Consider the following 57,671-nt stretch of genomic DNA (forward strand, 5'->3'; position numbering starts at 1 on the left):
GCGGGCAAATATCAAAGGACCGATATGATATCTAAAACAAAACTCGACAAAGCTTAAACCATGCTACTCGCCGCGAATATTGTGGCTTGAAAGGGATTCAATGGCTTTGATCAGCGCGGAATGATCCCAATTCTCACCGCCTTGCTCTGCGCATAAGCCAAAGAGATCTTGGGCTGATTGCGTATTGGGCAATGCGACACCCAGTGTCTTGGCCCCCGTTAAAGCGAGATTCAAATCTTTCTGGTGCAGGCGGATTCTAAAACCGGGGTCGAAGGTGCCCTTCACCATGCGTTCCCCGTGTACTTCCAGCACTTTGGAATTGGCAAAACCACCCAGCAAGGCGTTGCGAATACGTGCTGGATCGGCACCTGCTTTGGAAGCAAATACCAATGCTTCAGACACCGCCTCTATGTTCAACGCGACAATGATTTGGTTTGCGACTTTGCACACTTGCCCAGCGCCGCAGTCACCCACCAAATTGATGTTTTGACCCATGGCTCCGAACAAAGGCAATGCTTTCTCAAAATCAGTTTCAGCGCCACCCACCATGATAGTCAGCGTGGCATTGATGGCTCCCACTTCACCGCCAGACACGGGCGCATCTAAATACGCAGCGCCGCTTTCTTTTACGCGAGCAGCAAACTGCTTGGTTTCTAGCGGTGAAATTGAACTCATGTCGATCACGGTTTTTGTGTCATCTAAAACAGGCGCGATGCCATATTCACCGAACAAGACTTCGTTCACTTGTGGCGTATCCGGGACCATGGTGATGACAAATTCGGCCTCTTTTATCGCTTCCACGTTGGTGGCGAATGTTCTCGCGCCACCTTCTTTCAATGAAATGGGTGCAGGTGAACGACTTTCAGAAAGATGGAGTTGATAGCCCGCTTTTTGCAGATTCTCTGCCATGGGTTTGCCCATGATGCCCGTGCCGATAAACGCGATTGTCGTCATGCTATGACTCCTTATTCTGCAGGTAGTCCGCTAACCATTTCAGACCTTCGTGAGTTGTGGTTGCGGGTTTGTACTCGCAGCCCACCCAACCTTGATAGCCGATGCTGTCGATATAGTTAAACAGGAAGTGATAATTCAGCTCGCCTGTTCCTGGCTCATGTCTACCTGGGTTATCTGCGATTTGAATATGACCAATGCGATTGATTGAGGAAGCCATCGTTTGGGCGATATCGCCCTCCATAATCTGCATGTGGTAGATGTCGTATTGCAGCGAAATGTTGTCACTGCCCACCGCATCACAAATCCTCAACGCCTGTTGGGTATTGGTGAGCGCAAAACCGGGAATGTCACGGGTGTTGATGGCTTCAATCACTAGCCTTATTCCCGCGCTTTCCAACTGTTCATTGGCAAATTTCAGGTTCTCAATCAGGGTTTCCTCTGCGTGTTCCTGACTGACGCCCGCGGGGACGATGCCAGCGAGACAGTTCACTTGCTGACAATCCAGCACGCGAGCATATTCAATAGCTTTTGAGACACCGGAACGAAACTCTTTAACTCTTGCCGGGTCAGCCGCGATGCCACGATCACCATTATCCCAATCACCCGATGGGAGGTTGAACAGCACTTGTTTCAGTTGGTTTCTATCCAGTTCCGCTTTAAGTTCCTTTGCGTTAAACGCATAGGGAAACAAGTACTCCACGCCTTTGAATCCGAACTTGGCCGCGGCACTGAAACGCTCAATAAATGGCAGCTCGTTAAATAGCATGGATAAATTGGCAGCAAGCTTTGGCATATCAATCTCCTTATCTCTTTGTTCTTGTTCTTCTTATTGATCTTGTATTTGCGCTGTGCAAACACTTATCTGTCTTTCGCCGCCAAAGCGGTGGGAGCATCAGCAATAGATTCCGCCAGCGATTCGAACTCATTCACGGCATCGATTTCAGCGCCCATGGAAATGTTGGTGACCTTCTCCAGAATGATTTCCACCACAACGGGAACGCTGTGTTTTGCCATTAGTGCTTTCGCTTGCTCCAGCGCAGGCGCAATCAGATCAGGGTCTCTGACTCTTATCGCCTTACAACCTAAGCCCTCAACGACGGCGACATGGTCGACACCATAATCGGCCAACTCTTGTGAATTCTGATTTTCGAAGGCCAGTTGCACGCAGTAATCAATGTCGAATTGACGCTGCGCCTGTCGGATTAAACCGAGGTAGGCGTTATTCACCAGCACATGAATATAGGGAAGCTTGAACTGTGCACCGACAGCTAACTCTTCGATCATGAACTGAAAATCGTAATCGCCTGAAATTGCGACAATTTGACGCTCGGGATCGGCAGCGCGAACGCCTAAGGCCGCAGGCACTGTCCAACCTAAAGGCCCAGCCTGACCACAGTTAATCCAGTGGCGAGGTTTATAAACATGCAGGAACTGCGCGGCAGCAATTTGTGAAAGACCAATGGTGCTGACGTAGCAAGTCTCGCGGTCAAATACGCGGTTCATTTCTTCGTAAACACGCATGGGTTTGACTGGCTGTTCGGTGTAATGGGTTTTACGCAGCATAGTGGCTTTACGCTGCTGACAATCACTCACCCAAGCGCTGTGATCTTTCAGGCGACCTTGAGATTTCCACTCTTTGGCGACCTCAACGAGTTGCGACAGGGCTAAAAATGCATCTGACACGATGCCGAGATCCGGACAGAAAACACGGCCAATTTGCGTCGGTTCAATGTCGATGTGAACAAATTTTCTGCCTTCGGTATAAACATCAACCGAGCCCGTGTGGCGATTCGCCCAGCGGTTACCAACGCCAAACACCAAGTCAGATGCCAACATCGAAGCATTACCGTAACGGTGGGACGTTTGAAGCCCCACCATACCCGCCATCAGTTCATGATCATCAGGGATACTGCCCCATCCCATTAAAGTAGGAATAACCGGTACGCCGAGAATTTCCGCGAACGCTTGCAACAGCTCAGACGCATTGGCATTAATCACACCACCGCCTGACACAATTAATGGCCGCTCTGCTTCATTGAGCATTTTCAACGCCATTTCCGCTTGATGGCGTGTCATCGCAGGTTTGTAGGGATCAAGAGGCTCATAGCTATCAATATCAAATTCGATTTCAGCCAGTTGAACATCCAAAGGCAGGTCTATCAACACAGGGCCGGGACGGCCAGAACGCATCACCTGAAAAGCATGCTGAATCGCCCGAGGGACTTGTGCGGGCTCCATCACGGTTGAGCACCATTTGGTAACAGGACGCGCTATCGATTCTATGTCTACCGCTTGAAAATCTTCTTTATGTAGACGCGATCTTGGTGCCTGCCCTGTAATACATAGAATTGGAATGGAGTCCGCCTGCGCAGAATAGAGCCCCGTGATCATATCAGTGCCTGCTGGGCCAGATGTGCCAATACAAACCCCGATATTTCCTGCATTTGCTCGCGTGTAGCCTTCAGCCATGTGCGATGCGCCTTCAACATGGCGAGCGAGAATATGGTCAATCCCTCCTACTTTCTTCAATGCTGAGTAGAAAGGGTTAATGGCAGCCCCCGGCACACCAAATGCTTTCACCACCCCTTCACGCTTTAACACTTCTATGGCTGCATCAATCGCTCTCATCTTTGCCATTCCCAAACCTTTTTGTATACAATTTAATCGTTAATTGTATTCTTAGATCGATTATTTATTAACCGCAAGTGATTTTTCAACATTCTTACAACAGCAAAATTGTTCAAAATGAGGTGCAAGTAAGCCAGTTGTGGCAGGAGAACAGTGGTCTGACAACTCGATTAGTATCAGAGATTAGAAGATATGACTATTCACATCACATTAACAATGTGCTTTTATTGTTCACTATAAGAAGAAGATAAAAACACTATTTTCATTAAAATTGTATACATTATTTAAGGACACTGCTGATGTATGACATTAAGAATAACCCTGAACATCAACAAAATCCGCGCCAGAGCAAAGCCAGTGACACCACCTCAAGGCTGGAAGTCGTCGGGAGACTGTTTAGCGAAGAAGCCAAAGCAATACTCAACCCATTCGCTTTAACCTTTTTGGAAGCCTTGTGTGTGAACTTTGCCACTGAACGTGACGCCCTGCTCGATATGCGAAAAGAGAAACAGGCTCAATATGACATGGGTTCACTGCCCGATTTTCGTGCAGATACACAGCCAATTCGTGATGAACCGAATTGGAGAGTGAATGCCATACCCGACGATCTGCTCGACCGCCGTGTAGAGATCACAGGCCCTATCGATCGAAAGATGGTGATTAACGCCCTCAACTCTGGCGCGAATGTGTTCATGTGCTGTTTTGAGGATGCAACGTCGCCGACATGGGAAAATATGGTCAATGGCCAAATCAACATGCGCGATGCGAATGCTGGCACGATTGCGTTCACTGAACCCAAAAACGGTAAGCATTATCAACTGATAGAAAACCCTGCCACCTTGATCCATCGCCCTCGTGGTTTGCACTTAGAAGAGGCGCACATTCTGTTTGATGGCAAAGCGATGCCAGCCAGTTTGATGGATTTCGGCCTGTACTTTTTCCATAACTACCAGAACAGAAAAGACAAAGGGCAAGGGGTGTATTTCTACCTGCCAAAACTCGAATCACTGGAAGAAGCCGCTTGGTGGGAAGCCGTATTCGATTTTACGGAGCGATATTTCAACGCTGAGACCGGCACCATTCGCGCGACAGTATTGCTAGAAACACTCCCTGCCGTGTTCCAAATGGAAGAGATGCTGTTTGTCATGCGCAAGCACATCGTCGGTATGAACTGCGGCCGTTGGGACTACATTTTCAGCTACATCAAAACACTGAAAAACCATGCTGACCGCATCCTGCCCGATCGTCATGCCATTGGCATGGATCAGCCGTTCCTTGAGGCATACAGCAAGCGTTTGATCCAGACCTGTCATCGTCGCGGAGCTTTGGCCATTGGCGGTATGTCGGCGTTTATTCCATCCAAAGATCCGGAAGAAATGGATCGCGTGACTAAGAAGGTTATCGATGACAAACGCCGAGAGGCCACCAACGGCCATGACGGCACTTGGGTGGCGCATCCACATTTGGTGACGCTCGCACGCGAAATTTTTGACCAGTATCTGGATGGTTCAACAAATCAGCGTCACTTCATTCCTGATGGCACATTTGATAGCGAATTATTACTCCGCCCTTGCCAAGGTTCAAAAGACGAACAAGGGGTGAGAAAGAACATCCGCATTGCAGTGCTTTATATGGAATCCTGGCTCCGCGGCGTTGGCTGCGTGCCGATATACGGATTAATGGAAGATGCCGCCACCGCTGAAATTTCTCGTGCCAATATTTGGCAATGGTTGAAGCATCAAGTCTCTTTAGATGATGGACGCCCGTTTACCGTGAAAATGTTCAGAGAGTGGCTGGATCAGGAAGTGGCTGAAATGAAAGCATCTACAGGTGGCGAAGCAAACCGTAAGTTTGACCAAGCGTCGGAGCTGTTCTTCTCGCTTTCTACCGATAGTCACTTTGCCGATTTCCTTACGATTCCTTGCTACGCAAAACTCGAATAACGCGCAATGGCGACAGCTTCTCTGTCGCCGTTTACATCTAGCATCTGGAGTTTACTTGGAAATAATTGTTTTCGCTCACCCTGCGCGAGCTTTTTTCTCGCGCACTCCTCTCTGGCATTCCTTCCATTCTTTGTGTTCTTTCGGCTTTTTCTGTTCTCTCCAATCCTAGCATTCTTAGATCACTGTCTAAACTCTCATCAATCTTCGGAATGGAACAAAACTCGCCCCGCAAAGGTAAACGCGATTGATACAAGAACTGCGTCGATGTTGTACAATCAGTTCAGCTATTCTTATACAAAATTCTTAAATCATATTTTCTATTTTTTGCGTTCACTTTTAGGACGTTATTTACAGCAAGCTCGTAGGAGATGACGAGTCGTAAAAGGGATAACTGTATGACAGGGCTTCTCAAAGCAAGCACAAAAAAGAGCAAACCAACAAACCCAAAAATGACACAAGATGACATCGTATACGGTCATATTTTTGATGCCATCCTAGAGCAACGTCTGCCACCGGGCACCAAACTTAGCGAAGAAGCGTTGGGCGAAATCTTTGGTGTTAGCCGCACCATTATTCGTCGTGCACTGCTTCGCCTTTCTGTTGAGCAGGTCGTCAGCACGCGCCCGAACCGAGGTTCGATTGTCGCTTCACCATCTGTTAGCGAAGCACTGCAAATACTCAAAGCACGAGAAGTCATGGAACTGGCTATCGTTGAGTTGGCGGCAGAAAACGCCACGCCTGAGCAAATTGCAAAGTGCCGTGCCATGGTCGCAGAAGAGCATGAAGCGATCGCGCAAAATGATACAGGCCGAAGCATTCGCCTTTCCGGTGAATTTCACATCGAATTGGCGGCAATGGCTGATAATCTGCCATTGATGAGCTTCCAACGTAGCTTGGTTTCCCAGTGTTCTTTGATCATTGCGCTTTATGAATCTACCAAGCAGCACAACTGTTCGTATGACGAACACACGCAACTGCTTGATGCCATTGAAGCTCGGGATAAACAGAAAGCGATGGCGTTGATGAAAACGCATCTCGACCACATCAAATCAAAACTTAACCTTCACGATGAAACCAACGCTCAAGATCTTCATGCCGTTTTTTCTAACGTGCTAAAAAAGAAAGCTTAAGTTCTGAGTCTAGATTCTACATATTGTCCCACTCTGTAGTGGGACAATAATGCCTCCCCCACATATTTTTCTTATCTTCTATTACCTTCTCCGTTGTCACAAAACCAATTCCACCTATCGTTTCCGAGATTATGAAACGATCAAACTCACAAATTGTATACAACAATCCAAGACAATCTGTGATGTGACCTACCCATAAATCCAACTATCCATTGATTTATAATGATTTTTATTTGTTAGTTTTTACGATCTTACTTGTTAACAGAAAGTTGACCCATCGGTCAGAAATGACTAGCTTGTAATCAATGGATTCAAAAGCGTCATGGAGGCAGTGTGATCCGTTTTCTCTTAAATCAGACCTTGCAGGAAGAAAAGGATATTTCTCCCAATCTGACTGTGTTGAATTACCTACGCGAACATGCACGCAAGACAGGTACCAAAGAAGGATGTGGTTCCGGTGACTGCGGTGCGTGCACCGTCGTGTTGGGTGAGGTGGTCAATGGCAACCTTGAGTACCGAAGCGTTAACTCATGCCTCACCTTTGTTTCGGCGCTTCACGGAAAACAGCTTATTACCGTGGAAGATCTTCGAACGAAAGAGGCGCTTCATCCCGTACAGAAAGCCATTGTCGATTTTCACGGCAGCCAATGCGGTTTCTGCACCCCGGGTTTTATTATGTCGATGTTTGCACTCACCAAAAACACACCGAACGCCGATAAGGAAGATACCTATGAAGCGCTCGCTGGCAATCTTTGTCGTTGCACGGGTTATCGCCCTATCGTTGAAGCGGCGTTATCACTCAGCCAAGAAGCCCCTATTCGCGATCAGTTTTCGGATTATGAGCGAGAGACAATCGATAAGCTCAATGCGATGGGTAAACCCGAGCTTGAACATCATGCTGAAGGAAAGACGGCTTTCACCCCGACGAACAGCGATGAACTGGCTAAGGTTTTGATGGCTCACCCTCATGCCAAGTTGCTGGCAGGCGGAACGGATTTGGCTTTGGAAGTGACACAATTCCATCGCGACATTGATGAGCTAATTTACCTCGGACATGTCGATGACATTAAAACCGTCTCCGAGACCGACACACATATCGAAATCGGCGCCAATGTACCGTTAACGGATGTGTACCGTGCGCTCGAACCTCACTACCCTGATTTCGGCGCGCTGATCCATCGGTTTGCGTCTTTGCAAATCCGAAACCAAGGCACGGTTGGCGGCAACATTGCCAATGCCTCGCCGATTGGAGACAGCCCGCCTCTGCTCATCTCGCTCGGTACTTCGATGATATTGCGTCGTGGCGATACCACACGAGAAATATTACTCGAAGACTACTTTAAAAGTTACAAGGTCACTGATCTACAACCGTCTGAATTTATTCAAACCATCCGTATTCCCAAGCCGCAAGCGAATCAAACATTTCGTGCTTATAAAATCTCTAAGCGCTTTGATGATGATATTTCAGCGGTGTGCGGCGCGTTCAACCTAACCTTAGACGGTGACAACGTAACAGATATCAAAATAGCTTTTGGTGGTATGGCGCCTATTCCTGCCAGAGCAACACAGTGCGAGCAAGCACTGATGGGCAAGCCACTTTCTTCTTCCAGCATTGAGCAAGCAATGACGGCACTTGCGACTGATTTTCAGCCGATTTCGGACTTTCGCGCCAGCAAAGCATACCGCACTGAAACCGCGGCCAACCTGCTTTATCGTTTGTATATCGAGCTACAAAATATGCGCGGCGAAGCCATTGAAACGAGGGTGATTCACTATGTCCCGTAAAACTGCCCCCGAATTAACGCCTGAACAAATGGCGACACAAGCCAAGCAAGGGCTTGCCACTGGTGTTGGAAAATCGGTCAAACATGAAAGTGCCGAGAAACAGGTCACTGGCGATGCACTCTATATCGACGACCGCCCTGAGTTTCCCAATCAGCTGCATGTTTACGCATTAATGAGCCCACATGCGCACGCCAACATTACCCAGCTAGATGTTTCCCCTTGTTACGACGTCGCAGGTGTTCGTGCGGTGATCAGCGCCAAAGACATTCCGGGTGAGTTAGACATTGGCCCAGTGCTACCCGGCGACCCGTTATTGGCGGATGGCAAAGTGGTGTATGTCGGTCAGCCCGTGATCGCCGTAGCGGCAGATACCTTGGACAACGCGCGTAAAGGCGCACAAGCGGCCATCATCGAATATGAATTGCTCACAGCGGCATTAAGCGTCGAAGAAGCGCTGGCACAGAAGTCATTCGTGACAGACAGCCACCAGCAAAAACGCGGTGACTCTGAAAAAGCCATTGAAGCAGCAAACCATGTATTGGAAGGTTCGCTGCATATTGGTGGTCAAGAGCACTTCTATTTGGAAACCCAAGTCTCCAGTGTTGTTCCTACCGAAGATGGCGGCGTGATCGTCTATTCCTCGACGCAGCATCCCACCGAGGTGCAGAAACTGGTGGCCTCGGTGCTGGGTATTTCCATGCACAAAGTGCTGATTGATATGCGCCGTATGGGTGGCGGGTTTGGCGGCAAGGAAACGCAAGCTGCAGCCCCCGCATGTATTGCCGCCATTATCGCGCATCAAACGGGTCAGCCAGTGAAGTTCCGATTGCCAAGACGTGAAGACATGATGATGACGGGCAAGCGCCATCCTTTTTACAATCAATTCAAAGTGGGCTTTAACGACAATGGCGTGATCCAAGGCATCGATATGGTTGTCGCAGGCAATGCCGGGCATTCACCGGATTTGTCACGTTCGATTGTCGATCGTGCCATGTTCCATTCTGACAACGCCTATTTCCTAGGAAATGCCACGGTGACGGGGCATTGTGTGAAAACCAACACGGCCTCGAACACCGCCTTTCGTGGCTTTGGTGGCCCGCAAGGCATGATGATCATCGAACATGTGATGGACACCATTGCCTATCATCTCGATAAAGACCCGCTCGATGTTCGCAAAGCTAACTATTATGCCAGTGCCAATCAGGCTGGTAGTGGCCGCGACGAAACCCATTACTTTCAAAAAGTCGCAGATAACTTCATTCACGAAATGACGGCGGATCTAGAAACAGAGTGTGATTATCAAGCAAGGCGTAAAGCCATTGCGGATTTCAACGCAAGCAGCCCTATTCTGAAAAAGGGCATTGCGCTCACCCCAGTTAAATTTGGTATATCGTTTACCGCGACCTTTCTCAACCAAGCCGGTGCGCTGATCACCATTTACAGCGATGGCAGCATCTGTCTTAACCACGGCGGCACTGAAATGGGGCAAGGGTTGAATACCAAGGTAGCGCAAATTGTCGCCGAAGCATTCAGCGTGGACATTAGCCGCATTCAAATCACGGCAACAAATACGGAAAAAGTGCCAAACACCTCGCCAACGGCAGCGTCATCAGGCACAGATCTCAACGGTAAAGCCGCCCAAAACGCTGCGTTTCTCATCAAAGATCGCATGGTGGCGTTTGCAGCAAAACACTTTGAGGTAGCACCGGATAAAGTCATCTTCAGCAACGGCATTGTGAGCGTTGGCGACCAGCACAGCATGACGTTCAGCGATTTCACCGAGCTATGCTGGATAAAGCAAATCTCGCTTGCAGCCACGGGGTTTTACAAAACGCCTAAGATTTTTTACGACCATGCAAACGCGCGCGGTCGCCCTTTCTATTACTTCGCGTATGGCGTCTCATGCTCTGAGGTGATTATCGACACGCTCACTGGCGAATATAAGGTGTTGCGTGTGGATATTCTTCACGACGTTGGTGCATCGCTAAACCCTGCGATAGATATTGGTCAGGTTGAAGGCGGCTTCATTCAAGGCATGGGATGGCTGACAACGGAAGAATTGGTGTGGAACGACAAAGGCCAGCTAATGACCAGCGGCCCAGCCAGCTACAAAATTCCTGCTGTTGCTGACACGCCAGAGATCTTCAATACCCGATTGGTGGAAAACCGCACCAATCCAGAAGACACAGTGTTCCATTCCAAAGCCGTCGGTGAACCCCCTTTTATGCTCGCGATTTCCGTTTGGAGTGCAATTAAAAACGCAATAGCCAGTGTTGCCGAAAAAGGTGAAGTCCCCTATTTGTCTGCTCCCGCTACACCCGAGCAGGTGTATCAGGCAATTAAACGAGTACGAAAAGGAAAATCACCCTTGAGTCAGGCGAAATAGGGCCATGAATCAATGCGTGATAAAGCACGGAAAAAAGGAGCTGCACCATGTTTATGGATAACTGGATTCACGCCCTCGCCCAGTTTGAGCAAACAGGCACACCCTGTGTCATGGTCACTGTGCTAGAAGACAAAGGCTCAGTGCCTCGCGGCGCTGGCAGCAAAATGCTGGTGACCGAGAAGGAGATCGTCTCCACAATTGGTGGCGGGCATCTTGAACACATCGCGATGAAAACTGCCCTTCAAATGCTGCTTGATGGGGATCATAGCGTCAAAGTAGAACACTTCAACTTAGGCGCTCGTTTAGGCCAATGTTGCGGCGGCATGGTCACACTTAGCTTCGAGCCTGTTGGGCAGCAACGTCATGTCCTCGCGCTGTTTGGTGCAGGTCACGTTGCCAAAGCTCTTGTGCCTATTCTGGCCACCTTGCCATTTAAAGTGATCTGGGTTGATGAGCGTGACGCGCAATTTCCTGCATATATTCCCGACAACGTGGAGAAGCGACTAAGCGACGATCCTGTTGGTGAGGTAGCAACCCTGCCCGCAAACAGTATGTATCTAGTGCTGACTCATAACCACCAGCTTGATTTCGACCTCTGTCGCGCCATTCTTAAACGAGGAGATAGCCGCTATTTCGGGGTAATTGGTTCACTGTCAAAGCGCAAACGTTTTGACCATAGGCTAAAAGATCGCGGATTCGATCAAGCGGCCATTAATACCATGATCTGCCCGATTGGCATTGGAAGCGTCAAAGGGAAACACCCTGCTGAAATTGCTGTTTCTGTCGCGGGTGAGCTCATCGCCTGTTATCAAGGTGAACACATCTCTAGCAAACGGGAGCATGCAACACAGAAACAGGCAGAAAAACGCTCTATTCTGGTTACAGAACCAAGCGAAAACCCAAACAATAAAAATAACGAGAAAATAAGGGCATAAAGGAATGAAAGACCCCAAAGCTCACCCTACAAGAGCCTTTCGCGCAGCCATATTACATAGCATTGCCAACCCAACGGACGTGGGTTTGGAAGATTCATACCAGTATTTTGAAGACGGGATCCTGCTTGTCGCCGATGGACACATCGTGAATGTCGGCCACGCCGAGGACATGCTGCCAACACTGGACCCCAGCATTGACATCATCGAGCTTGAAAACAAGTTAATCACACCGGGCTTTATCGACACCCATATCCACTATCCGCAAACGGGTATGATCGCCGCCTACGGTGCTCAACTGATCGATTGGCTAAACAATTACACCTTCCCCGAAGAAAAACGCTTTGAAGACGATGATTACGCCCGCGATGTCGCGGTACATTTTCTTGATGAATTGGCGCGCAATGGCACCACCACGGCGCTCGTGTTCGGCACTGTGCACAAATCCTCTGTTGATGTATTTTTCCAAGAAGTCGCAAAACGCAACCTGCGCATGATCGCAGGAAAAGTGTTGATGGACCGAAATGCACCGGACGATCTCACCGACACGCCGGAATCTGGCTATGCCGACAGCAAGGCACTGATAGAAAAGTGGCACAACAAAGGCCGACTTCATTACGCTATCACACCGCGGTTTGCACCAACCAGTACCTCTGAGCAGCTTCATTTGGCAGGCAAGCTGCTGAAAGAATATCCCGATGTTTATCTGCACACTCACCTTTCCGAGAATCACAACGAGATCGAATGGGTGGCGGAGTTATTCCCCGACAGCAAAAACTATCTCGATGTTTATGATTCACACGGTTTGCTTTCAAGCCGTTCAGTGTTCGCCCACGGTATTCACTTGTGTGACCAAGAATGCACAAGACTGGCAGAAACTGACTCTGCTGTTGCATTCTGTCCAACGTCCAATCTGTTTCTCGGTTCGGGTTTATTCCCTCTTGATGATATGGAAGCCAAAGGGATTAAAGTCGGAATGGGGACAGACGTTGGCGCAGGCACCAGTTTCTCACTGCTACAGACCATGAGTGAAGCGTACAAAGTGATGCAACTACAGGGTAAAAAACTTCACCCATTGAAGTCGCTATATCAAGCCACGTTGGGCGGCGCGAAGGCACTCTCGCTAGATCATATGATCGGTAACTTCGACACGGGCAAAGAAGCGGATTTTGTGGTGTTGGATTTACACGCGACACAATTGATGAAGTTTAGAATGGAGCACGCGCATTCATTGGAAGACAAACTGTTTGTGCTCATGACATTGGGAGATGATCGCGCCGTCTTTGATACATACTCTTATGGCCAATCCGTGTATCCCCCTCAATAACAGATAGAATTTCTTATATTCCATTCACGAATGTGTCTCATGTCTACGCTGAGACACTGAGTCTTTCGGCCAAAGGCGAGTCTAGTTGGCGTTAGCTGTTGTTGTGCGAATGCCAAAACCGTTGGGTTGAACCGTTAGCACTACACCATCACTAAACTGAACCTGTTGCGTCGTGCTCCCGTAGTTATAAGCCATATACGTGAGCGTATCACCTTTCTTAAACGCTACCGCTGTTGGGGAATCAGCCGTTAACGTTCCTGTTCCCGTAACCAGGTGACCTAACGCCTTCCATGTATGTATCCAATGGTAAGTGTGCGCCTTCGATTCACCTTCTTCGGTGACATAATTCGAGCCTCGCGTTTCATAGTCCGCAATGGCCGCATCAGCATCTGTCATGGCCCATAGGTTCCACCATATATCTCGCCAATGTCCGTCTTGCAAACCCGATGCTTTTCCATTGCTGGACTCAGTTAAACCAAGTTCAACGTAGTCTTTCATGTAATCCGCATGGAGGCCGACATGGAAAACTAATGGATTAAGCGGAAGCCCTTGAATGCCAAGAATGTGTGCATAAGCGCCACTAAACCAGGTAGAGAAAACGCCGCCTGTGCCCCAAATGATTGAGGTAGTGATCTTGTTGTAACCCGGCGGGAAGTTATCGTAATCATCCCCTTTGTTTGGGTACTGCGGCGAACGATTGCGATAGCCGTCGAGGTTGTTCCAGTATTCCCAATACGCCGCACTGGACGACGCGTGCAAATACATGCCTTTTTCAACTAACTCATCGTCACCCGTGATCAAGCCGTAAAGCACAATCGCACCATAGGAGTTGGCCGCTTCTGATGTCGATTCGTTGTTATTGCCGAGCGCAAAATTGGCGTGACCTGACGCCCATGAAAAGCCATTCGCAGGGTCGAAATTTCGCAGGTAAGGGAACATGTCATCCCCTTTGCTCGCGGCATAATCTCGGATCAACAACTCGACCATAGGGCCGTACTGATCAGCGCCACACCATGATTTGTCGGTACGACAAATTTCCGCAGCGGCTCGCACGAAGTAGCCGTAATGGAAATGGTGATCGTTAAGTTGTTGGTGCGTACCGAACGACTCTTCCACGCCCAGCAAGGTTGTCCATGTTTCATCATAAACGAAATACCTTACCGTATCTAAGCCACCGTTGGTGTCTGCACTAAACCAATCTTCCAGTTCAGACTTCAACCACGCAGTCAGGGTGTTAGCTTCTGCTTCCATACCAATAGAACGGGCGATGGCAATCACTTCCGCCGCTTTTCCGTAACTCTTACCTGACCAATAGGTGTCTGTGTATGGGTTCCATCCATTCGAGCCTTTATTAACATATTCTGTCACCAGACTGCGTAATGTAGTGATGTTAAAGTCCCCAAGTGTGCTCGGAAGCGTCGGCAATACCCCAACAAACGGCATGGTGTAAGAAAACGAATTGGTTTGGCTAAACTTGATCACACCCCGCGCACTGCGCATTTTATGATTGATAGTCGAAGCATTGCTGTTCTTCCAATGCAGTGGGTGCAAACCTGCCAACGTTTCTATCGGGTTACCATTGGCATCAAGATAACTGTGCGTCACTGTAACTTGGTTATTGGCGCGATTAACTTCGTAATCAATTTCAACATTACGAACAACTTGACGCGCCAACGCAGCAAACTGATTGCTTACCGCACTGCTGGGTACACTGCTGCCCGGTAACAGTACAATGGTCGCTTCTTTGGCGCTGTTTTGTATCGTGATACGGTTACTCGTTTTGCCGCTAAACGTCGTGGCACCCTCACCCACAACCAAAAAGTTGGTGTAATTTCCCGCGATGCTGGTCCAAACACCCAGCATGTTGTTTGAATCAGCAAACGTGCCTTTTTCACCGCTGTTAGCCCTCAGGGTCTTCAGCACTATGTCGCCACGAAACGCTTTCACATACACATAAGGCGAACCATGTACAAAGGTCGCTTCCATGATAGGTGTTGTGCCATTTCGCCATTCGACGGTCATTGCGCCATCGCTGTGATCTTTGAGGTAGCCTTCCATGTCGCTAAACTGCGAGTTGGCAATGGCAATACCATCAAAGACTTCATCAAACGGCGCGGGTACTGTGTATTCAAACTTATCAACCGCACCTCGAAGCCCACTAGGAATCCCAAGCATTCGAAAGCCGCGCTCAGAGATACGCGCACTGATTGGGTCCGGGGTGATATACCCAGCGCTGTGAGGGTCGCCAATGCGCATTTCCCCTAAGAAAGACACTGAGCCCCACCATTTGTGAGTAGGCACAGGTTGATCTGAGAGTTCAGGAACAAGCTGAGGGAATATTTGAGTTGGCGTACCAATGTTGGAGCAAGATTCTACCCCTGGCTTCACAACGCCTGCGTTATACACCCAAAAGCCGTGGTCTTCTGCACAGCCATAGCCTTCTGGATTAAACGTGTCTGAAATGCTGCCAGCGCCATACGGTGTAATGACATAATCACCAGTATAAATATTGTCGTTCCCTTCAGCTTCAATCAGATATACATCCGCCACCAGCACAGTGCCACGACCTGAAAATTGAAGGCCAATCCACGTTAAATCGGTAAACGCTGGAAACGGAACCTGCATCTCAATCCAGCCGTTACTGAGTGCTGTACCGGTATTCATCGCATAAGGCTTTTTGTCTTCGGTGCTGTTCACGCCCTGAATGGACACTTCAACTTGCGTGGCAAAGGTACTCTTCACTTTAAAACGAAGTTGGTTATACGCCGACGCATCAATAGCATCTGCTGGAATGCGATTGCCCCAAGCAAGTTCGGCATAAGGAACGCCATATCCTGTGCCACTTGTTACCTGAATAGCACGCTCATAGGTGGCGTCTAAGGGGTTTGTATTGATCGTTGAATTGGAGCCCCAAGAGACAGCGGATTCTGCAAAATCGAATGAATCAGCATTCTCTGAATGGAAAACATAACCATTGGTGTCTTCTGTGCTGCCAGAGCCAGATTCCGAACCGTCAGTGGTTATCGTTTTGGTTAGCGTAATGTCTATTCCGCTATCCGCGCTACCCACGGTGACATTGCGAACTAAACTGCCAAAATCAGCATGTGATATCGCCACTATGTAGTTACCGCTCGGTAAGGAAAATAGTGCTCTACCCGAGGTATCTGTCCGTTGAGTCCTGCCTGATACATCGACGATGGCATTGGAGATCCCTTGATTCGAATCCTGATCAGTCACTACCACACTTAAGGCGTAAGTAATCGTCGTTTCTGAATGGGTTTCGTCACCATCACCATTTCCGCCGCAGGCAGATAATAAAAATGATAGACAGAGGTAGGCAAAAATTCTGAAATTACTCAAAGGGATACATCCATTCGCTAAGAATCCAACCACTTTCTAATGATTCACAATTCATTTTGAAAGCGCTTTCTTTTTGAGCAGTATATGTATGCCGCCTCTTCAACACCCGTTGATTCATCACAACTTCGACGGTTGTCGTCGCATTTATCACCAAATAGCAAAGCGCGAATCATAAGCTTCAAAAACAAGACAATCTGCAGTGCCGCAGACGCATTCCCAAAATTTAGGCATAAAAAAAGCGCCTTAACTTAGGCGCTTTCTTATTCAATCGAAAGTTATTCTTCGACAGGCTTTTTCTTCTTAACCATAAAGACATCTTCACCCACAGACACACCCTGATAGAAACTTTTGTTACGCTTCTTCGGCGCTGCTTTTTTGGAAGCTGGCTTGTTGGTTTTCTTCGCTTGTGTCGGTTTCTTGCTGAACGTTTTCTTACGTGGTGGCACCAGACCTTTAAATTTACCTTCCAACCCGTCAAAGGTTGCGAAAGTCATTTTCTTGTCGAGGAAGCCTTCTATGCTTTTGAAGCTGTTCCAGTCTTTCGGGCCTACGAATGAAATCGCAATACCTTTATTACCGGCGCGACCTGTACGGCCAATACGGTGAACATACTCTTCCGAGTGTTTTGGCATATCAAAGTTCACAACGTGCGAAACGTTTGAAATGTCCAAACCACGCGATGCCAGATCTGTTGTGACCAACACTCGATGCAAGCCGCGCTCAAACTCATTCATGATGCGGTTACGCGCACTTTGGCTCATCTCACCGCTCAGTGCGACAGCCTTGATGCCACGCTCAACAAAGAGATTCGCCAAGCGCTCGGTGTCAGCGCGCGTTGCGGTGAATACCATCAACTGCTGATACTCTTCATCAGCTAGCACGCGATCTAACAAGGCTTGTTTATGGTCTAGGTGGTCACACAGGTAAAAACGTTGTTCGATATCTTTGTGTTCTTCGTTCACGAAACCAATGGCAACACGCTTAGGTTCTTTCAGCATGTCTGCAGCAATGTCGTTCACTTGACGATGATCGAGTGTGGCAGAGAACATCAGCGTTTGACGGCGGCGGTGAGCAGCAGCATCGTTAATCGCTTTAAGCTGAGGTGCAAAACCCAGATCTAACATACGATCTGCTTCATCAAGGATCAGCATTTCCAACCCTTCTAGGCTCAGATGGCGATGCTCAAGGTGGTCAGCAAGACGACCAGGGGTCGCGACCACGAACACTGGGTCTTTACGAAATTCTTTCGCTTGATCATTGAAGTTCTCACCACCAAGTATCAACACCGCTTTGTATTGTGTGCCCGCAATCAATTTACGCAGCTCACCATACACTTGTTTTGCCAGCTCACGCGTAGGGGCAAGAATAACAACACGTGGATCGCGGCGGGTTAACGCTTTGGCGCGCATCACGCGCTGCATCGCTGGGAGCAAGAAGGCCAGTGTTTTACCTGAGCCCGTTTTAGACGACGCCAACAAATCTTTCCCGGCATTGACAACAGGAATGGCGGATGCCTGAACATCTGTCGCGGAGTCAAAACCCCAATGTTCTATTGTTTTTAGCAGGCGTTTGTCTAAACCCAGGTCTTCAAATTGCAAGGTGATACTCCAATGTTTCTTTATATACAGGTCGTTACTGCGTCATCGTTATGTTTTTCAACGCAGAGCTACGCCCCACAGAAATAGGCGCGGATCTTATCATATTTCTGCATTACGACACATTTTTATTGTGCGTGATCACACTTTCGCCGACAGCTAACATCTATCCGTCGGTATTTGTCGTTGATAACGGTAGCGTAACGCGCAGTATCACCTTTGCAGCCCCAACCTAATCCTGTCGAGAACCTTATCAATGACAACATCCAATCCCCTTTATGCATGGAAGCGTTTCACCCTTGAAGAGCGTGAGCACACTTTACCCAACGGGTTAATCACCAAACATGTCACCGTCACTCACCCTGGTGCCGTGCTGATACTGCCTGTCGCCAACGATGGAAAATTGGTGATGATTCACCAGTATCGACCGTCTATCGATCGTTGGATTTATGAATTCCCCGCAGGCACCATGGAATCAAAAGAATCGCCCGATTTATGTGCAAGACGAGAGTTGGCAGAAGAGGTGCAATTGTCAGCTTCCGAATGGCACAAAATTGGTGAGTCCCTTCCCGCTCCCGGCTTTTGTGATGAAACGCAGTATCTGTACGTCGCAAAACAGGTTTCAGCGTGTGATGGCGAACTGGATGACGACGAAGTGCTAGAAGTGGTGCATTTTTCTGTCGAAGACGTCGCGAGAATGATTGCACAAAACGAAATTCAAGATAGTAAAACCATTGTGGCGTTTTGTCGGGCACAGCTACTTGGATTGATCGGTTAAATCCACCTCAGACGCCAGACGCTGTTTTTCTGTTCAGTTCATAGAACTCGCTAAACAGTCCAAAGAAAAAACCAAAGAATATCGCCTTTGATGCTTATCGTGGATTGATCACATCGCGCCTCAATAACAAAGCCTTAACATTGACATCCGACCAGTTGAGCCTTTAACGTGAGTGATGCCATTTCATATCAAGGATGAATAATGAAACAATCCCTCGCACACGCCAATCGCATGCTCAATCTGTTCGGATTCTTCAAAGTGCCCCTGATATGGTATTGCCGACCTAAGATACTGGTGCTGAACGATGAATCTGTTCAAATTCGTATTCCGCTCAAACGCAGAAACAAAAACCACCTCAACAGCATGTATTTTGGCGTATTGGCAGTCGGTGCTGATGTGGCTGGCGGCTTTATGGCCATGAGTAAAACGGAAACGCGCGGCAAAAAAATATCTCTCGCATTCAAAGCCGTTACCGCCGAGTTTTTAAAACGCCCGGAAGCGGATGTTGTGTTTACCTGCAATGATGGAAAACTGATTGACGAAATGCTCGACCAAACCATGGAAAGCGGTGAACGCGTCAATCAATCAGTGCGAATTACAGCAACTTGCCCTTCACTGCATGGTGACGAACCCATGGCTGTTTTTGATCTCACGCTCTCTGTAAAAGCGATAAACAAGTAACCTGTAATATTCTGAACACGCTCAGTAAGAACCGCATCACGTACTGATAAGCCTACCTATTCTTGGCTTGCCCAAGTTAGAACACACAAAATCTCTAAAATGACATGGGTAAGTTTTTGCCCTTTTCTCCTTTTAGTTATTAGACTTAAGTATTACAGGCTGTTCGGCGGAGCGCGTTTTGATTACAAAACTGGGCGAATTTTTCAAACTCGATACTGCTCCTGGTATTCTTCTCATCGCATCAGCATTTGCTGCTTTGCTTATCGCCAATTCTCCTCTTGCCCCCTATTACCTCGCCCTTCTCGATATGCCAATCCATTTCAAAATTGGTTCACTGGATATTCAAAAGAATCTCTTGCTGTGGATTAATGATGGCTTGATGGCCATATTCTTTTTACTTGTTGGGTTGGAAGTTAAACGAGAGTTAATGCAAGGGGCACTCAGAACCCGATCTCGTGCCATGTTTCCAGCTATTGCAGCCATCGGTGGCATGGTAGTGCCTGTCCTCGTTTTCGTCTATTTCAACGCCAACGACCCACAAGCACTTTCCGGCTGGGCAATACCCGCAGCGACAGATATCGCTTTTACGTTGGGCGTATTGGCACTGTTTGGGAAAACGGTACCCGTCAGTTTGAAAGTGTTTTTGTTAGCGTTAGCGGTGATCGACGATCTTGGTGCAGTGATCATTATTGCGTTGTTTTTCAGTAGTGATTTGTCCGTGTTAGCGCTCTCTATTTCGGTGCTCGCTTCTGCTGCACTTTTCTATATGAACGCGAAAGGGGTCGCGCGATTAACCGGCTATTTATTAGTCGGCGCAATTCTTTGGGTAGCGGTGCTAAAATCTGGCGTGCACGCCACAGTTGCCGGCGTGATCCTTGGCTTCGCCGTTCCGCTCAAAATCAAACATCACCGCATCAGAAGCCCGCTACGCTATCTTGAGCATGGTATTCACCCGTGGAGTAGCTTTGTCATACTGCCGCTATTTGCATTTGCCAACTCAGGTGTGCCGCTAGACAACCTCAATATGAGCATGCTGAGCGAGCCCCTCCCTTTAGGCATCATTTTGGGGTTGTTACTCGGCAAGCCCATTGGGATTTCTATCGCTTGCTATGTGTCGGTTAAAGCGGGGATAGCCAGTTTGCCAAAAGGAGTGCAATTTATGCACATCATGGCGGCATCCATCTTGTGCGGTATTGGTTTTACTATGTCTATTTTTATCACCACTTTGGCTTTCCCAGATCTCGATACGCGTGGATTGGTAGACTTGTCTCGCATCTCCATTTTTATTGCATCGATACTTGCCGCCGTCTTGGGTTATATGGCGCTTAAACTGACCTTTCAACTGTCCTCTAAGTCTAATCTTGAACAAATAAATACAGACGAAGACTGAAGACGTTGCCCTTACCCGCGTCAAAGTTGCCCTTACCCGCGTCAAAAAAGTGCGCATATCTGCCCCTAATTTTGCCGAGCATAAGTCAGAAATTCTGCCAGTCTATCAGCATGTTTTTTTCCCCATAAAGTCACCTCTATTGACATTTATAGAAGCCGCACTGCAACAGTGTTTCAGGAGGTAGTCTACCTAGTTATCAACTGTTTCTGTGGATAAAAATTCATTTATCCACATGCGAATTCCACTCGTAACACATTGATTTATAATCATTCTATTTAGTCCAGTAATGTATACTGTTTTTATCACAAATTTAGTATGTGATTTCAGGCAAAAAATAGAGATGAAATTGGGATGTAATAGCACCGCAAGATAGCTGTATATATCACTATGCTTTTGGTGGAATTGCTCAGGAAGTGTGACAAGACGTAAATGCGAAAACTCGGACAGAAACACATGGATATCCGCAGTCAAATGCTCAGGTCACATGAGTCCTTCGGATGGTCAAGTTGAGGGTGAGTGCGAGTGCAGATTTTCAAACTATATCAACTATGTTGTCAAAACCGCACTGCACCTGACAGCGAACACACGCTCGCTGAACAAGCATCTTGAGGTTGTTTAAGTATGAATCCATTCACATCAACTCATACTCAGTGATTCGACCTCTTTTATAATCGCGCCAGTGTACTCGCTCAGTTTTGGCAGGAGGGTTTTCAAATCTTCTATCTGGTCACTATTCATCTTTTCGATGGAAAGGCACAACGAAGCCAGATCATCCGCACCAATCATTGATGCAGCACCTTTCATGCGGTGTGCGATTTTTTTTGCCGCAGCGATGTCACCACTGTCGAGTGACTGTTGGAAAGCGTCAATATCTGCTTGTTGCGACAACACATAACGCCCAAGAATATGCTGAACAAGTTCATCGCTGTCACCGACTTGATCACGAATCCGATCGAGATCTAAGGATGGATTTTCGTCAGTTAAGCAGGTTGTCGACACTATCGGTGCCATTTCAGAACGTTGATCTTTGTCTGAGGATTTTTCGTCCTGATCAACTTGAACACACTCGCTTTCATCAACTTGCGCGGAAGCATAGTGTTCAATCTCGCTATTCGATACATAGTCACTGCTGACATAGAGCAGCATTAAATTGACCAACTGCTCTTTAGTAAATGGTTTGGCTAAATGGGCGTTCATACCTGAACGAATACAGCGCTCAGCGTCACCGGAGAGCGCGTTAGCCGTTACAGCAATGATTGGCGTTTCAGTATCAAACTCACGAATTTTACTGGTTGACTCAAATCCATCCATTTCTGGCATTTGGCAATCCATAAGGATCAGATTGAACGGCGTCTCGCGGTGCAGTTCGAGCGCTTGAAGACCATTGTCGGCTAGCGTTGGGTTACAACCCAAACTATTGAGTACCAACATCATCAAGTCTTGATTCACTAAATGGTCTTCTGCAACCAGTACGTTCAGACCTTCAAACCTAACAAACGCTTGAGATTTTTCATCCACACTTGCTGGTAAAGACTCATCAATCGTCAACGAGTGAATCAATGTATCTGGGTTCACCGGGTTTATCAGACATGGCATACCTAATTGATCAATCACACCATCGTGACTGATCATAATTGCGTTTGCTGCCTGATTAATGACGGGACGCAAATCCCCCATCACGCTGTCATCAATGAACAGCAATGTTGAATCTGTAATGGACTCGTTGGGAGTGCGGCCCGGCGTAAACTGAGACACATCCATGCCGACACTTGAAAGATAAGTGCTGAAAACCTTGAATAGCTGGGTGTCATTTGTGGCAATAACCACCTGAAGCTTGCGCACATCTTCACGCAATGACATGCCACTGAATAAGGTGTCCACATTGTCTCTGTCGCTTTTTAATGGGATGTCGACAGTAAATGTCGTCCCCATATTTTCCTGGCTGACCACTTTTAATTCGCCACCCATAAGCTCAGTGAGCTTCAGGCAAACCGGTAGCCCAAGGCCTGTGCCTTGATAGGAGCGAGAATAAGAGTTGTCGACTTGCGTGAAGTTTTCAAAAATGGCCTGTTGGTTTTTATCGGGAATACCAATGCCTGTATCCTTCACCCTCAAACGTAACAACGACTTTCCATCAAGACTAACCCGGCTGATGTGCACCATCACCGAGCCCTGCTTGGTAAATTTGACGGCATTACCCACCAAGTTAAGAATTATTTGGGTATAACGAACAGGATCAATCACTAACCAACGGGGGAGATCAGGTTCAATCAAACAGTGAAGACGCAAGCTTTTCTCTACTGCCCGAGCATGGAAAACAACTAAAGCGTCATGAACCAAATCAACCAGCTCAGTATCTTGCTCAATAAGCTGCATTTTCCCAGCTTCGATCTTGGTCAAATCGAGAACATCGTTGATGATGTTGAGTAAAGCGTTTGAAGAATGAACAAGCGTATCGACAAAATAAGATTGCTGCTGATTGAGAGGTGTGTCTTTAAGCAAATTGGACATGCCCACTATACCGTTCATGGGCGTTCGGATTTCATGACTCATCATGGCGAGGAAATTGGTTTTGGCTTCATTCGCTCGCTCTGCATCTTCTTTCGCGTGTCGCATTTCTTCTGAGATTAAATCGTTCAGTTTCTTTTGGCGAACGAAGTTAACCATAGCACTCAGGCTCGACAGCACGGGCTCTAGCCATGAGAGCAAATCGTCATCGTAGCTTGTCGATTCATCAAATAAGCAGACCACTCCAACCAGTTGATTAGAGAGAAAAAGAGGCATACACAGCGAGTTGATAATCAATTTGTTGTTGGTGGTGGTCAGGCCAGCGACTTGTAGGCTTCTGTCCCCTTTCTGGGTTTCAATCACCTTGGTGACAACACTTTTGACAAATTCTTCAGACACATACCCATTGGCAATAAGACGGGTTTGCGCCAACGCTCGATAATTATTTTTCTCGCTATAATCAACTTCAACGATCAATCCGTGATTGCTTTCACCGATCCTCAGCAGTATTTTGAGTACTTCTTTAAAGCTGTTGTGGTAATCATCACTAACAAGAAACTTATCTTGAAGTGTTTTCACTGCAGAAAAGAGTTCTGCACCTTTCGACACCTTCATTTTATCAACATGTTGCTCGGTAATGTCTCGAATGATGGCGACTTGAAGTGGCATATCATTAACTTCAATTTTCGTCGAACGAACTTGAACGATGACCTTATCTTTGGAGCGAACGAGTTCATAGTTCAAATTTTTGGTATTAAACCCATACAAGGCTTGCGAAAAATAGGCGCGCGAATCGGGCACAACCTTCGAAATGATATTGGTTAACGACGTTTCCTCTATGGGTATATCATCAAGCTCAAACATGCGCTTTGCGGCGTCATTCAGTGTTGAGACCTTGTGGTCTTCCCCCAGCACCAGAAGTCCGTCTTTGTAACTGTGAATGATAGTGTTGAGGTAGTTTTTGCTGGATTCAATTTCCTTAATGGCACTCGCGTATTTCCAAATCAAGAACATGATCATCAGATCGAGCAAAAATACCTGCGAGATACCCGATACGATTTCCGATGTCAGCGTGTTGTCGATCGGTCTTGGGTCTTCATAGATAATCAGTTCACCAACCGCTCTTGGTTTATCAAGTTCTTCGTACATGATTGGAAAACGGTGAAGTCGAAATTCATTGTCGAATCGACCATCTTTGGGTGGCGTGATGTGGCGAAAACTGTCGTCGTTGGCAACGACTTCGATTCGATAGACAAATCGAGAAAGCGCTTCACTTTCAAGGTCATTAATAACGGTCTCAAAATCAAAGTTCCAAAGCTGATTAGGCAAGCGATAAGACAACCGAGTAGCGATAGACGAAATCTCATATTCCAACTCACCATGAAGTCGTTCATGGGTTTTCACGTAATTAAACGCCCCAAACATACTGAGTATTAAAGTACCACTTATCAATAAGATGACGGCCAATTTTGTTCTTATCATGAACATAAGGCTAAACCTGCATACTGGAAGTGATGTCAGCCGTGCTGCTTCTTGCCTGCTCGAAATCTTTTAGCACCGTCTTATCATTAAGTTTGAGCTGATTGCACCAATGCAATAAACCGTTCCAATTGGCGTGTTCAATATCATGACACAACGCAAGAAGGTTGCCATAAACGCCTTCTTTTGCCACCAACGCACGCTTCACATCGGGAGATAAATCGAGATGAGAAATAATATCGGACATGGGTTTACTGAGCATGACATCAAGCATAGAAAACGCACCAACAATGAACCCTTCGTCCTGATTGAACGCTTTAGAGTCCAGTTGTAGTGACGATAAAAATGTTGCTCGACAGAGCGCAACGCTCTGAAGTTGGGCCGCATGTTGGTGATCAAGGTTGGACATGATTAGTAGGGAAACCAAACGCCTTAGCGATTGCACCCCCAAATAAATAACAGCCTGACGAGGATTTGAAATTTTGTTCGTTTTGGTTTTTGCCAAGATATTTGCGCTTGCTATGACCTTGTAAAGCAAAGACACATCTTTGGAAATGATTTTCGTTAACGTATCAATATCATCTGGATTGCGGTTAATAATAATGCAGACATCAAGCAGCGACATGACTGAAGGTGCGACGTCGGCGGTACGAACAATCTGCGGCTTTTCAAAAAAATACCCTTGAAACAACGCGAATCCGAAACTTTGCGCCTCGACAAGCTCTTCTTGCGTCTCTACTTTCCGAGCCAAGAACACTTGCTGCGAGAACTGTGCGATGGCATCTTGCCAATCAGCGGGATGACTTCGCTCCATACTGATGCTGAAAATATCCACCAGCTCGAGGTATTTTCGCCATTCGTTAGTCATGGCTTTGCAATCCATCAGAATGCGATACCCTTCGGAGCGGTAATTTCTAAGCTTACTCACGAGCTCTGGCGAAGGCAGGCAATCCTCAGTAACAGAAATAATCAGATGCTGAGCTGGCATCGCCAATGGAATTTCGTCAAGCAATGATGACTCGCCAAAACTGACGATATACCGTATTTCAGCTTTGCGATTGGAACTGACTAAAAAGTTAGCACTCAAAATACGTGAAGTTGCCGTGTCTTCATCGACAGACGGAAACTTGTTCTCCAAACCCTCGCGGAATAGCAATTCGCTACCCCAATGTTGCAACTCGTTGTCAAAGATTGGTTGGCATGAGAAAAATACTTCGGCCACGCAGTCGCCATCCTATTAATGAGACATGTAATTAAAATTTAGACTACCTACCGCATTTTTCCTTCTTTTTCCGCTAAATAGGCGAAACCGCCGCAAGAAATCATCGACCTTCACCCTCAGCGACATCGAAACAAAAAAGGAAACCAGTCGGTTTCCTTTTTTTCTTTATATTCAATATGTTTAATACTAGTCAGCCGTCTCTTCAATTCGGAAAGGAATCCGCTGAGGCTTGTCACTGAAACCACCGACACTCACTTTTGTTATGGCATCACCATCTGGTTCCACACTCGCCCAAATCAATGAACGGCGATTCAAAATCTCGCCTTGTTCAAACAGGTATCGATACTTTCCCCCTCCTTGATACACATGGAGATATGAAGCTAACGCACCAGCAGCACTCCCCGTGGCAGATTCTTCATCAATACCTAACAAGGGCGCAAAATTACGACAGCGTGCTGAAATGTCAGATTCCGCGGGTGTCAGCGAAAATACGTGTACAGCACCCGTTTTTGTCGCTTTGTTGAATTTTTTAATCGCGTCTAGGTCAGGTGAGACCTTCTTCAATACGGCGTCGTCCGTTACAGGGACAATCACATCCACCAATCCTGTGGACACTGCCTTCACTGGCAGCCCTGTGGCGAGAATATCTTCAACCGTTAGACCTAACATTGGCGCTAATTCGTCGGCAGAGAATTCTTTGCCAAATTTTGGCAATGCCTGCTCCATTGAAACACGACCTTCAGAAGAGACTGAAACCCCAAGTACGCCAGCACCCGTTTCTTGAGTGTAATCACCCTCTTTAATCTTTCCTGTTTTGAACAAGGTCGAGAATGTGCCCACAGTGGCATGGCCGCAAAAATCGACTTCATTGATGGGCGTAAAAAATCGCACGCGAAAATCTGCTTTTTTTGAGGGCAAGACAAACGCTGTTTCCGAGTGGCCGAGTTCTTTGGCGATGGATTGCATTTGTTTGACATTGAGATGAGCACAGTTGAGGACGACACCCGCTGGATTGCCGCCTTTGTTGTCTGCGACAAAGGCATTAACCACATAGACTTCAATAAACTCTGACATCGCTACCTTCCTTGTTTTTTTATTATTCTGTTTCGGCTTTGTCCCCGAGACGAAAAAAATCTGAGGACAATACGCACTTAGGTATATTTGTTACAGTGTTACAAAAAAGCGAAAAACACAAGAAATTGATGTGGATTCAAGAACGGCGCGGTTAGGTCGTCACGAAAATTGCTTCAATCACGCTAAGAATGACGTTAAAGCGCCATTCACTTGCTAGATGTTAGGTATTTTCCTTAGAATGCTTCTCACATTTTAATGTCCCACATCGAATATGGGTATCAAGCAATGATTGATTTAGAAAACCTGATGAAAGATGCACCTGAGCGCGAACCGGATCTTCCTTTGCCTTCTCTAGAAGATCAAAAGCGTATCGTTGCAGAGCTTAAAGCGCTGGAAGAGAAAGGCGAACTGACGCCTGAAATCATGGAAAAATACTTCGGCGGAAAATCAACGCATTGATCATCACGCCTTGGCTATAACAATCCAGGTTCCGGTGGATGTGTGGCTATTGCTTTGAGCAACTATCGTTTGATTAAGCAGAAAAACGCGCAGATGAAGCGCGTTTTTTATTGCTTTTGTCTCTGTTGCTGCATTTTTCTTGCTTGGTTTTCTATTGCTGACTGTTCGGCCTTAATATGCTTTCAAACAGCGCACTTCCTTCAAACAGTTGGCTAGCAAGACGAGTCAATACATGCTCATCGATGTGAGAAATGACCTCATCGGGATACAACACTCCCTCGACGCCATATCCCCACAGATCATAGCGAGCCAACGCGCCTACCATATACAGGCCATCGTTACCGATGTCATACATATCCCTTGAAAGCTGACGAGCCGCATTGTCTCTTTCTCGTTTTGTCACTGGCGCGGAAAGCACTCGTTGAATATCTGGCCAAAGAGACGTTAACTGCTTTTCTCTTTCCGGTGAAATCAATGCCGTCAGGCTAGTCACCGAAACAGCTTCGCCGTCCCATGTCCAAGAAGAAAAATACGGGTCATAAGACAGCGCATATTTTTCTCGTACTAGATCGTTGTAACGTGATTGCAGCACTCGATTGAGCATATCTTCTGCAAAAATAAGCCGCAGTGTACGCGGTGCTGCATCGGAGACATAGACACGCTCTACATAGGTGCGATATTCAGGCGAAGTGTGTTTAACAGTGCGGTCTCCTTTTCGGTTGTACTGATTCGCAACTGGCGGTGTTTCGCGTCGCTCAGTGGCAATGCCACCCAAGTACCCTGTCACAAGGTTTTCAATCGTGCTCAAGGATTCATCAGACACAACATAGATTCGGAAATGGCCTAAATCACTGAATAATTTATTATATACGTACTCAACATCATCAAGTGTTACCGCTTCATAGTCTTCAACCGACAGCGGGGATTCATAAGAAGTTAGTGGATAGAGGGCATCCAACGACGCACGTCCAAAGACATCATAAGGTGACTGCTTTGCGCTCTGTACGCGATGCATGATACGCGCTTTTTCTCTCATGAAGGTCTCGCTATTAGGCTTAATTTGTTCAACCAAATACCGAAGCGCATTCATTGATTCCGGCAAGTAACCATTAGGACTAACGAGAGTGAGGTTGTGGCTTTTACTCAATACCTGAGGTTCGATGGAAATACCGCGAACTTCGAGATAATGCGAAAAATCGAACGCTTCAATATCGCCAACCTTCCCAGTCCGATAGGTCTCAAACAATAATTCAAGCGCCGCCCTCTCTTTTCTTGAAAGCACGGACAAACCACCTTTGGCTTGGAGTAACACATAGCTTTCATAGGTTGGCCTATCCACCTGATAGAAGATAACTGGGATCCCATTGGGAAGCTGCCATTCAAATAAATTATCGTCTTGTTTATCGACCGTGATTTCGCCTTCATAAAACTTGTTAGGCTGCGGTATTTGAATATCCAGATAGGCGACATCTATTTCCTCACCGCGCTGCTTTAGTGCCGAGAAGTAGCTTTGTTTCAACGCTTCAGCATCTGATAGCGGTTCGCCACTCGCATAAACCAAGGTCAAACCCTGATTTGGGGAGATCAGCAGCTCGTTCAGACTCGCGTTGAACACATCGAATGATAGCGTGTCGAGAAAATCTTCAAAATTCGCGTTTAATTCCCGCTCATCTTGCGGCAATCTATTTGTGTAAAGCTCCTGCACCGCCGTTTCAGCTACCTCAATCGGCGTCGCTTCATCAAACAGATTGACGGACGACCTGTACTGTTCCACAAGCGCATGGAATTCGCTGGAACTGACTCCTTGGTCACGCAATGACGCAACATTCTTCGCTAATGCTTCCAAAACATCGTTGCGATCGACGTTGTTGAATGCCACGACCAACTCATGCACGTTGAAACCCGGTGTAAAAGGAGAACTGTTGTATATCCCATTGTGTGAGATTCCCATACGATCGAATTGTTCTTCCAGCCGCAATTGAATGGCATCAATCACCATCCACGATAGCCATGTGTCACGCTGTTCGCGCAACGTCGTTGGAACCTCTTGACGACCATTTGGGAAACTCAGAACTACAGCCGGTGATTCACCCTGCGGCGCGTATAGCGTCAGGGGGTATTGAATAGCTGAATTAATGTCAGGGAGAACATGTTGCTCTGGTACATGATGGCTTGTGCGTAAAGACGCGAATTCTTTGTTTATTTGTGCGCTGAGTGTTTCTACCTCAATCCCACCAACTATCACCAATTGCATACGATTAGCTTGATACCACTGAGTGTAAAACGCCTGTAAGTTTTCACTGATGGCATTGGTTAGTGCTTTTTCTGTACCAATAGGATCACGTTGAATATAGGGAGAGCCTTTCAATAAGGTGTTGTATAGCTTTAACTGCCAAGATGCTTCTGATCGGTTGTCCTGACGCCACTCACCAAAAATAACCCCTATTTCACTGTCAACTTCTTCTTTATCGAGCAGCAGCCCATCACCAATATCTCGAAACCACGCCAACGCCTGTTCGGCGCTATCCATGTCTGGTAATGACAGTTGATACACAGTACGACCATAATCTGTTACTGCGTTGATATCCGGACCAAACTCAACACCCACCGCCGCGAATGCATCAAACACTGAGTTGTGAGGAAAACGCTTAGTACCATTGAACGCCATATGCTCAATAAAATGTGCATATCCCCTTTCTTCTTCTTGTTCGTTTAGGCTACCAACATTCACTACGAGCCGAATTTCTACGTCCCTGCCCTCAATTGGGTACAAGTGATATTGGAAACCATTACCAAGCGTCACAGATGTCCAGTGGGGATCGGGTGTTATTGCGGAAGAAGGCGTCAATGTCGAACAACCCACCATTAACATCAAAGTTAGGGTTGATAAAAAGCGAGCAAACATAAAGGCTCCACAAAAGTAATGCTTTAGACCGCAGGCACAGGCTGACGATAAAGAGAGAGGACTATTAAGACATAGGCGAGGCTGAAAAAATTGCAATTCCAATAGAAGTGTGAGGTTCAATTAGATTTGATGCCAATTTTCAACGCAAAAAAAAACCGCCAATAGAATGGCGGCTTAGCTTACTTATCACAATTGAATGAAATCAAGTATTAGGCGATGAGATCAAAACGATCCAAGTTCATGACTTTTGTCCAGGCGGCAACAAAATCGTTTAAGAATTTTTGCTGTGAATCCTGTGTCGCATAGACCTCAGCCAAGGCGCGAAGTTGGGAGTTTGAACCGAAAACTAAATCAGCCCGCGTTCCCGTCCATTTCAACGCACCGGTGGCTCTGTCACGACCTTCAAACACATTGTCACCATCCAAAGGCTTCCATTCAACGCCCATATCCAACAAGTTTCTAAAGAAATCATTGGTCAGCGTCTCAGGACGTTCGGTAAACACACCGTGGCAATGCCCACCCGCGTTGGTGTTCAGAACACGCATGCCACCCACAAGCACTGTCATTTCAGGCGCTGTCAGCGTCAGCAATTGCGCGCGATCCAGCAGCATTTCCTCAGAAGATACTGTGTATTTGGCTTTCGCATAGTTGCGGAAGCCGTCGGCCTCAGGTTCTAGCACCTCGAAAGAGTGCACATCGGTTTCATCTTGTGATGCGTCAGTTCTGCCTGGTGTGAACGGAACATTAACCGTTTCGCCCGCATTCTTAGCTGCTTTCTCAACACCGACACCACCTGCCAATACAATAATATCTGCCAGTGAAACGCGCTTGTCGCCTGTTTGGGAGCCGTTAAAATCAAACTGCACACCTTCTAGCTTTTCTAACACCATGGCCAATTGATCGGGATGATTCACCGCCCAATCTTTTTGTGGTGCCAAAGCAATACGCGCACCGTTTGCCCCGCCTCGCTTGTCTGAACCACGGAACGTTGACGCTGACGCCCATGCTGTTGAAACCAACTCAGAGACAGTTAAGCCTGTTGCTTCAATTTTTCCTTTGAGGTGTGCGATGTCTGCTGCGTCAATCAATGCATGATCACGCGCTGGAACAGGGTCTTGCCAAATCATCACTTCACTTGGCACTTCTGGGCCAAGGTAACGAGAACGAGGTCCAAGGTCACGATGGGTTAATTTGAACCACGCCCGTGCAAATGCATCCGCAAACTGATCGGGGTTTTCCATGAACCGGCGAGAGATCTTTTCGTAAGCAGGATCGAAACGAAGCGATAAGTCTGTCGTTAGCATCGTAGGCAATCGCTTTTTGGTGCTATCGAATGGATCGGGGATCACACCGTCAGCATCTTTCGCTACCCACTGATGCGCACCTGCTGGGCTTTTTGACAATTCCCATTCGTAACCAAACAGGTTTTCAAAGAAGTAGTTAGTCCATTGTGTCGGCGCTTGTGTCCAAGTGACTTCCAAACCACTGGTAATCGCATCGCCAGCTTTACCCGAGCCGTAACGGCTTTTCCAGCCGAAGCCTTGCTCTTCCATTGGCGCTTCTTCGGGAGAAGCCCCAACTAACGCAGCATCACCCGCTCCATGCGTTTTACCAAAGGTATGTCCACCCGCTATCAATGCCACGGTTTCTTCATCGTTCATTGCCATACGTGCAAAGGTTTCTCGAATATCAATGGCAGCAGCGAGCGGATCAGGGTTACCGTTTGGCCCTTCTGGGTTGACATAAATCAGCCCCATTTGCACTGCGGCCAGTGGATTTTCTAGATCGCGATCATCACTGTAACGGCTATCACCTAACCATTCCTTTTCATTACCCCAGTAAACGTCTTCCTCTGGCGCCCAAATGTCTTCACGCCCACCCGCAAAACCGAATGTTTTGAACCCCATGGATTCCAGCGCGACGTTGCCCGTTAAGATCAGTAAATCTGCCCAAGAGATACTTTGACCGTATTTTTGTTTCACAGGCCAAAGCAAGCGGCGAGCTTTATCTAAGTTTCCGTTATCTGGCCAACTGTTCACGGGCGCAAATCGTTGGTTCCCCGTACCCGCACCACCTCGGCCATCAGAGGTTCGGTATGTGCCTGCACTGTGCCACGCCATGCGAATAAATAGTGGCCCATAGTGTCCAAAATCTGCAGGCCACCAGTCTTGTGAATCTGTCATTAATGCGTGAATGTCTTTTTTAACCGCCTCAAGATCGAGTTTTTTGAAGGCATCCCGATAATTGAAGTTATCGCCTAGAGGGTTAGACGCGGGGGTGTGTTGATGCAAAATATTGATGCGAAGCTGGTTTGGCCACCAGTCGCGATTTGTCGTGCCACCACCAGCAGTGTGGTGGAACGGGCATTTGCTCATATCAGACATAACTTTTCTCCATTTAAACGCATGTCGTGCTCGTAGAGTTAATTTATAGGTGGATAAGCCTTCTGTATCCAATGGGAAGATCCTAACGCTGTAATAGGTTATTTCGATGTCTTGTAGTGAGCGGGAAATATCATTTAACATCAGATAGTTAAAACACACCAGCGTTTGTATTTATGAGACAGGGCCATCAAATGAAAGACATTGGTACAAGACCTCTTGTTCCTGAGCTAGCACACCTCACTGAGATATTTGCCCATAACAAAATAGACCCCGCAATGAGCGGGGTCTATCTGTTATTTTCCTAGCGTTGATTTTGCATCAATGACTTATTGAAGTGCCCATGGGCCATAGGCCGCTCCAGGGGTATCACCTTTCGTCCACCATTTCGCTTTGTAGGTTTTGCCGTCGTAGATAGCCAAGTCGCCACCTACATAAACCTTACCTGCGCTCCACGATTTAGCCGAACCATCATCAAATGCTTCCCACACAGACGAAGATCCCGGTGCTTCACCTTTCGTCCACCATTTCGCGGTGTATTCCACGCCGTTATATGTCACTTTATCACCGGTGTTATAAATGGTGTCTTTGTCCCACGTACCGTTCACTGGGCCAGCGTTTGCTTTCACATTGACAAGTACGGTTGATTTAGCACTCGCCACACCATCGTTAACGGTAACAACCACTGAAATCACGCTGTCTTTGTCAGACTCTGGAGTTGCCACGGTAATAACCGCAGAGTTACCGTTTTGAACAACCACACCTTCGCTTGCCGTAAAGTTCAGTGCATCGCCTTCAGCATCAGAAGCAGACACCGAAATATCGACAGACTCACCAGCGTTAACTGTGACAGATGCGGGAACGGTCAATACTGGTGGTGTATTTTCAACAACGCCAGAGCCTTTTACGTTGACAGCCACGGTAGCCACGTCAGATTTCTTACCGTCAGTAACAGTCACTGTAATGGTGTCAGTAACATCTGACGCTGTGTTTGGTGCTTGGTAAGTGATCGTCGCCGTGCCATCACCATTGTCAAGCACATCTGCACCAGCAGCTGTGAATGACAACGCATCACCGTCTGCGTCTTTCGCTGAAACAGCAAAGCTAATCACTTGACCAGAATCCGCCGCTTGTGCGCCCGGTACAGAAATGACTGGCGCTTCATTTGGCATTACATTTGCGCTAAACACATTGTCAATTTGCTGAGCCAGTGGCGATTTAAGGTTGGTACACTCTTTTAGCTTAGTGCCGTGATTGATAAAAGTGCCTTCACACTGAATGTCACCGTGCACCTGCCAAACAATGATACCGCCAAGATCGTTATTCACGACATACTCAGCTTTCTTACGAATGGCTTCTTCATCATCGTAACTTAGGAAGTATTTTCCTTTTACAGCATAAGGCACTTCTGCATTGGCATCCCAGAAGTGCTCCCAACCAGTTTGCTTAATGATGTAGTTGTAGTTTGGTTGCCCTTCGAACACTTTCCAGTTATCCAAATCCACTGACGAAGGCGTAGGACCATCAACGGAGAAATTCACGGTGCGCTTGTCAGTCGGTGCACCCAAGTACGCCGTTGCTTCCTTGGTTTGAACACCACGACCGTAGAAAGCCGCGCCGAAGTTAATCTTATTAGATGGAATACCGCGTGCTTGCATCCAGATACGCAAATCGTCCAATGTTAATCCATCAAACTCTTCTTCTGGGTATGGATACAACGGGGAGTTATGACCGGTTACGTTTGACCAACCACCGTTGAGGTCGTAAGTCATCATGTTGAAGTAATCCATCGAATTTGACAGACGATCCCAATCGTAACCTTCTAGTGCAGCTGGCACGGCTTTAAACGCAGCAGTCAGCAGTTTGTCATCACCAATACGCGCACGAATATCGTCCATCAACTGTTCAAAGTTGGCGTAGTCAACATCAGTACCGGTAAAGTTCATGCCGCCAGAACCTGGGAATTCCCAGTCGATATCAATACCGTGGAAACCCAATGCCATCAAACGATCTACGTCTTTCAGGAAGCGCTCTTTCATGACAGGGTTAGCCGCCATTTCAGGGAAGTGTTTTGACATACTCCAACCACCAATAGACGCCATCACTTTCACGCCATTTTGGTTTGCTAGGTCGATCAAGCCTGGGGCACCGCCCGCCTTTTTCAACGGAATAGGCATTTGGCCTGTTACGCCTGATGGTGCATGTTTCCAACCACGTCCATCTTTCACAAAACCTTGGGCTTGCACTTTTGCCAGCTGATCAGCCTGCCAAGGTTCGTTTCCTGGGAATTCATGAATGTACTCAAGCTCTCCCCATAGAATGTGAAAGTCCCAGCTTGAATAAACGTCTGGGTGTAACAATGGGCCCGGCTCTTGAACAGCATTAGGTTGGTAAATACTCTTGTTGCGCAAATCGCCACTGTGCAATGAACCATCTTTTGCCACGCCGAAGAAGGAGAAGTTAAGAATGGAGTAGATGTCCATGTCTACGTTCAGGTGGGTAGCTTCGCCTTTTACGCTAAAACCTGCATCAGTGCCCTTCCACGCTTCCCATTGCGTCAGGTAACCAATAACGGCTTTGTCATGTGTTGGTGCTGCTTGCAGTGAGGCGCTCATGCCTAGCGCACCAGCGACACATGCGGCAACCGCTGTGAACTTAAGTCCTTTATACATTGTTATTTTTCTCCACGTCTTGGATGTTGGTTGTTGTGCTGCCCCTACTTTTCCACCACTTAATTTCCGACGCGAATGTAAATATCAAACTTTGGTATCAAGATTAGGAATGTGTTTACTCAGTTACATTTATTTGGCAATTTTTTTGCAGCAAGGCATCTAATCTGAAGAAAGAAACAGGCGTATATCACATGGAATGAAATTCAGATTTTTATCTTAAATATCAATAATATTGAACTAAAATCACAATGAATCCGAGTATAATGAGAAAGTTAAATGGTGAATAAAAAAACTCCGCCAGCGCAAAGCATGGCGGAGATAAGCAGCAAATGAGAAGCGCTAACTAAGTGATCCCTTCAGCAGGGAAACAGTGAGTGTAAGCCGTGCCCTTTCAGCACAAAAAACCATTTAGCAAACACCGTACCAATGAGTTGTTAGCCGTTGAATCGCAATTAATCGGGAAAAAATGATTAAACTCATGATTCTATGATTAATTATGAGGCAAGTTTTGCACCAAAACTGCACACATCATGCACACTCCATTTCTCCTGCTGTACGTCTACATCATCACAAACGTTAATCGTTTCACATCTTGTTGAGTTTTAATGATTCCAATCCGCCCGAAGCTTGATGATAATGACCGACTTCAAGGCTTTGCCGACAACAACCAGTGAGATAGCTACCATGGATTTTGCGTTACCTCTCGTCATCCTCGTGATTTTCGTTTTCATTATTCTTAACCGCCAAAAAGCCAAAAAAGCCGCAGCAGAAAACATCCAAGCTGGCGCAGCATTCTTAGAAAAAAACGCACAAGAGGAAGGTGTGAAGACCACCGCTTCTGGTCTTCAATACAAGGTGTTGGAGCAAGGCGAAGGCGAAGCACACCCAACGGCCAAATCTCGCGTGAAGGTACACTATCACGGAACATTACTTAACGGCGTCGTCTTCGATAGCTCAGTAGAACGTGGCGAGCCGATTGAATTTGGATTAAATCAAGTCATTAAAGGCTGGACAGAAGGCGTTCAGTTGATGAAAAAAGGCGAAAAAACCCGCTTCTTTATTCCCTCACATTTGGCATATGGTAACGGGTCAGCGGGTGCAATCAAACCGGGTTCAACACTGATTTTTGAGGTTGAGTTGCTAGATTTTAACTAATACCTTGTTTCTATATATTGAAAAAAAGCCGCATACATTTGATGCGGCTTTTGTGTCTTCGCTACTCCACTGCCTACTTTCAGACTGCGTGTTTCGGCTTTAATCGATTTCGACGACTGGCGGATGCGCCACACTGCGCGTCCACACCACGGCTTCCTCAAGAGGCATAGGCTTCGCAAAGTAGTAGCCCTGACAAATATCAATGCCACAGCCTTTGACAAACATTTTCTCAGCATAGGTTTCTACACCTTCTGCAACGATGGCACAGCCTGTCACTTCACTGATCTTCGCTAACAATTGATACAGATTCTGCCCGCGCTCTTCCTGCACATTAAGCAGTAATGAGCGATCAAGCTTCACTTTGTCGAAGTTGAATTTTAGTAAATGAGGAAACGACGCATAACCTGCACCAAAATCATCAATCGCCACTTTCACACCTAAGCCCTGCAGAGCATCAATGTTGCTCTTTATCTGACTGTGGTCTTCTAAAATGGCCTCTTCCGTTATCTCTATCTCCAACGCCGAAGCTGGTACACCGTATCGTGCTAATCGCTTCGCGATGAAATCAACCGTTCTTGGATCGGAGATTGTATCTGCCGAAATATTCACCCCAATTTTGCAGCCGCTACCCAAAGGGAAAGCACTCATGTCAGAGAGAACGAGCTCGATCACCATGGTATCGAGCTGCCACATGGCACCCAATTGCTGAAAATCGGCGACAAACGTTGGTGGCTGGAGGTTACCTTTCACATCTCGATAGCGCACGAGCGATTCAAACGCGATGTGATTCGGGTTATGCAAATGCACCTGCGGTTGATAGAACATCACAAATTCACCCTGACTCAGCATACGGCTCACACGTTGACTGACTTCATGCTTGTTGATGTAACCTCCCATCGAAGTATTCAGGTCGACAAGGAAAGATTTCAAGGCACTGTTTTCAATTTCGTTTTTACGATGGATGTCTTTTCCATCAATGCCATTATTGCCTGAATAATGCAGATAAAAGGGACGATAAATCAGTATGCCTATCGCCACCACAGCAAGCTGAAGTACAACACCACCCACACTATCTTGGGTAGCAAAATAGCCGCTTAGAAACGGGGGCGTCATCCAGTCGACAATCGCGCTAACAGGGTTCACCCACCCCAAAGACATCACAACAAATACCAAGACAAAACTAACCATCGGAACCAAAACAAAGGGGACGATCAAGGTTGGGTTAAACACGATGGGTAAACCGAACAGAAGCAACTCGTTAATATTGAACATCACGAGCGGCAAAGCCGAAAGCGCCAACGTTATGTGACGACGCTCTTTGGAAAACAACAAAACACACAACAAAAGGCTAAGCGTGTTTCCCGAACCACCTATGGACAGAAACGCATCATAAAATCCCTGACCTAAAATGTTCAACGACTCCGTGCCCGCTTCCCATGCGGCAAGGTTGATTTCAGTGTCCTCAAATAATTGCTGTTTTGCCCTGAAAAGGAAGTTGTGTCCGTTAATGCCTACAGAGCCTAATAGCCCCAGCAGGAATACGTAGACTAGGCCACCGTTAAACGTCAGTGGATTGATTGCTAGCACTTCCCGGTAACTATCAACATGGGTGATAAGTGCACTCGTTAGGGCTGACAAGGCCATCGTTAAAAGCAAAAAGCCGAAGAAATGCACCACTTGCTTGTATAGCGAGCTGACAAAGTCTATACGGGCTGGGTTTAATGGGTACAAACGAAATGACACACAAGATGCCGCCGAAATTCCAGCCGTCAGCAACGCCACCAAAGGGTTGTTTGGTAAACCACTATGCTGCGCCACTAGCCCATTTGCTAATGAAATCGTGATGAACATGGCCAGCGCGTAGGGCACCACCACCATTGGGTTAACGCTATGTTTTGACGATAAATAATAGGTTGTAATTAGACATAGTGCGGTTGGGTATACGCCAATCAATATGTTTGAGAAATAGAAAAACTGTTGAGCTGCAAAAGGGAAATTTGAAGCATTGAGTGAGTGCCCAACAAATATAGAAATCGCATTGCATATCGTGAGGGGAAGAAGCAATAAAAAAACAAAAGATATATCACGTACATAGGTATCGTAATACACCTTTAGAGATGGCAATTTATACATATAGGATGATAAATCTCATTACACACGAACACAGTACAACAAACTCACTCAAACCAATGCACATCCTGTTTACACTTAACGCTATTTCATGCACAGACAACCGGACTACTTATTTTCAAAAGCAATCGAAAAGCTTATTGTCAGAGAGAAGAAATGGCATATAGCCGCGAGATAGATAGGATAGTGTACTTTTCTAAACATCAAGGTGACTGCGGCGGAGAGTTTTTGTTTGTTTTGTTTCGCTATTAGTCAAAAATTTTGCGGATTATATAGCCATAATTATATTGTCTCAAACAATAAATATGCACATTTGCCACTAAAACTCACTCAACTATAACAAGAGTGCTCACGAATACATGCAGTGAATAACCATTAACGAAAACAAAGCAAATATCACTAAAGAAATATATATTTGCTTAACCTCAAGATGCTTGGGTATCACTAGCCTACCGACACATCATCTTCGTCGCTCTCCTTAGAATTCGCCATAAAAGTGGAGAAACCACCTCAATTCCCGAAACTGAGACTCCCCGTATTTCGCGTGCCTCGAAGCGTGTTAGAGGCTCTATGTCTTTTTTCTTATTGATTATTTTATTGACCGTTATTTAACCAGTGTGTATGCCTAATGTATGGCGCGTCAAAACATGGCTTCGATCAAAACGTTCTGCCGCCATTCAACGTGAACACATGCAAAGCTGGGAGGCAAAACAGTCATCTTTCTCTGAGGCGGAATATCGACCCCGAAATCCGTCACATGTTGATGACTGGCGATGACTCTAACGATGGTCAACGTTCGTCCATTTGGGCGGTATATTAAGGAGAAAAAGGGCATGAGTGATGTAGTCCTTAATTTTACACGTGAAGAGTTCGGCGTTCGGCTGGCGAAGGTTCGTGCAGCCATGGAAATAAACGAAATCGATATTCTTATCGTTCACGACCCGTCCAACATGTCTTGGCTCACAGGCTACGACGGCTGGTCATTTTACGTACCTCAGTGTGTCGTCGTCGCGCAAACTGGCGTCCCTTTGTGGTTTGGGCGCAATCAAGACGCCAACGGAGCACGCCGCACTGTTCATATGTCTCCAGAAAACGTGGTCGGCTACCCTGATCACTATGTGATGAATCCACCGCTTCACCCAATGGAGTATCTGGCCAACGCAGTGCTTGGTGAAAAGGTATGGGACCGTGGTCGAATTGGTGTCGAAAAAGACAATTACTACTTCAGCGCAACCGCCTACGAGGCATTGCGTGACAACCTACCCAACGCATCATTTACGGATGCAACAGGCTTGGTTAACTGGTGTCGTGCAGAGAAATCAGAACAAGAGCTGTATTACATGAGAGCAGCAGCGCGCATTGTAGAAAACATGCACCGCGTGGCTTACGACCTTATCGAACCCGGATTACCGAAACATATTCTGGTGGCTGAAATTAACAAGCACTCCGTGATCGGTCACGATGGTCACTTCGGCGACTATGCCGCTATCGTCCCCTTGCTACCGTCTGGCATTGACGCGTCCGCACCTCACCTCACGTACAATGATCGTCCGTTTAAAAAAGGTGAAGGTACTTTTATCGAAATGGCGGGGGTTCACCGCCGCTATCACTGCCCGCTTTCACGAACTATTTATCTTGGCGAGCCGGAAGATCATTTTAAACGTGCAAACGATGCATTGAATGAAGGGCTAGAAGCAGGGCTTGCAGTTGCCAAACCGGGTAACACGTGTGGCGACATTGCCCGCGCTCTCAATGCCATCATGGTGAAGTATGGTTTTGATAGGGGCGGTTCACGATGCGGCTACCCTATCGGCATGAGCTATCCACCGGATTGGGGTGAGCGCACCATGAGTCTTCGCGACACTGACACTACCATCTTGAAGGAAGGCATGACGTTTCACTTCATGCCAGGACTTTGGATGAATGATTGGGGTATGGAAACCACAGAAAGCATTGTAATAACCAAGTACGGTGCAGAAACATTGTGTAATTTTCCGCGACAGCTTTTCATTAAACACTAATTCGTCAAACACTAAACGGCACACGCAATAGCCAACACAGAAGAGGAACAAGGTTACATGGATAAATTACCGCCCAGCTCGGTATCAGCGACGGTTGATTTTGATGCCGACGGCATACAGCATGGCTTTTTGAAATTGCCTTATTCACACGATGGCTCAGCGTGGGGTGCCATCATGACCCCCATCACCGTCATTAAGAATGGTGAGGGTCAAACAGCGCTGCTAACGGGAGGGAATCATGGCGATGAATACGAAGGGATCACGTCATTACTCAAATTGAGCCATACCCTGAAACCCGCTGATATCAAAGGCCGCGTAATTATCGTGCCAATGATGAACCACCCAGCTGTCGAAGCGGGAAGCCGTGTTTCTCCCATTGATAATGGCAACATGAACCGCGCATTTCCTGGTCACCCCTACGGCAGCATGACAGAGCGAATGGCTGACTACTTTAGCCGTCACCTTGTCCCCTTATGTGATACCGCACTGGATATTCATTCAGGGGGGAAGACACTCGATATCCTCCCATTTGCCGCGGCACACCGCCTTACCGATAGAATACAAGAGTTTCGTTGCATCGAAGGGGCGCGATTGTTTGGTGCACCCTACTGTTTTTTTATGGAAGAAATGGACCCGACGCAGCTGTATGACACGGCTGTTGAAGCACAAGGAAAAGTGTTCGTCACCACGGAATTGCGAGGTGGCGGAACCACGAACCCTGAAACAATTGAAATGGCTGATCGGGGGATTCATAACTTTCTTGTTTACAGCGGTATTTTGCTTAAAAGCTACATTGAGCCAACTAGCGACCCTATCTTCTTAGAAATCCCAAATGCTCAGTGTTATTTGCAAAGTGAACATAATGGAATTTTGGAGCTATGTGTGAACTTGGGTGATGAAATCAAAGAAGGTGACCTCATCGCGCGCGTTTATTCGACCGAGCGCAGTGGACAAGCTCCGATCGAATATCGATCACAAACTCACGGTATCCTCGCTGCCCGTCGGCATTTAGCTAAGATCAGCCTCGGTGACACCTTCGCCGTGCTTGCGAAGCCAATCGACTAACCACCTCACTTCTGCGGTACAGCGAACGGCGTGGCATCATGCATCCTAACGTCGCTCGACGCCGCTTGTTTGTGTCATTGGCTATGTGAACCAAGCGCCCTCGCCGCTTGCCACTCGCCCATCACCTCAAGCACACAAAATTGGCGACGAGAAATGTCAACAATTCCAACTCTGTGCCACGCTTAAAGCTATCGAGCACACTGAGACAGGGTCATCAATGCAACTTGATCGGTACGACACAAAAATCCTGCAAATTTTGGCGACACAAGGGCGAATCACAAAATCGCACCTCGCCGAAGCGATTAATCTGTCGATCAGTCCATGCTGGGAACGAGTAAAACGCCTTGAAGAAGCTGGGATCATTGAAGGCTATGGCGCCAAGATCAACCCCAGTATCTTCAGTAAAAAAACGCCTGTTCTGGTGGAAGTCACACTAGGAAAACATGACGCAGCCAGTTTCAAACGCTTTGAAGAAGCCATGCAAACCTGCCCTGAAGTGGCTGACTGTTTCGCAACGGGTGGAGGCATTGACTACATCCTCAGAGTCATGGTGAAAGATATCGATCAATATCAACGTCTTGTCGACAGTTGGCTGGTGTCAGAACTCAGCATTGAACGCTACTACACCTACATCGTCACGAAAACGATCAAGCACCAAGGTGACACATTTGAAATCGATGAAAACCTGATGCGATAACCTTCTTTTCGTCTCGAAATATTCTCCTCAACGCCTCTTTTATTGCTCACGTCAGGCCATTATTCCCGCTCTTAATTCTGTGCAGAAAAAACACCATGTCTTTCGTCGTCCAATAGAAAAAAACCTCATGCCAAACCCTATTTAACAGAAAACAACCCAGCCGAAACTGACTTACCTTTTAATGAGAAAAACCATATATACCCAAACAAACTCCCGCTGAACAAGCATCTTGACGTTGCTTGGGTATAAACGAGTCACCTTATAGGGAGGTCATGTATGGCCGCACTGAATTTGCCTTACGAAGGAAAAGCCAGCAACGCTGTGTTAGCCCAGTTGGATGATGCGCGCTTACTCCGTCAGCTTGCTTATATAAACGGGAAATGGGTGGCAGGTAACGACGATATTGCCGTGACCAACCCCGCCGATGATCATGTGTTGGGTTATGTCACCTCATTAAAAAAATCTCAGGTCGACAAGGCCATCAACGCTGCGTACAAAGCGTTTGTTCCTTGGCGTGCCTTATCCGCAGAACAACGGGCGACCAAACTGATGCGTTGGCATGATTTGCTGCTTGAAAACAGAGAGGACCTCGCCCGCTTAATGGTATTGGAACAAGGAAAAACCTTAAACGATGCTCGTGGCGAAATTGATTATGGCGCATCGTTCATTCGCTGGTTTGCCGAAGAAGCGCGTAGAGCTTATGGTGAAACCATCCCTAGCCATATCCCCAATGCACAGCTTGCTACTCTGAGAGAACCGATTGGGGTCGCGGCGTTAATCACGCCATGGAATTTCCCCAATGCGATGATCACCCGCAAAGCCGCTGCTGCATTGGCAATTGGTTGTACGGTGATTGTGAAACCTGCCAACGAAACACCCTTCTCCGCATTAGCACTCGCGGAACTGGCAGAGCGGGCTGGCATTCCAGCCGGAGTATTTAACGTGGTCACCGGCGATGCACCCATGATCGCCGCCACGCTGTGCGCCTCAGACAAAGTAAAGGCCCTCTCGTTTACCGGCTCCACACGCGTCGGGAAAATCCTACTCGAACAATGCGCAGATACAGTGAAGAAGTGCTCGATGGAGTTAGGTGGCAATGCCCCTTTCATTGTTCTGCCGGACATGGACATTCATGAAGCAGCCAACGCTGCGATTGATGCCAAGTTCCAGACATCAGGCCAAGACTGCCTCGCCGCCAACCGGATCTTTGTACCTCGCGAACGACACGATGAATTTGTCGCGGCCTTCGCTGCTGGCATGCAAACACTTCGCGTTGGAAATGGCATGCAAAAAGGCGTAGACCTTGGCCCGTTGATAAGCCGTCAAGCCGTCGAAAAAGCGCAAAAACTGGTCGACGATGCACTCGAAAAAGGCGCAACGCTACTCGCAGGAAAATCACCACAATCGCTCAACAGCAATTTTTTTCATCCCGTACTGCTAACCCAAGTTACGCCTGACATGGCGGTATATCGTGAAGAGAACTTCTGCCCCGTTGCCGGTGTGATTGCCTACGACAACTTAGATGACCTCCTTGTTGCCGCGAACGACACCGAATATGGCCTTGCCGCCTACGTGTACGGAAACGATATTCGCGACATATGGAAGCTCATGCGCGGGCTAGAGTTTGGCATGGTAAGTGTGAACAGCGTGAAAATGACGGGTCACCCGATCCCGTTTGGCGGCATGAAGCAGTCAGGCCTTGGGCGCGAAGGTAGCCGACACGGTTTTGATGAATACAGCGAAACTAAATACTACTGCCTTGGCGGTTTACCGACAGCCAGCGGTTGCTGAACTTTTGCAGATACATGGAGTTTGATATGACACAGAATATTGATACCAAAGCCTTGCTCGAAATAGACCGCCAGAACGTCTTTCACGCATCAACCCACCTAAAGCAATACGCCGATGGTGACTTGCCAGGGCGTATTATCACCAGCGCCAAAGGCATTCGCATTCAAGACTCAGAAGGCATAGAACTTGTCGATGCTTTCGCGGGGCTTTACTGTGTGAACATCGGCTATGGCCGAGAAGAAATGGCCGAAGCCATCTACGAACAAGCCAAGAAGCTTGCTTACTACCACACGTATGTCGGCCACACGAACGAAGCATTGATCACCCTGTCAGAACGTATATTGAAGATGGCGGGCCAAGGCATGAGCAAGGTGTATTACGGCATGTCGGGCAGTGATGCCAATGAAACCCAACTTAAGCTCGTTTGGTATTACAACAATGTGCGCGGGCTGCCAGAGAAGAAGAAAATCATTTCTCGTGATCGTGGCTATCACGGCTCCAGTATCGCCTCGGGTTCAATGACAGGGCTTCCACTGTTTCATGCCCACTTCGATCTGCCGCTTGATCGTATTAAACACACTGTCGCGCCTTACTATTATCGTCGCCAAGACGACGGGATGACCGAACGTGAGTTCTCAAAATACTGCGCAGATGAATTAGAAAAAATGGTGCTCGCCGAAGGTCCAGAAACCGTCGCCGCCATGATTGGCGAACCTGTACTGGGCACTGGCGGTATTGTTCCGCCACCAGAAGGTTACTGGCAGGAAATCCGCAAAGTATTGGATAAATACGACATTTTGCTCATTTCTGATGAAGTGGTTTGTGGTTTTGGTCGTCTTGGCGCTGACTTTGGTTCAATCATGTATGACATGAAGCCCGACCTCATTACCGTCGCCAAGGGACTGACTTCAGCCTATCAACCGCTTTCCGGCGTCATGGTGGGTGAAAGAGTATGGAAGGTACTTGAAGATGGCACAGATCAATGGGGCGCTATCGGGCACGGTTATACCTATTCAGGTCACCCATTGGGCGCGGCATCGTCGCTGTGTAACCTCGATATTATCGAGCGTGAAAACCTGACGGCGAATGCCCGTGATACGGGCGCCTATTTCCAACAACAGATGCAGGCCACGTTTGCCAATCACCCGCTCATTGGTGACAGCCGCGGTATCGGATTGCTGCATGCCCTTGAGTTTTCCAGCAACAAGTTCAAACGCGAACACTTCGATCCCTCTTTAAAAGTCGGCCCACAAATCGCCGCTGCATGTCTTGAACAGGGTTTGATCGCTCGTGCCATGCCACACGGCGACATTTTGGGTTTCGCGCCACCTCTGGTTGTTAACCATGCAGACATTGACGATATCGTCTCGCGGGCGAAAAAAGCCATCGACAAAGTGACAGACAAGTTGGTGAGCAGTGGCAACTGGAAGGCCGCTTAACACATTCAAACATCACGTCATGCGATTGAAAAAGCCCCGAATTCGGGGCTTTGTGTTGAAGATTGACGCATAGCTTTAATTGATAATGCCTATCTACACGACTTCTGCTGGCTCAAGTGTTTTTACTTTCTCGGTCTTTGGCGGTTTGATACCAAACAGCAATGAAAACATCACTGGCACGACAATTAGCGTCAAGATAGTCGCAAAGCCTAGTCCCGCCATGATAGTAATCGCCATCGAGCCAAAGAAAGCATCAAACATCAGTGGCACCAAGCCAAGAATCGTGGTCAATGCCGCCATACTGACCGGACGAACACGACTAATTGCACTGTCCACAATGGCCAGATATGGGTCTTTGCCTGACTCCAACTCGAGGTTTATTTGATCCAATAGCACGATGCCGTTTTTCAAAATCATGCCGCTCAAGCTCAATAAACCAAGGAACGCGGTGAAACTAAACGGCATATTCCAAAGCAAAAGACCAAAGGACACGCCGATGATAGACAAAGGCACAGTAAACCAAATCACCAAAGGTTTTTTCAGCGAATTAAACAGCAGCATGGTGATGACAAACATCAACAAATAGCCCATTGGCAACGAACCAAACAGTGAGTCTTGCGCATCTTTGGATGACTCATACTCGCCGCCCCAGCTAATGCTATACCCATCAGGCAGATCCAACGCCATGACCTTGGGTTGAATTCGTGTGAACAAGGCTGCCGCCGTGTCTTCACTGAGGACATCATGATCAGCCAATACCGTTAGCGTACGATTGCGGTCGCGGCGCTTAATCAATGGCTCATCCCAAGACAATGAAATACCGTCAATGACCTGATCAATCGGCACATACGCTTGAAGTGATGGACTCCAAATCTTGGCATTTTGGATGGATTCAAAATCCACACGCTCAGATTCGGGTAATCGACCCACAATCGGCAGAATATCCGTTCCATCGCGCAGCAAGCCCATGGCTGCACCACCAAAGGTCATTTGTAACGTGTTGGACAAATCTTCTTTCGAGATACCCAAACGACGCGCTTTGGATTCATTGAACATTGGCACGAGTTCTTTAGTACGCTCGCGCCAGTCATGGCGAATGTTTCTCGCACCCGGATCGGTATGCAGAACGTCTTCCACTTGTACCGCAATGTCACGCAGCACTTGAGGATCTGCCCCTGTGATCCGCGCTTCAATTTTTGATGCTGGAGACGGCCCGAATTCCATCAACTTAAACTGGAAAGTTGGCGTATCAAACTGTCGGGAAAGCTCGCCGTTCAGCGCGCGCAAAACCACAAACATGTTGTCACGATCCGTGGTGCGAACTTGGAGCTGCGCATAAGCTTCGTAGCTTTGCTCAGGCTGATAAGTCAGCGCAAAACGTTGCAAGCCCTGCCCCACGGAGGTTGACACAAATTCCACATGTTCTTGCTCACGCACATACGCTTCGACACGCTCGGTCTGTTTGATGGTTTCGCGTATGTCTGTCCCTTCCGGCATCCACATGTCTACATAGAACATGGGCGTATTCGAGGGCGGGAAGAACTGCTGCTTCACCATGCCAAACGCCACCACGGCAGCGAACAAAAGTGCCACCATGGCCGTGACAGTTAACCAGCGAAAACGCAATGCCAGCTTGAGTGACCCACCAAACAGCGTAAACAACCACCCTTTGTATGGATCGACATTTTCATCGACAGCGTTAGTGTCTCCGTCTTTCAGCAGCAAATTAGCCAGGAATGGCGTGATAGTGAGCGCCGTAATCCAGCTCAAGAATAAGGAATAGCAAAGCACCCAGAACAGGGAGCCCATAAATTCGCCCGTGGCGTCTTCAGACAAACCAATCGGCGCAAAGGCGGTAATCGCAATCACTGTTGCACCAAGCAACGGCCATTGAGTTTGCTTCACAATGTCAGAGGCAGCTTGCACCTTGGTACGGCCTTTTTTCAGCCCAACCAATATACCTTCCACGACCACAATGGCGTTATCCACCAGCATCCCGAGCGCAATGATCAGCGCCCCAAGGGAAATCCGGTGCAGTTCAATTTTGTTGTACTCCATCAAAATGAATGTACCGAAAACGGTAAGAAGAAGCACAATGCCGATGATGATGCCGCTACGTATTCCCATCGCAAACAGCAGCACCAGAATCACGATCGCGACTGCCTGTCCAAGGCTGACAATAAAGTCCTGTACCGAGGCGTCTACTTCTTCCGCTTGGTTATAGAAATAGTTAAGTTCTATGCCCGCAGGTTTCATGGTTTCAAGATGCGCAACCTCGGCACTCAGTCGCTGGCCGACTTCCACCACGTTCACACCACTTTCAAACGAAACAGCAAGGTTAATTGCAGGTTGTCCGTTAAACGTCACCACGTTTGTTGGCTTTTCTTGAATGCCACGCACCACGGTTGCCACGTCTTTGAGGCGGATAAGATTGCCCGTATCGCGGCCATGAATGATCAGGTTCTCAAGCGCTTCTACCGTATTTAGCGTTCCGCTTGGTCGAATAACCAAACTCTCGCCATTCACCATGACTTCACCAGAAGAAACCACGTTGTTCTGCTGATTCAGCAGCCCAGAAACCATCGACATATCGAGATTCAACGAGGCAAGGCGATCAAGAGAAATCTCAACGAACAGCATCTCCTGCTGGTCGCCAGCAATCGACACTTTGCCGACGCCATCAACCATTTCTAAGTCACGGGACATCACATCCGCATAGCGTTTTAGCTCGACATAATCGTAGCCATCGCCTGTCAGCATGATCATCACACCGAACACATCGCCAAAGTCATCAATGATGGACAACGAGGTGACACCTGCTGGCAACGTAGGGCGAAGGTCATTGATTTTACGACGCATTTCATCCCAAATTTGCGGCAATTCGTCAGGGCCGTAATCCATCTCCATACTCACCATAATCTGCGACATGCCGCTGGAAGAGGTCGATGTGATTTTGTCGATGTATGGCAATCCACGAATTTCTTTTTCCAGTGGATAAGTGAGTTCTTCTTCCACTTCTTTCGGTGTCGCACCCGGATAGGTTGCCACCACCATGGCATCTTTAATCGTAAAAGCCGGATCTTCAAGACGACCCAATTCAAGAAACGAGGTCACGCCACCTATTGCCAAAATGGCAATAAACAACCAACTGATCACTTTGTTCTTGATGGAATATTCAGCGATATTCATCCGTTGTTTTTCTCCGCTGTATCAACCTGTTTGCCTTCGCGCAATTTACGCAGGTTCGAATTCACCAACACATCCCCTTCGACGATGCCAGACGCGATAATCGCGCCGTCACCATTCACTTTTGATACCACCACTTCAACGCGATTTACTTGGTCATCATTTAACTTCCAAACGTAAAAGCGTCCTTGTTCGTTCCCCGCCTGCAACGCGGTCATAGGGACTTGATAACCATCAACAGCAGTAATCCCTGCTTCCACCATGTCTACGGCAACCGTCGCCGTCGTACCCGGTAGAATCGGTGGGTCTATCTGATCGCGCTCAAGCCACATGGCATAAGCGCCCGTTTGTTGGCTTGGTTCGTTAGTATGTTCGAGGTAATGCATCTGGTGTTCAGCGTTCACGCCAGAAAAGCTCACCATAGGGCGATATGAAACACTGCGGCCTGTTGGGGTGATCATCGCCAGCACGTTGTCTGACAATTCAATCTGCACGTAGACTTTGTCGTCTTGATACAAATTGACCACTGGCTCCCCCGCTTGTACACGTTCAAAACGCTCCTTGAACACATCGGAAACTGTGCCGCTGAATGGCGCTTTCAGTTGGGTATAAGCAAGTTGGTTTTTTGCCAATTCGTATTGGGCTTTTGCCAACTGACGATTAGCAGAAAGCTCATCGAGTTCAGCTTGAGAAATCATCGCGCGTTTGAACAAGTCCTTGCTGCGCTCCCACTGTTTCGATGCCAGTGAATATTGGGCTCGGGTGTCATTCAGCGCTTGTTGAACACTGTTATCGTCTAACTGCGCGATCAATTGGCCTGCGGTCACTTTGTCGCCCGCTTTGACCAACACATCACGAATTTCACCCGTGGTACGAAACGCTATCGGCGTCTGCTCGGCGGGCACAACCTGACCTTTAAACACCCGAAATTGATTTTTTACTGGTGCATCGATAGCCACTGTTGAAACGTAAAGTGGCTGTTCGACTACAACGTTGGCATTGTCTTCTGAACAACCCACAAGCAACAGCACGCTGGCAATCGCTGCGGTGAGTATTCTTTTCTTCATTAAATCCCTTCCTCACGAATCCATGCTTTCACTTCTTGTCCTTCACTCAAGCTTTCAACGCCTGCGACAACGACCAAATCGGTGACATCTAATCCCTGCTGAATTCGCCCATTGGTATCAAGGAGAACGGCAGTTTTCGCCACTCGCTGGGTTGCAGCATCCATCACCCACACCATGCCTTGGTTGTCTTCTCGGCTAACCCATGCCGTATCTGGCAGTGAAAGCTGTAGCCCTGTTTGTGATTTCGCAATCAATACATGCCCTGTCATGCCGCTCAATAAATTGCGGTTTTCTGGGCGCTGAATCGTCAACGTTGCCTGATAGGTGTTGGTTTCAGCGTTCGGCTGAGTGGAGATTTCTTTGAATTTTCCGGGGATCTTAGTGGTGGGATCGCTGTCCATCATCACCCAAAGTGGCTGCTGAGAAAGCGCGGCAATACCGAGTTTGTCGACAAAATGCACAGGCAGCGCAAAAGAAACGTCGAGTTGGGTATTGTCGATAATATTAAGGATTGGCTGCTTAGCTGCCACCACTTGATTAGGTTTCGCAAAGGTATAAGCCACCACGCCATCAAACGGGGCGCGAACTTGGGTATAACCCAATTCTGTTTTGGCTTGTTCGTGATGCGCACGTTCTGCTTTATAAAGCGTTTCAGCTTGATCGTACACATCCGTACTCACCAATTGCTTTTTATAGAGCTGCTGCGCACGTTGCCACTGAGTTTTCGCTAATAAATAACGCGCTTTGGCGGAATCTAACGCCAACGCTAAATCACTCGGATCGAGGGTCGCAAGCAAATCCCCTTGCTTGACGTGTTGCCCCATTCGAACATTCAGCGATTCAATTTCTCCCGCAACCTGAAACGACAACTGCGCACGTTTAGTTGCATCAATTTCTGCTAAGAAATTGTCCGTCGCAGAAACCACATAGTCCTGCACTGCCAGCAATTTCACGGCCTTAACCGGCATTGCGTCCGTTGTTTCAGATACCGCTTCGTCACAACCTGCTAATAACCCTACCGTGGTGATCATCACCAACAAGCTTCCGAGGGTGCGTTTCAATCTTTGATATCGCACGTCGCTCTCTCCAATATTTGAGTTTATTACACACCTGTGCAGTATATGGCGATTTTTGATTCGATCAATATATTTTCCATCTGTATAATAAAAAAATTGGAGAAGTGATCCTTAATCTGATACAAAGCGTTAGTCGCAAAGAGGAGTTGTTTTGAACGTCATGCAAGAAAGAAAACAAGGTCGCCGAAGCGCAGAAACCGCAGAGCAAACGAAATGCCTTATCTTGCATGTCGCTGCTGACATGTTTGCTGAACTGGGGTTTGAGCGTGTGTCGCTACGAAACATCAGTGAAAAAGCGGGGGTCTCTCATAGTTTGATCCGCTACCACTTTGGCAGCAAAGAACAAATCTGGCAGGCGGTTAGCGATGGCATGGACAACTACTTGCAACGCTATATCCACGCGCTACTTGAGAAAATTTCCGTCAATGAAGACAGCGCCTACCGCATCTATCTCTTCTTGGTCAAAATGAGCGCCGTCACACTGTGTGAACCAAAGCCCATTCAGTTTATTGCCGATGCCGTACGCCAAAAAAATGATGCCCTGCTCGCCTACTTCCTTCGTTCTAAAGACGAATTTTCATCGGCGTTTAAATCTTTATTTGATGACTACAATCAAAAGCACCCCAATAAACCTGTTGAGATGTGGGAAATGAAATGGCAAATGCTGCAAAGCACGCATGCAGCGGTCAGCCTAAAACCCATGCTGAATGAAACTTGGCCAGAACTTGGCGGGGATGAGGATGCCCTTTTGCTCAAACATTGGACTCTTTACAACAAGCAAGTCGCCATGCAGATGGGCATTGCCCAAGAAGACATGATTCATCCTGCGCATCTGAGCGAGATTTTGCTCGATATTCCTTGCCATGTAGAGCCAACATCACCGCTAACACACGCAATGGATTGAATAAAATAGCAGCATATTTTGTCAAATATGAGCAAGTTACCGTCAATTTGATGTCTTCTCATATTTTAAAGACAAAATTCGTTGACCTTCCCCTAGCAGGAAGCTTTATACTCGTTAGCAATACTCAGCCATAAAAGTCTTACGATGCGCTTTTCTTCTTTTCGCACATACTGGATATCAGTGATCAGCTTGCTTGTCATGCTGTTCACCAGTTTTGCGTCTAGCGCATCAGCTTCGTCAATGCAGATAACAATGCAACTTAATGGTATGAACGGTCATCAAATGTCTGCTAACGTTGTCGATTGTGGCATGAGCAACCCGACGATAAATGACCATACGCAGCACGCCGCACCAGCAAGTTCAGATACGCACAACCCAGCCAAGCCACATTGCGGTGGTGAAGAAAATAGCGCTCATAATTGTTGTGCAGCAACCTGCTTTACGTCAGTTGCACTCCTATCCCCTATTTATCAATCCCAACAACACATCACACAGCTTGCTTTGATCCCCTCAGAGCGAGGAATCAATGTGATTGAACGTTCGCAATCTCTCTACCGACCCCCGATAGCTTAAATCCATCCCTGATATGTCGTACCACTGCGCCTTTTTGATGCGCCGTGGAGGGTAATTCCGCGTCCGAATTTGACGCGTACAGAATGGATTTAACTCGTGAATATCAAACCAAGCTTATTAGCACTGTCGATCAGTGCCATGGTTTGGATGCCAACGCCCGCTTTTGCCGCTCCATCGGCAGAGCAAGTGCGTTTGGCGTCTGACTCCAACATGCTGACCCAGCTTATCGAAACGGCGCTAGAAAACGATGCAAGCCGCAAACAGTTTTACGCGCAATCACAAGCCATGCGTGAAACAGGCATTGCCAGTACCACCTTGATGGATCCCAAACTCAAAGTGGGTGTGGGTGGCTTGCCCGTGGACAGCTTCCAATTCGATAAAGACCCAATGACCAACATCTCCATGGGTTTAATGCAGCAGTTTGAACGTGGCGATACCTTGTCTTTGCAAGGAAAAAAAGCCAGCCAACAAGCCGATGGCATTCAGCTTCAAGTCGAAATACGTGAGCGCGAAGTCGCAAACTCCCTCACTCAACTATGGTTGGAACTGGGCTATCAGCAACAGGCCGAGCGCGTTTTGCGTGAAAACCAACGCCTAATGCGCGAACTGGCTAACTTCATTCAAACCAACTATTCGATTGGTAAGAATGAAGCGCAAGACCTCCTCAACGCCCAACTTCAAGTCAGCAAACTGGATGAAAAACTGCAGGCGAATGCACAGGTTCAGCGCCGCATTGTTTCTCAGCTTTCCGAGTGGCTGGGCGCAAACTGGCTCGCCAACGCGAAAGATCTCAACGCCAGCAACCAGCTGAATTGGCAAACACTAGCAACCACACTCAGCCAAACTAGCTCCACTGAGCATTTTGTCCTGCTTCGCCAACATCCGATGATCAAAATGGCCGATATCGCCATTACGGCTCAACAAACACAAGTTGAAATAGCAGAACAAGCTTACGCGCCGCAATTTGGCGTGGAAGTGATGTATGGCTATCGCCAGGCCAATGGCATGAATGGGCAGCCCGCTTCCGACTTAGTTAGCGCGTATCTGACGTTAGATATCCCCCTTTTCACCGATAACCGTCAGGACAGAAACCACGCTGCCGCTCAGTACCAAGTGGGCGCAGCAAAATCGCAAAAGGATCTCCTCCTTGCACAAATGAACGCCAAAGTGAATGCGCTATTGGTGGACAGAAGCAACCTTGAACAACGCTTGGATCGCTACAGAGCGACCTTGCTGGAACAAGCCAGCGCACGCACAAAAGCGGTTGAACGCGGGTATCAAAACAACACGGCACAGTTTAATGACGTGATTGCAGCAGCCAGTGATGAGCTCACGTTAGCCCTTGAGCAGCAGCGACTTGTTACCGATTTAAATATCGTGAACAGCAATTTGGCGACCCTATTGGGCAGCTTTGACTTCACGACAGTGACGCCCGAAATCGCCATGCCAACTTCAACGCCAAACAAGACCAAGCACTAAGCCGCAAGGTAGGAGATAACAATGAAAACAATGCAAGTAGCTACCCTCGCTTTGCTGGTTGGCGGTGCCATCGGATTTGGTGCAAACCAACTACTTTCAGGGCATGACATGTCAGCCATGGCTGGCGCAGCGCCATCTGCAAGTCATGATGAGCCTTTATATTGGGTCGCGCCCATGGACCCCAATTACCAGCGTGACAAACCCGGCAAATCCCCGATGGGCATGGATTTGATCCCGGTATACGCCGATGATGTTTCCGGTTCAGATGACAAACCCGGCACCGTAAAAATCAGCCCCACCGTCGAGAATAATCTTGGCGTGAAAACCGCCGCTGTCGAATGGGCTCCGCTATCACCACGTATTGAAACAGTCGGCTACATCGCTTTTGATGAGAGCACACTCTGGCAAACCAACGTGCGTGTCGCGGGTTGGGTTGAGTCTTTGTATATCAATGCCGTCGGTGAAAAAGTCAACAAAGGCGATGTGCTGTTTACGCTCTATTCGCCCGATCTGGTTAAAGCACAAGAAGAACTGCTAAACGCCTATCGCACAGGCCGCAAAGGCTTAATGAAAGGCGCAACAGAACGGCTGGTTTCTTTAGGGGTCGATCGCGACCAAATTGCTCAAATCATCAAACGTGGCAAAGCATCACAAACCATAGATGTTAAAGCCTTGGCCGATGGCATTATCGCCAGCCTTAATATTCGTGAAGGCGGCTATCTTTCTCCTTCACAAGCGGTGATCAGTGCAGGGCCACTGGACGAAGTGTGGGTCGATGCCGAAGTTTTTGAACGTCAGGCGCATTGGGTCAATGCAGGCAGTCAAGCCACCATGACACTTGATGGCGTCCCCGGCAAAACCTGGCAAGGTAACGTCGATTACGTTTACCCCATTTTGGACCCGAAAACTCGTACTCTGCGCATGCGCTTGAAGTTCAGCAATGCTGATGGCGACTTAAAACCCAATATGTTTGCCAATATCGCCCTGCAACCTGTCACGGAAGATGCCGTTCTCACTATCCCGAAATCATCGGTTATCCGCTCTGGCGGCATGACGCGTGTGGTGCTTTCAGAAGGCAACGGAAAATACCGCTCTGCTCGCATCGAAGTGGGACGCGAAGCAGGTGAAACTATTGAAGTGCTGCAAGGCTTAACCGACCAACATCGTGTGGTGACATCCGCTCACTTTATGTTGGACTCAGAATCCAGCCAATCGGCAGATCTGGCGCGTATCTCAATGCCAGAAGAGATGGTTGCCGATACCCAATGGGCGAAAGGTGAAATCACCGACGTGATGATGGGGCATCGTATGCTCACCATTAATCATGAACCCGTGGCCGCTTGGAACTGGCCGGGCATGGTGATGAATTTCACTTTTGCCGAAGGTATTGAACTGGCCGAGTTCGAAGTCGGACAAGCCATCGATTTTGAAATGCAAAAAGCCGAATCAGGCCAATATGAAATCGTCGATTACAAAATGTCTGAAAATGCCATCGCGACACAAGTGTGGGTAAACGGCGAAATCTCCATGCTGATGGCAGATTTTGGCATGATCACCCTCACCCACCAGCCTGTTAGCGAGTGGAAGTGGGACACCGGAGAAATGAACTTCTCTGTGGACGACAGCGTTAATCTGGCCGATTTTGCTGAAGGCCAAACTGTTCGCTTTTTAGTCGCCAAAAACGGTGTGGATTACCTCCTTAAAGCGCTTGAGCCAAAAGGAGAACAGCAATGATTGGTGCCGTGATCCGATGGTCGATTGCCAACCGATTTCTGGTGCTGGTCGCGACCTTGTTTCTCACATTGGGCGGCTTATACAGCGTTAAAAACACCCCCGTTGATGCCCTGCCGGATCTGTCCGATGTTCAGGTAATCATCAAAACCAGCTATCCCGGTCAAGCGCCACAAGTGGTGGAAGATCAGGTGACTTACCCGCTCACCACCGCCATGTTGGCTGTACCAGGCGCGGAAACGGTAAGGGGGTATTCGTTCTTTGGTGACTCTTACGTTTATATCATTTTCAACGACAATACCGACATGTACTGGGCACGTTCGCGCGTGTTGGAGTATTTAAGTCAGGTTGCACCTAAATTGCCGCCTAGCGCAAAACCGACGCTGGGGCCTGATGCTACGGGTGTGGGTTGGATTTACAGCTACGTGCTGCAAGACAAAACCGGACAACACGATCTGGCGGAGTTGCGTAGCTTGCAAGATTGGTTCTTAAAGTACGAACTGCAAACCGTTGAAGGTGTATCCGAAGTCGCCACCGTTGGCGGCATGGTGAAGCAATATCAGGTACAAATCGATCCTGCCAAGCTGCGTGCGTATAACCTGACGCTGCAACAAATCAACATGGCGATCCAAAACGGCAATCAGGAAGCTGGCGCGTCTGTGATTGAAGTGGCGGAAGCCGAACACATGGTACGCACCACGGGTTACCTTTCAAGTGTGGAAGATATTCAATCTTTACCGTTGAAAGTGACCGAGAAAGGCACACCATTGCTGCTAGGGGATATTGCCGACATCAACATTGGCCCACAAATGCGTCGTGGTATTTCAGAACTGAACGGCGAAGGTGAAGCCGTGGGCGGCGTGATTGTCATGCGCTTTGGCGAAAATGCCAGCGAGGTTATCGCTAACGTCAAAGCCAAGCTCGAAGAACTGCAACGTAGCTTGCCGGACGGTGTGGAAATCGTGGCCACCTACGATCGCTCCACCTTGATTGATAATGCTGTCAAGAATCTATGGGAGAAACTGGCTGAAGAATTCATCGTGGTTGCGGTGGTGTGTGCCCTGTTCCTGTTCCATATTCGCTCATCATTGGTTATCGCCATTAGCTTGCCGATTGGTATCTTGTCCGCCTTTATCGTTATGCACTGGCAAGGCATTAACGCCAACATCATGTCCCTTGGTGGTATTGCCATCGCCATTGGTGCCATGGTAGATGGCGCTATCGTCATGATTGAGAACGTCCACAAGCACATAGAGCGAACCCCACTGACGGACAAAAACCGTTGGCAGGTGATCAGCAAAGCCGCAGAAGAAGTGGGTGCGCCGCTGTTCTTCTCACTGCTTATCATCACCTTAAGTTTCGTGCCTGTGTTTGCGCTAGAAGGCCAAGAAGGCAAGATGTTCTCGCCGCTAGCCTTTACCAAAACGTTTGCGATGGCGGCCTCTGCGGGTCTCGCGATCACCTTAGTGCCGGTGCTGATGGGCTACTTCATTCGCGGGAAAATACTGCCGGAGAACAAAAACCCGGTGAACCGTGCGCTTGTTGCTCTGTATCGCCCCTTGTTGAACCTTAGCTTGGCCTTTCCAAAAACCATGATTGTGCTAGCCATAGCGTTGATGGCTTCGGCGTATTACCCCACCAGCAAACTGGGTAGCGAGTTCATACCGCCATTGGATGAAGGCGATTTGATGTACATGCCGACCACCTACCCCGGTATTTCTATTGGCAAGGCGCGCGAGCTATTGCAGCAAACCAATAAGCTGATCAA

The 57,671-nt window shown here is 47.7% G+C and carries 36 protein-coding genes (1 of these 36 running past the window's edge); 21 read left to right on the forward strand and 15 right to left on the reverse strand.

The features are described from left to right. Positions 1–63 precede the first annotated feature (63 nt). The 3 genes from AB8599_RS15865 to gcl all read right to left on the reverse strand — a co-directional run bounded on the left by AB8599_RS15865 (position 64) and on the right by gcl (position 3,591). Positions 64–954, reverse strand: coding sequence for a 2-hydroxy-3-oxopropionate reductase (locus tag AB8599_RS15865; protein ID WP_407333875.1), 891 nt, complete (start codon positions 952–954; stop codon positions 64–66). A 1-nt stretch (position 955) separates the two neighbouring features. Continuing rightward, entirely contained in the window at positions 956–1,747 is a 792-nt protein-coding gene (hyi, locus tag AB8599_RS15870; protein ID WP_407333876.1) for a hydroxypyruvate isomerase, read from the reverse strand. A 65-nt stretch (positions 1,748–1,812) separates the two neighbouring features. Then, positions 1,813–3,591: a glyoxylate carboligase gene (gcl, locus tag AB8599_RS15875; RefSeq protein ID WP_407333877.1), complete on the reverse strand. Its 1,779-nt coding sequence runs from the start codon at positions 3,589–3,591 to the stop codon at positions 1,813–1,815. Between the two features lie 290 nt (positions 3,592–3,881). Here gcl and aceB point away from each other — a divergent pair, with 290 nt between their 5' ends. The 6 genes from aceB (at position 3,882) to guaD (ending at position 13,085) form a co-directional block, all read left to right on the forward strand. Continuing rightward, entirely contained in the window at positions 3,882–5,525 is a 1,644-nt protein-coding gene (gene aceB / locus AB8599_RS15880) for a malate synthase A (RefSeq protein WP_407333878.1), read from the forward strand. A gap of 395 nt (positions 5,526–5,920) precedes the next feature. Next, positions 5,921–6,655 carry a GntR family transcriptional regulator gene (locus AB8599_RS15885; RefSeq protein WP_407333879.1) on the forward strand — a complete coding sequence of 245 codons (735 nt, stop codon included), beginning with the start codon at positions 5,921–5,923 and terminating at the stop codon, positions 6,653–6,655. 333 nt (positions 6,656–6,988) lie between these two features. Then, entirely contained in the window at positions 6,989–8,440 is a 1,452-nt protein-coding gene (gene xdhA, locus AB8599_RS15890; protein WP_407333880.1) for a xanthine dehydrogenase small subunit, read from the forward strand. Next, entirely contained in the window at positions 8,430–10,826 is a 2,397-nt protein-coding gene (xdhB, locus tag AB8599_RS15895; RefSeq protein ID WP_407333881.1) for a xanthine dehydrogenase molybdopterin binding subunit, read from the forward strand. The genes xdhA and xdhB overlap by 11 nt, the downstream gene beginning before the upstream one ends. Before the next feature lie 47 nt (positions 10,827–10,873). Then, complete coding sequence (gene xdhC, locus AB8599_RS15900) at positions 10,874–11,761, forward strand: xanthine dehydrogenase accessory protein XdhC (protein ID WP_407333882.1); 888 nt, start codon at positions 10,874–10,876, stop codon at positions 11,759–11,761. A gap of 4 nt (positions 11,762–11,765) precedes the next feature. Beyond that, positions 11,766–13,085 (forward strand): guanine deaminase, encoded by a 1,320-nt coding sequence (gene guaD / locus AB8599_RS15905; protein WP_407333883.1) that lies wholly within the window; start codon positions 11,766–11,768, stop codon positions 13,083–13,085. 81 nt (positions 13,086–13,166) lie between these two features. On the opposite strand, the gene AB8599_RS15910 is transcribed toward guaD, so the two are convergent. Further along, the gene (locus AB8599_RS15910) at positions 13,167–16,445 is read right to left on the reverse strand and encodes a glycosyl hydrolase (RefSeq protein ID WP_407333884.1); all 3,279 of its coding nucleotides are present in this window, start codon (positions 16,443–16,445) and stop codon (positions 13,167–13,169) included. A 275-nt stretch (positions 16,446–16,720) separates the two neighbouring features. Further along, on the reverse strand, positions 16,721–18,043 hold the full coding sequence (locus tag AB8599_RS15915; protein ID WP_407333885.1) for a DEAD/DEAH box helicase: 1,323 nt from the start codon (positions 18,041–18,043) through the stop codon (positions 16,721–16,723). Between the two features lie 253 nt (positions 18,044–18,296). On the opposite strand from AB8599_RS15915, the gene AB8599_RS15920 reads away from it, so the two are divergent. The 3 genes from AB8599_RS15920 (at position 18,297) to nhaA (ending at position 20,889) form a co-directional block, all read left to right on the forward strand. After that, positions 18,297–18,818 (forward strand): NUDIX hydrolase, encoded by a 522-nt coding sequence (locus AB8599_RS15920; RefSeq protein WP_407333886.1) that lies wholly within the window; start codon positions 18,297–18,299, stop codon positions 18,816–18,818. 201 nt (positions 18,819–19,019) lie between these two features. Then, positions 19,020–19,499, forward strand: coding sequence for a PaaI family thioesterase (locus tag AB8599_RS15925; protein WP_407333887.1), 480 nt, complete (start codon positions 19,020–19,022; stop codon positions 19,497–19,499). A gap of 178 nt (positions 19,500–19,677) precedes the next feature. Then, on the forward strand, positions 19,678–20,889 hold the full coding sequence (gene nhaA, locus AB8599_RS15930) for a Na+/H+ antiporter NhaA (RefSeq protein WP_407333888.1): 1,212 nt from the start codon (positions 19,678–19,680) through the stop codon (positions 20,887–20,889). A 636-nt stretch (positions 20,890–21,525) separates the two neighbouring features. Here nhaA and AB8599_RS15935 read toward each other — a convergent pair. The 3 genes from AB8599_RS15935 to AB8599_RS15945 form a co-directional block, all read right to left on the reverse strand. After that, positions 21,526–24,885 carry an ATP-binding protein gene (locus AB8599_RS15935; RefSeq protein WP_407333889.1) on the reverse strand — a complete coding sequence of 1,120 codons (3,360 nt, stop codon included), beginning with the start codon at positions 24,883–24,885 and terminating at the stop codon, positions 21,526–21,528. A 4-nt stretch (positions 24,886–24,889) separates the two neighbouring features. Continuing rightward, the gene (locus AB8599_RS15940) at positions 24,890–26,098 is read right to left on the reverse strand and encodes an EAL and HDOD domain-containing protein (RefSeq protein ID WP_407333890.1); all 1,209 of its coding nucleotides are present in this window, start codon (positions 26,096–26,098) and stop codon (positions 24,890–24,892) included. A gap of 186 nt (positions 26,099–26,284) precedes the next feature. After that, the gene (locus AB8599_RS15945; RefSeq protein ID WP_407333891.1) at positions 26,285–27,172 is read right to left on the reverse strand and encodes a PhzF family phenazine biosynthesis protein; all 888 of its coding nucleotides are present in this window, start codon (positions 27,170–27,172) and stop codon (positions 26,285–26,287) included. Between the two features lie 285 nt (positions 27,173–27,457). On the opposite strand from AB8599_RS15945, the gene AB8599_RS15950 reads away from it, so the two are divergent. Then, positions 27,458–27,631, forward strand: coding sequence for an ATPase (locus tag AB8599_RS15950; protein ID WP_407333892.1), 174 nt, complete (start codon positions 27,458–27,460; stop codon positions 27,629–27,631). Positions 27,632–27,782: 151 nt separating this feature from the next. On the opposite strand, the gene AB8599_RS15955 is transcribed toward AB8599_RS15950, so the two are convergent. The 3 genes from AB8599_RS15955 to AB8599_RS15965 form a co-directional block, all read right to left on the reverse strand. Continuing rightward, entirely contained in the window at positions 27,783–30,536 is a 2,754-nt protein-coding gene (locus AB8599_RS15955) for a M16 family metallopeptidase (protein WP_407333893.1), read from the reverse strand. Positions 30,537–30,745: 209 nt separating this feature from the next. Next, positions 30,746–32,920 carry a catalase/peroxidase HPI gene (gene katG, locus AB8599_RS15960; protein ID WP_407333894.1) on the reverse strand — a complete coding sequence of 725 codons (2,175 nt, stop codon included), beginning with the start codon at positions 32,918–32,920 and terminating at the stop codon, positions 30,746–30,748. Positions 32,921–33,246: 326 nt separating this feature from the next. After that, on the reverse strand, positions 33,247–35,589 hold the full coding sequence (locus AB8599_RS15965) for a glycosyl hydrolase family 18 protein (protein WP_407333895.1): 2,343 nt from the start codon (positions 35,587–35,589) through the stop codon (positions 33,247–33,249). 684 nt (positions 35,590–36,273) lie between these two features. On the opposite strand from AB8599_RS15965, the gene AB8599_RS15970 reads away from it, so the two are divergent. After that, entirely contained in the window at positions 36,274–36,744 is a 471-nt protein-coding gene (locus tag AB8599_RS15970) for an FKBP-type peptidyl-prolyl cis-trans isomerase (RefSeq protein ID WP_407334453.1), read from the forward strand. 99 nt (positions 36,745–36,843) lie between these two features. Here AB8599_RS15970 and AB8599_RS15975 read toward each other — a convergent pair whose 3' ends face one another. Next, a complete protein-coding gene (locus AB8599_RS15975; protein WP_407333896.1) occupies positions 36,844–38,877 on the reverse strand; it encodes an EAL domain-containing protein in 2,034 nt (677 codons plus the stop codon). An 830-nt stretch (positions 38,878–39,707) separates the two neighbouring features. On the opposite strand from AB8599_RS15975, the gene doeA reads away from it, so the two are divergent. The 5 genes from doeA (at position 39,708) to AB8599_RS16000 (ending at position 45,887) form a co-directional block, all read left to right on the forward strand. After that, positions 39,708–40,895, forward strand: a complete 1,188-nt coding sequence (doeA, locus tag AB8599_RS15980) for an ectoine hydrolase DoeA (protein WP_407333897.1) — start codon at positions 39,708–39,710, stop codon at positions 40,893–40,895. A gap of 57 nt (positions 40,896–40,952) precedes the next feature. Next, the gene (doeB, locus tag AB8599_RS15985) at positions 40,953–41,960 is read left to right on the forward strand and encodes a N(2)-acetyl-L-2,4-diaminobutanoate deacetylase DoeB (RefSeq protein ID WP_407333898.1); all 1,008 of its coding nucleotides are present in this window, start codon (positions 40,953–40,955) and stop codon (positions 41,958–41,960) included. Between the two features lie 217 nt (positions 41,961–42,177). Beyond that, positions 42,178–42,657: an Lrp/AsnC family transcriptional regulator gene (locus AB8599_RS15990; protein WP_407333899.1), complete on the forward strand. Its 480-nt coding sequence runs from the start codon at positions 42,178–42,180 to the stop codon at positions 42,655–42,657. Between the two features lie 276 nt (positions 42,658–42,933). Continuing rightward, positions 42,934–44,448, forward strand: coding sequence for an NAD-dependent succinate-semialdehyde dehydrogenase (locus tag AB8599_RS15995; protein WP_407333900.1), 1,515 nt, complete (start codon positions 42,934–42,936; stop codon positions 44,446–44,448). Positions 44,449–44,474: 26 nt separating this feature from the next. Next, a complete protein-coding gene (locus AB8599_RS16000) occupies positions 44,475–45,887 on the forward strand; it encodes an aspartate aminotransferase family protein (RefSeq protein ID WP_407333901.1) in 1,413 nt (470 codons plus the stop codon). Positions 45,888–45,980: 93 nt separating this feature from the next. Here the strand turns inward: AB8599_RS16000 and AB8599_RS16005 are convergent, their stop codons facing one another. Genes AB8599_RS16005 through AB8599_RS16015 form a run of 3 tightly spaced genes read right to left on the reverse strand, consistent with a single transcriptional unit; the run spans position 45,981 to position 51,216 of the window. Then, complete coding sequence (locus AB8599_RS16005; protein ID WP_407333902.1) at positions 45,981–49,076, reverse strand: efflux RND transporter permease subunit; 3,096 nt, start codon at positions 49,074–49,076, stop codon at positions 45,981–45,983. Continuing rightward, positions 49,073–50,140, reverse strand: coding sequence for an efflux RND transporter periplasmic adaptor subunit (locus AB8599_RS16010; protein ID WP_407333903.1), 1,068 nt, complete (start codon positions 50,138–50,140; stop codon positions 49,073–49,075). The genes AB8599_RS16005 and AB8599_RS16010 overlap by 4 nt, the downstream gene beginning before the upstream one ends. Beyond that, positions 50,140–51,216, reverse strand: a complete 1,077-nt coding sequence (locus AB8599_RS16015; RefSeq protein ID WP_407333904.1) for an efflux RND transporter periplasmic adaptor subunit — start codon at positions 51,214–51,216, stop codon at positions 50,140–50,142. The genes AB8599_RS16010 and AB8599_RS16015 overlap by 1 nt, the downstream gene beginning before the upstream one ends. 160 nt (positions 51,217–51,376) lie before the next feature. Between AB8599_RS16015 and AB8599_RS16020 the strand changes: the two genes are divergently transcribed. The 5 genes from AB8599_RS16020 to AB8599_RS16040 form a co-directional block, all read left to right on the forward strand. Beyond that, positions 51,377–52,120 (forward strand): TetR/AcrR family transcriptional regulator, encoded by a 744-nt coding sequence (locus AB8599_RS16020; RefSeq protein WP_407333905.1) that lies wholly within the window; start codon positions 51,377–51,379, stop codon positions 52,118–52,120. Positions 52,121–52,264: 144 nt separating this feature from the next. After that, a complete protein-coding gene (locus tag AB8599_RS16025) occupies positions 52,265–52,693 on the forward strand; it encodes a hypothetical protein (protein WP_407333906.1) in 429 nt (142 codons plus the stop codon). Between the two features lie 102 nt (positions 52,694–52,795). After that, on the forward strand, positions 52,796–54,172 hold the full coding sequence (locus tag AB8599_RS16030; protein WP_407334454.1) for a TolC family protein: 1,377 nt from the start codon (positions 52,796–52,798) through the stop codon (positions 54,170–54,172). A gap of 21 nt (positions 54,173–54,193) precedes the next feature. Next, positions 54,194–55,906: an efflux RND transporter periplasmic adaptor subunit gene (locus AB8599_RS16035; RefSeq protein ID WP_407333907.1), complete on the forward strand. Its 1,713-nt coding sequence runs from the start codon at positions 54,194–54,196 to the stop codon at positions 55,904–55,906. Then, positions 55,903–57,671 carry the 5' portion of an efflux RND transporter permease subunit gene (locus AB8599_RS16040; protein WP_407333908.1) on the forward strand. It continues 1,360 nt past the right edge of the window, so the window shows 1,769 of its 3,129 coding nt (coding positions 1–1,769); it begins with the start codon at positions 55,903–55,905; its stop codon lies beyond the right edge, outside the window. The genes AB8599_RS16035 and AB8599_RS16040 overlap by 4 nt, the downstream gene beginning before the upstream one ends.

It is taken from the genome of Enterovibrio litoreus (genome assembly GCF_045679545.1).
In the GTDB taxonomy this organism is placed as follows: Bacteria; Pseudomonadota; Gammaproteobacteria; order Enterobacterales; family Vibrionaceae; genus Enterovibrio.

Bases quoted from the DNA above. Each gene is read 5' to 3' on its own strand.
- AB8599_RS15865 (WP_407333875.1), bottom strand. From the start codon at position 954: ATGACGACAATCGCGTTTATCGGCACGGGCATCATGGGCAAACCCATG.
- hyi (WP_407333876.1), bottom strand. From the start codon at position 1,747: ATGCCAAAGCTTGCTGCCAATTTATCCATGCTATTTAACGAGCTGCCA.
- gcl (WP_407333877.1), bottom strand. From the start codon at position 3,591: ATGGCAAAGATGAGAGCGATTGATGCAGCCATAGAAGTGTTAAAGCGT.
- aceB (WP_407333878.1), top strand. From the start codon at position 3,882: ATGTATGACATTAAGAATAACCCTGAACATCAACAAAATCCGCGCCAG.
- AB8599_RS15885 (WP_407333879.1), top strand. From the start codon at position 5,921: ATGACAGGGCTTCTCAAAGCAAGCACAAAAAAGAGCAAACCAACAAAC.
- xdhB (WP_407333881.1), top strand. From the start codon at position 8,430: ATGTCCCGTAAAACTGCCCCCGAATTAACGCCTGAACAAATGGCGACA.
- xdhC (WP_407333882.1), top strand. From the start codon at position 10,874: ATGTTTATGGATAACTGGATTCACGCCCTCGCCCAGTTTGAGCAAACA.
- guaD (WP_407333883.1), top strand. From the start codon at position 11,766: ATGAAAGACCCCAAAGCTCACCCTACAAGAGCCTTTCGCGCAGCCATA.
- AB8599_RS15920 (WP_407333886.1), top strand. From the start codon at position 18,297: ATGACAACATCCAATCCCCTTTATGCATGGAAGCGTTTCACCCTTGAA.
- AB8599_RS15925 (WP_407333887.1), top strand. From the start codon at position 19,020: ATGAAACAATCCCTCGCACACGCCAATCGCATGCTCAATCTGTTCGGA.
- AB8599_RS15935 (WP_407333889.1), bottom strand. From the start codon at position 24,885: ATGTTCATGATAAGAACAAAATTGGCCGTCATCTTATTGATAAGTGGT.
- AB8599_RS15945 (WP_407333891.1), bottom strand. From the start codon at position 27,172: ATGTCAGAGTTTATTGAAGTCTATGTGGTTAATGCCTTTGTCGCAGAC.
- AB8599_RS15950 (WP_407333892.1), top strand. From the start codon at position 27,458: ATGATTGATTTAGAAAACCTGATGAAAGATGCACCTGAGCGCGAACCG.
- AB8599_RS15955 (WP_407333893.1), bottom strand. From the start codon at position 30,536: ATGTTTGCTCGCTTTTTATCAACCCTAACTTTGATGTTAATGGTGGGT.
- katG (WP_407333894.1), bottom strand. From the start codon at position 32,920: ATGTCTGATATGAGCAAATGCCCGTTCCACCACACTGCTGGTGGTGGC.
- AB8599_RS15965 (WP_407333895.1), bottom strand. From the start codon at position 35,589: ATGTATAAAGGACTTAAGTTCACAGCGGTTGCCGCATGTGTCGCTGGT.
- AB8599_RS15970 (WP_407334453.1), top strand. From the start codon at position 36,274: ATGGATTTTGCGTTACCTCTCGTCATCCTCGTGATTTTCGTTTTCATT.
- AB8599_RS15975 (WP_407333896.1), bottom strand. From the start codon at position 38,877: ATGTATAAATTGCCATCTCTAAAGGTGTATTACGATACCTATGTACGT.
- doeA (WP_407333897.1), top strand. From the start codon at position 39,708: ATGAGTGATGTAGTCCTTAATTTTACACGTGAAGAGTTCGGCGTTCGG.
- doeB (WP_407333898.1), top strand. From the start codon at position 40,953: ATGGATAAATTACCGCCCAGCTCGGTATCAGCGACGGTTGATTTTGAT.
- AB8599_RS15990 (WP_407333899.1), top strand. From the start codon at position 42,178: ATGCAACTTGATCGGTACGACACAAAAATCCTGCAAATTTTGGCGACA.
- AB8599_RS15995 (WP_407333900.1), top strand. From the start codon at position 42,934: ATGGCCGCACTGAATTTGCCTTACGAAGGAAAAGCCAGCAACGCTGTG.
- AB8599_RS16000 (WP_407333901.1), top strand. From the start codon at position 44,475: ATGACACAGAATATTGATACCAAAGCCTTGCTCGAAATAGACCGCCAG.
- AB8599_RS16005 (WP_407333902.1), bottom strand. From the start codon at position 49,076: ATGAATATCGCTGAATATTCCATCAAGAACAAAGTGATCAGTTGGTTG.
- AB8599_RS16010 (WP_407333903.1), bottom strand. From the start codon at position 50,140: ATGAAGAAAAGAATACTCACCGCAGCGATTGCCAGCGTGCTGTTGCTT.
- AB8599_RS16020 (WP_407333905.1), top strand. From the start codon at position 51,377: ATGCAAGAAAGAAAACAAGGTCGCCGAAGCGCAGAAACCGCAGAGCAA.
- AB8599_RS16025 (WP_407333906.1), top strand. From the start codon at position 52,265: ATGCGCTTTTCTTCTTTTCGCACATACTGGATATCAGTGATCAGCTTG.
- AB8599_RS16035 (WP_407333907.1), top strand. From the start codon at position 54,194: ATGAAAACAATGCAAGTAGCTACCCTCGCTTTGCTGGTTGGCGGTGCC.